At 69.6% G+C, this 43,472-nt stretch carries 48 protein-coding genes and 1 pseudogene; 15 read left to right on the forward strand and 34 right to left on the reverse strand.

The features are described 5' to 3' along the window. From AC07OQ_RS22295 to AC07OQ_RS22315, 5 genes and pseudogenes are all read right to left on the reverse strand, one after another. Nucleotides 1–293: pseudogene (locus AC07OQ_RS22295) on the reverse strand (hypothetical protein); the annotation flags it as partial. Next, on the reverse strand, nucleotides 278–2,044 hold the full coding sequence (locus AC07OQ_RS22300; protein WP_495055333.1) for a M61 family metallopeptidase: 1,767 nt from the start codon (nucleotides 2,042–2,044) through the stop codon (nucleotides 278–280). The pseudogene AC07OQ_RS22295 and the gene AC07OQ_RS22300, both read right to left, overlap by 16 nt. Nucleotides 2,045–2,047: 3 nt before the next feature. Further along, the gene (locus tag AC07OQ_RS22305; protein ID WP_495055334.1) at nucleotides 2,048–2,515 is read right to left on the reverse strand and encodes a DUF3429 domain-containing protein; all 468 of its coding nucleotides are present in this window, start codon (nucleotides 2,513–2,515) and stop codon (nucleotides 2,048–2,050) included. Between the two features lie 10 nt (nucleotides 2,516–2,525). Then, a complete protein-coding gene (locus tag AC07OQ_RS22310) occupies nucleotides 2,526–3,239 on the reverse strand; it encodes a DsbC family protein (protein WP_495055335.1) in 714 nt (237 codons plus the stop codon). Nucleotides 3,240–3,287: 48 nt separating this feature from the next. Further along, the gene (locus AC07OQ_RS22315) at nucleotides 3,288–4,415 is read right to left on the reverse strand and encodes an FAD-dependent monooxygenase (RefSeq protein WP_495055336.1); all 1,128 of its coding nucleotides are present in this window, start codon (nucleotides 4,413–4,415) and stop codon (nucleotides 3,288–3,290) included. 87 nt (nucleotides 4,416–4,502) lie between these two features. Between AC07OQ_RS22315 and ychF the strand changes: the two genes are divergently transcribed. From ychF to rpoH, 4 genes are all read left to right on the forward strand, one after another. Continuing rightward, complete coding sequence (gene ychF / locus AC07OQ_RS22320; RefSeq protein ID WP_495055337.1) at nucleotides 4,503–5,597, forward strand: redox-regulated ATPase YchF; 1,095 nt, start codon at nucleotides 4,503–4,505, stop codon at nucleotides 5,595–5,597. Between the two features lie 204 nt (nucleotides 5,598–5,801). Then, entirely contained in the window at nucleotides 5,802–8,915 is a 3,114-nt protein-coding gene (locus tag AC07OQ_RS22325; RefSeq protein ID WP_495055338.1) for a CHASE domain-containing protein, read from the forward strand. A gap of 35 nt (nucleotides 8,916–8,950) precedes the next feature. Continuing rightward, on the forward strand, nucleotides 8,951–9,460 hold the full coding sequence (locus tag AC07OQ_RS22330) for a chemotaxis protein CheW (RefSeq protein WP_495055339.1): 510 nt from the start codon (nucleotides 8,951–8,953) through the stop codon (nucleotides 9,458–9,460). Between the two features lie 179 nt (nucleotides 9,461–9,639). Then, nucleotides 9,640–10,560, forward strand: coding sequence for an RNA polymerase sigma factor RpoH (gene rpoH / locus AC07OQ_RS22335; protein ID WP_495055340.1), 921 nt, complete (start codon nucleotides 9,640–9,642; stop codon nucleotides 10,558–10,560). 64 nt (nucleotides 10,561–10,624) lie between these two features. Here the strand turns inward: rpoH and AC07OQ_RS22340 are convergent, their stop codons facing one another. From AC07OQ_RS22340 to AC07OQ_RS22355, 4 genes are read right to left on the reverse strand one after another with little or no spacing between them, the layout of a single operon-like run. Beyond that, nucleotides 10,625–11,791 (reverse strand): mandelate racemase/muconate lactonizing enzyme family protein, encoded by a 1,167-nt coding sequence (locus AC07OQ_RS22340; RefSeq protein ID WP_495055341.1) that lies wholly within the window; start codon nucleotides 11,789–11,791, stop codon nucleotides 10,625–10,627. Nucleotides 11,792–11,814: 23 nt separating this feature from the next. Continuing rightward, nucleotides 11,815–12,516: an SDR family NAD(P)-dependent oxidoreductase gene (locus AC07OQ_RS22345; protein ID WP_495055342.1), complete on the reverse strand. Its 702-nt coding sequence runs from the start codon at nucleotides 12,514–12,516 to the stop codon at nucleotides 11,815–11,817. Continuing rightward, nucleotides 12,506–13,474, reverse strand: coding sequence for a Bug family tripartite tricarboxylate transporter substrate binding protein (locus AC07OQ_RS22350; protein ID WP_495055343.1), 969 nt, complete (start codon nucleotides 13,472–13,474; stop codon nucleotides 12,506–12,508). Before AC07OQ_RS22350 ends, AC07OQ_RS22345 begins: the two co-directional genes overlap by 11 nt. Nucleotides 13,475–13,515: 41 nt before the next feature. Continuing rightward, a complete protein-coding gene (locus AC07OQ_RS22355) occupies nucleotides 13,516–14,448 on the reverse strand; it encodes a dihydrodipicolinate synthase family protein (protein ID WP_495055344.1) in 933 nt (310 codons plus the stop codon). A 129-nt stretch (nucleotides 14,449–14,577) separates the two neighbouring features. Between AC07OQ_RS22355 and AC07OQ_RS22360 the strand changes: the two genes are divergently transcribed. Further along, nucleotides 14,578–15,477, forward strand: a complete 900-nt coding sequence (locus AC07OQ_RS22360; protein ID WP_495055345.1) for a LysR substrate-binding domain-containing protein — start codon at nucleotides 14,578–14,580, stop codon at nucleotides 15,475–15,477. A 40-nt stretch (nucleotides 15,478–15,517) separates the two neighbouring features. Here AC07OQ_RS22360 and AC07OQ_RS22365 read toward each other — a convergent pair whose 3' ends face one another. The 5 genes from AC07OQ_RS22365 to AC07OQ_RS22385 form a co-directional block, all read right to left on the reverse strand. Next, nucleotides 15,518–16,135 (reverse strand): SCO family protein, encoded by a 618-nt coding sequence (locus tag AC07OQ_RS22365; RefSeq protein ID WP_495055346.1) that lies wholly within the window; start codon nucleotides 16,133–16,135, stop codon nucleotides 15,518–15,520. Further along, a complete protein-coding gene (gene cyoE / locus AC07OQ_RS22370) occupies nucleotides 16,132–17,043 on the reverse strand; it encodes a heme o synthase (RefSeq protein ID WP_495055347.1) in 912 nt (303 codons plus the stop codon). The genes AC07OQ_RS22365 and cyoE overlap by 4 nt, the downstream gene beginning before the upstream one ends. Then, nucleotides 17,040–18,167, reverse strand: a complete 1,128-nt coding sequence (locus AC07OQ_RS22375; protein ID WP_495055348.1) for a COX15/CtaA family protein — start codon at nucleotides 18,165–18,167, stop codon at nucleotides 17,040–17,042. The genes cyoE and AC07OQ_RS22375 overlap by 4 nt, the downstream gene beginning before the upstream one ends. Before the next feature lie 132 nt (nucleotides 18,168–18,299). Beyond that, nucleotides 18,300–19,010, reverse strand: a complete 711-nt coding sequence (locus tag AC07OQ_RS22380; RefSeq protein WP_495055349.1) for an SCO family protein — start codon at nucleotides 19,008–19,010, stop codon at nucleotides 18,300–18,302. After that, nucleotides 18,961–19,686 carry an SURF1 family protein gene (locus AC07OQ_RS22385; RefSeq protein ID WP_495055350.1) on the reverse strand — a complete coding sequence of 242 codons (726 nt, stop codon included), beginning with the start codon at nucleotides 19,684–19,686 and terminating at the stop codon, nucleotides 18,961–18,963. The genes AC07OQ_RS22380 and AC07OQ_RS22385 overlap by 50 nt, the downstream gene beginning before the upstream one ends. 33 nt (nucleotides 19,687–19,719) lie before the next feature. Here AC07OQ_RS22385 and AC07OQ_RS22390 point away from each other — a divergent pair, with 33 nt between their 5' ends. Then, nucleotides 19,720–19,929, forward strand: a complete 210-nt coding sequence (locus AC07OQ_RS22390; RefSeq protein WP_495055351.1) for a DUF2909 domain-containing protein — start codon at nucleotides 19,720–19,722, stop codon at nucleotides 19,927–19,929. Between the two features lie 128 nt (nucleotides 19,930–20,057). On the opposite strand, the gene AC07OQ_RS22395 is transcribed toward AC07OQ_RS22390, so the two are convergent. From AC07OQ_RS22395 to AC07OQ_RS22425, 7 genes are all read right to left on the reverse strand, one after another. Then, the gene (locus AC07OQ_RS22395; protein ID WP_495055352.1) at nucleotides 20,058–20,942 is read right to left on the reverse strand and encodes a cytochrome c oxidase subunit 3; all 885 of its coding nucleotides are present in this window, start codon (nucleotides 20,940–20,942) and stop codon (nucleotides 20,058–20,060) included. Between the two features lie 41 nt (nucleotides 20,943–20,983). Next, on the reverse strand, nucleotides 20,984–21,238 hold the full coding sequence (locus AC07OQ_RS22400) for a DUF2970 domain-containing protein (RefSeq protein ID WP_495055353.1): 255 nt from the start codon (nucleotides 21,236–21,238) through the stop codon (nucleotides 20,984–20,986). After that, complete coding sequence (locus AC07OQ_RS22405) at nucleotides 21,235–21,846, reverse strand: cytochrome c oxidase assembly protein (RefSeq protein WP_495055354.1); 612 nt, start codon at nucleotides 21,844–21,846, stop codon at nucleotides 21,235–21,237. Before AC07OQ_RS22405 ends, AC07OQ_RS22400 begins: the two co-directional genes overlap by 4 nt. A gap of 6 nt (nucleotides 21,847–21,852) precedes the next feature. After that, nucleotides 21,853–21,963, reverse strand: a complete 111-nt coding sequence (locus AC07OQ_RS22410; protein ID WP_495055355.1) for a cytochrome oxidase small assembly protein — start codon at nucleotides 21,961–21,963, stop codon at nucleotides 21,853–21,855. A gap of 10 nt (nucleotides 21,964–21,973) precedes the next feature. Further along, nucleotides 21,974–23,605, reverse strand: coding sequence for a cytochrome c oxidase subunit I (ctaD, locus tag AC07OQ_RS22415; protein ID WP_495055356.1), 1,632 nt, complete (start codon nucleotides 23,603–23,605; stop codon nucleotides 21,974–21,976). Between the two features lie 32 nt (nucleotides 23,606–23,637). Beyond that, entirely contained in the window at nucleotides 23,638–24,813 is a 1,176-nt protein-coding gene (gene coxB, locus AC07OQ_RS22420) for a cytochrome c oxidase subunit II (protein WP_495055380.1), read from the reverse strand. A 269-nt stretch (nucleotides 24,814–25,082) separates the two neighbouring features. After that, nucleotides 25,083–26,018 (reverse strand): class I SAM-dependent methyltransferase, encoded by a 936-nt coding sequence (locus tag AC07OQ_RS22425; RefSeq protein ID WP_495055357.1) that lies wholly within the window; start codon nucleotides 26,016–26,018, stop codon nucleotides 25,083–25,085. A 21-nt stretch (nucleotides 26,019–26,039) separates the two neighbouring features. Here AC07OQ_RS22425 and AC07OQ_RS22430 point away from each other — a divergent pair, with 21 nt between their 5' ends. Together AC07OQ_RS22430 and trmL are read left to right on the forward strand one after the other, a co-directional pair. After that, nucleotides 26,040–26,783 (forward strand): ComF family protein, encoded by a 744-nt coding sequence (locus AC07OQ_RS22430; RefSeq protein ID WP_495055358.1) that lies wholly within the window; start codon nucleotides 26,040–26,042, stop codon nucleotides 26,781–26,783. A 22-nt stretch (nucleotides 26,784–26,805) separates the two neighbouring features. Continuing rightward, entirely contained in the window at nucleotides 26,806–27,276 is a 471-nt protein-coding gene (gene trmL / locus AC07OQ_RS22435) for a tRNA (uridine(34)/cytosine(34)/5-carboxymethylaminomethyluridine(34)-2'-O)-methyltransferase TrmL (protein WP_495055359.1), read from the forward strand. Between the two features lie 87 nt (nucleotides 27,277–27,363). Here trmL and AC07OQ_RS22440 read toward each other — a convergent pair whose 3' ends face one another. From AC07OQ_RS22440 to AC07OQ_RS22460, 5 genes are all read right to left on the reverse strand, one after another. Beyond that, the gene (locus AC07OQ_RS22440; protein WP_495055360.1) at nucleotides 27,364–28,338 is read right to left on the reverse strand and encodes a Bug family tripartite tricarboxylate transporter substrate binding protein; all 975 of its coding nucleotides are present in this window, start codon (nucleotides 28,336–28,338) and stop codon (nucleotides 27,364–27,366) included. 143 nt (nucleotides 28,339–28,481) lie between these two features. Next, nucleotides 28,482–29,513: an NAD(P)H-dependent glycerol-3-phosphate dehydrogenase gene (locus tag AC07OQ_RS22445; protein WP_495055361.1), complete on the reverse strand. Its 1,032-nt coding sequence runs from the start codon at nucleotides 29,511–29,513 to the stop codon at nucleotides 28,482–28,484. A gap of 93 nt (nucleotides 29,514–29,606) precedes the next feature. Then, entirely contained in the window at nucleotides 29,607–30,065 is a 459-nt protein-coding gene (secB, locus tag AC07OQ_RS22450) for a protein-export chaperone SecB (protein WP_495055362.1), read from the reverse strand. A 133-nt stretch (nucleotides 30,066–30,198) separates the two neighbouring features. Then, on the reverse strand, nucleotides 30,199–30,459 hold the full coding sequence (gene grxC / locus AC07OQ_RS22455; RefSeq protein WP_495055363.1) for a glutaredoxin 3: 261 nt from the start codon (nucleotides 30,457–30,459) through the stop codon (nucleotides 30,199–30,201). Nucleotides 30,460–30,485: 26 nt separating this feature from the next. Next, the gene (locus AC07OQ_RS22460) at nucleotides 30,486–30,899 is read right to left on the reverse strand and encodes a rhodanese-like domain-containing protein (protein WP_495055364.1); all 414 of its coding nucleotides are present in this window, start codon (nucleotides 30,897–30,899) and stop codon (nucleotides 30,486–30,488) included. Nucleotides 30,900–30,998: 99 nt separating this feature from the next. On the opposite strand from AC07OQ_RS22460, the gene gpmA reads away from it, so the two are divergent. Beyond that, nucleotides 30,999–31,745: a 2,3-diphosphoglycerate-dependent phosphoglycerate mutase gene (gene gpmA, locus AC07OQ_RS22465; protein ID WP_495055365.1), complete on the forward strand. Its 747-nt coding sequence runs from the start codon at nucleotides 30,999–31,001 to the stop codon at nucleotides 31,743–31,745. Between the two features lie 9 nt (nucleotides 31,746–31,754). Here gpmA and AC07OQ_RS22470 read toward each other — a convergent pair whose 3' ends face one another. The 7 genes from AC07OQ_RS22470 to AC07OQ_RS22500 form a co-directional block, all read right to left on the reverse strand. Next, nucleotides 31,755–32,642 carry a ribose-phosphate diphosphokinase gene (locus tag AC07OQ_RS22470; RefSeq protein WP_495055366.1) on the reverse strand — a complete coding sequence of 296 codons (888 nt, stop codon included), beginning with the start codon at nucleotides 32,640–32,642 and terminating at the stop codon, nucleotides 31,755–31,757. A 67-nt stretch (nucleotides 32,643–32,709) separates the two neighbouring features. Beyond that, on the reverse strand, nucleotides 32,710–33,453 hold the full coding sequence (locus AC07OQ_RS22475) for a lysophospholipid acyltransferase family protein (protein ID WP_495055367.1): 744 nt from the start codon (nucleotides 33,451–33,453) through the stop codon (nucleotides 32,710–32,712). Then, entirely contained in the window at nucleotides 33,453–34,763 is a 1,311-nt protein-coding gene (locus tag AC07OQ_RS22480; RefSeq protein ID WP_495055368.1) for a dihydroorotase, read from the reverse strand. Before AC07OQ_RS22480 ends, AC07OQ_RS22475 begins: the two co-directional genes overlap by 1 nt. Nucleotides 34,764–34,899: 136 nt before the next feature. Continuing rightward, nucleotides 34,900–35,862 carry an aspartate carbamoyltransferase catalytic subunit gene (locus AC07OQ_RS22485; RefSeq protein ID WP_495055369.1) on the reverse strand — a complete coding sequence of 321 codons (963 nt, stop codon included), beginning with the start codon at nucleotides 35,860–35,862 and terminating at the stop codon, nucleotides 34,900–34,902. A gap of 17 nt (nucleotides 35,863–35,879) precedes the next feature. Then, on the reverse strand, nucleotides 35,880–36,374 hold the full coding sequence (pyrR, locus tag AC07OQ_RS22490; protein ID WP_495055370.1) for a bifunctional pyr operon transcriptional regulator/uracil phosphoribosyltransferase PyrR: 495 nt from the start codon (nucleotides 36,372–36,374) through the stop codon (nucleotides 35,880–35,882). Next, entirely contained in the window at nucleotides 36,371–36,748 is a 378-nt protein-coding gene (gene ruvX / locus AC07OQ_RS22495) for a Holliday junction resolvase RuvX (protein WP_495055371.1), read from the reverse strand. Before ruvX ends, pyrR begins: the two co-directional genes overlap by 4 nt. After that, complete coding sequence (locus tag AC07OQ_RS22500) at nucleotides 36,745–37,323, reverse strand: YqgE/AlgH family protein (protein WP_495055372.1); 579 nt, start codon at nucleotides 37,321–37,323, stop codon at nucleotides 36,745–36,747. The genes ruvX and AC07OQ_RS22500 overlap by 4 nt, the downstream gene beginning before the upstream one ends. A 22-nt stretch (nucleotides 37,324–37,345) precedes the next feature. Here AC07OQ_RS22500 and AC07OQ_RS22505 point away from each other — a divergent pair, with 22 nt between their 5' ends. The 4 genes from AC07OQ_RS22505 (at nucleotide 37,346) to AC07OQ_RS22520 (ending at nucleotide 41,986) form a co-directional block, all read left to right on the forward strand. Then, nucleotides 37,346–38,773 (forward strand): cryptochrome/photolyase family protein, encoded by a 1,428-nt coding sequence (locus AC07OQ_RS22505; RefSeq protein ID WP_495055373.1) that lies wholly within the window; start codon nucleotides 37,346–37,348, stop codon nucleotides 38,771–38,773. Nucleotides 38,774–38,970: 197 nt separating this feature from the next. Next, on the forward strand, nucleotides 38,971–40,353 hold the full coding sequence (locus AC07OQ_RS22510) for a CHASE3 domain-containing protein (protein WP_495055374.1): 1,383 nt from the start codon (nucleotides 38,971–38,973) through the stop codon (nucleotides 40,351–40,353). Continuing rightward, nucleotides 40,350–40,988, forward strand: coding sequence for a response regulator (locus AC07OQ_RS22515; protein WP_495055375.1), 639 nt, complete (start codon nucleotides 40,350–40,352; stop codon nucleotides 40,986–40,988). The genes AC07OQ_RS22510 and AC07OQ_RS22515 overlap by 4 nt, the downstream gene beginning before the upstream one ends. Nucleotides 40,989–41,101: 113 nt before the next feature. Then, the gene (locus tag AC07OQ_RS22520) at nucleotides 41,102–41,986 is read left to right on the forward strand and encodes a diguanylate cyclase domain-containing protein (protein WP_495055376.1); all 885 of its coding nucleotides are present in this window, start codon (nucleotides 41,102–41,104) and stop codon (nucleotides 41,984–41,986) included. Between the two features lie 152 nt (nucleotides 41,987–42,138). On the opposite strand, the gene AC07OQ_RS22525 is transcribed toward AC07OQ_RS22520, so the two are convergent. Beyond that, nucleotides 42,139–42,321: a hypothetical protein gene (locus AC07OQ_RS22525; RefSeq protein ID WP_495055377.1), complete on the reverse strand. Its 183-nt coding sequence runs from the start codon at nucleotides 42,319–42,321 to the stop codon at nucleotides 42,139–42,141. A 100-nt stretch (nucleotides 42,322–42,421) separates the two neighbouring features. Between AC07OQ_RS22525 and AC07OQ_RS22530 the strand changes: the two genes are divergently transcribed. Continuing rightward, entirely contained in the window at nucleotides 42,422–42,688 is a 267-nt protein-coding gene (locus tag AC07OQ_RS22530) for a hypothetical protein (RefSeq protein WP_495055378.1), read from the forward strand. A gap of 110 nt (nucleotides 42,689–42,798) precedes the next feature. Further along, complete coding sequence (locus AC07OQ_RS22535) at nucleotides 42,799–43,401, forward strand: DUF6988 family protein (protein WP_495055379.1); 603 nt, start codon at nucleotides 42,799–42,801, stop codon at nucleotides 43,399–43,401. Nucleotides 43,402–43,472 lie beyond the last annotated feature (71 nt).

Consider the following 43,472-nt stretch of genomic DNA (forward strand, 5'->3'; position numbering starts at 1 on the left):
CTGGGCTCGGGCAGCCGCGGCGCCGAGGCCGGCTGGGCCGGCGCGACCACCGAGGTCAGCGGCGGCGGCCGGGTCGCAACGACCGGCGTCACGGGCCGCGACGCGGGCGGCGCGCGCTGCTGCAGCTCGCGCACGAAGGCCACCTGCAGGCGTTCCGACATGCGCCGGCTTGCGTCCCAGTCGCGACGCAGCTGCCAGACGCCATGCCCCGCCAGGCCGTGCAGCAGCAGCACCAGGCCCAGCACCAGCAGCAGGGCCAGGCGGCGGCGCTGCGGCTTCAGCCAGCCAGCCATGCGCGGCGCAGGCCCAGCGCGCGCGCCGGAGCCTTGTCGGCCGGACCCAGGCGCACCGGCACGCCCATCTGCGGCTCCAGCCCCAGGCACAGCTCGGCGCTGAGCACGCGCTGGTCGCGCACCACCAGCAGGCTCAGCTGCAACGGGCGCTCGGGTTGCAGGGTCAGCAGGGCATCGTCCAGCTTGTTCAGACGCCAGCCGTTGCAGGCCAGGATCTCATCGCCGGCCGCCAGGCCGCCGGCCTGCGCCGGCGAGCCCAGCAGCACCTGCTTGAGCTTCAGGCCGCCGCCCTCCAGGCGCAGACCCAGGCGGCGCGCCAGGCAGGACTTGTCGCTGCCCCAATGCAGGCCGAAGCGCTCCAGCAGCGCCGGCAGCGGCAGGTCGTCGGTGCCATGCACCCATTCGCGCAGTTCCTCGGCACGCGCCGCGCCGCCCAGTTCCGCCACCACCGTGAGGACGTCGGTCTCGCCGATCGGGCCGCCACCGCTGCGACACCAGAGCGCACGCAGCACCTCGTCCAGGCTGCTGGCGCCACCCGCCTCGCTGCGCAGCGCCAGGTCCAGCGCCAGGCCCAGCAGCGCGCCCTTGGCGTAGTAGCTGACCGTGATGTTGGGGGTGTTCTCATCCTGCCTGTAGTACTTGGTCCAGGCCTCGAAGCTGGCCTCGGCCAGGCTGTGCAGCTTGCGCCCCGGCGTGTCCAGCACCGCGGTGATCGTGCCGCCCAGCAGCTTCAGGTAGCGCGCCTCGTCGATCAGGCCGCTGCGCACCAGGAACAGGTCATCGTAGTAGGAGGTGAAGCCCTCGAAGAACCACAGCAACTCGGTGTGGTTCTCCTGCTCGTAGTCGAACTCGGCAAAGGCGTCGGGCCGCAGGCGCTTGACGTTCCAGGCGTGGAAGTACTCGTGACTGATCAGGCCCAGCAGGCGCACATAGCCCTCGCCCACCTCGCGCTGGCCCAGCACCGGCAGGTCGCGCCGCGCCGCGATCAGCGCGGTGCTGGCCCGGTGCTCCAGCCCGCCATAGCCCTCGTCGACGGCATTGAGCAGGAAGACATAGCGCTCGAAGGGCGGCCGACCGGACGCTCCGACGCCGCCGCGCTTGCCGCGCTCGCCATGCCAGAAGGCGATCTGGGCCTCGCAGATGCGCTGCGCGTCGGCCAGCAGCCGGGTGCTGTCGAACACCGGCAGCGCGCCGCTGACCACCAGCTCGTGCGCCACGCCGCCGGCCTGGAACTCGCCGCGCCAGAACCGGCCCAGTTCGAAGGGATGGTCCAGCAGCTCGTCGTAGTCCGCCGCCTCGTAGCGCAGCGCCGCGACCTCGTGCATCGCGGTGGCCACCTGCCAGCCGGCCGGCAGGCCGGCCAGCTCGATCGCATGAGTCTCGGCCTCGCGGCCATGCACGCGCAGGCACAGGCTGGTGCCATTGAAAAAGCCGCGTCGCGCATCCAGGAAGGCGGCACGCACCGAGGTGTCGAAGGCATAGACCTGGTAGCTGAGGACCAGGGCCGCGCGACCGCTGCAGCGCGCCTCCCAGGCGTTCTTACGGGTCTGGCGCAGCGCCACCGGCTTGCTGCCCTGGCGCGCCGTGATGCCGCTCAGATGGCGCGAGAACTCGCGCACCATATAGCTGCCCGGGATCCAGACCGGCAGGCTCAGGCCCTGGCTCGCGGCCGGCGCGGGGATGGTCAGCGTGACCCGGAACAGGTGCGCATGGGCATCGGCGATCTCGATGCGGTAGGACAGCATCGCCATCGATCAACTGCCCGCCGCGCCGAGGAAGCAGCACAGCGCGGCCAGTGCGCTGAGCCTGAAGCGCAGGGTCAGCCAGGCGCCGGCGCCCAGGGCCGGGTAGCTGCGCCGATCGACCAGGTAGCAGATCACCAGCACCAGGCCATGCAGCGCCAGGCCGGCATTGGCCGGCATCACCACCGCCACCCAGGCCAGCAGCGAGGCCGTCACGCCCCAGACGAAGGGCTGCGGCGAGGGAATGCTCTGGCGCATGCCCAGGCCCCAGTGGATGCCGCCCAGCAGGCTGATCACGACCGCGGCGTAGCTGGTCAGCGCCAGCGCCACGAAGGCGTGGGCATCGGCGTTGTAGCCGGCCAGCAGCCAGATCAGCAGGGCACCGAGCACGAAGGGGAGCAGCCCGGCATAGGCCAGGCGCAGGGCCAGCGGGTTCAGCGGCAGGGGGCGGACGGATGCGGCGGTGGACGGCATGGGCATGCGCGGACGGTCAGGACTTCTGCGCCGCCAGGCGGCGCTCCAGCTGTTCGGCACTGATCGCGCCCGGGGCGCGGCTGCCGTCCTCGAAGATCACGGCGGGCGTGCCGTTGACCATGTGCTTGCGCGCCAGCGCCAGGTTGCGCTCGATCGCCGCGTCGTCGCAGCCGGCGCCCGGCTTGGGCGGCTGCTTGCCCTCCAGCATCCAGGACTGCCAGCTGGCCTGCGCGTCCTTGGCGCACCAGATGGCGCGCGACTTGTCGGGCGAATCGCCGCCCAGGATCGGGATCAGGAAGGTGTAGACGGTGAGGTCCTTCATCTCCTGCAGGCTGCGCTCGAAGCGCTTGCAATAGCCGCAGTTGGGGTCGGCGAACACGGCGATCTTGCGCGTGCCCTTGCCCACCTTCCAGACCACCGCGTCCTTCAGCGGCAGGCTGGCAAAGTCGATCTGGTTGAGCTTGGCGATGCGCTCCTCGGTCAGATTGCGGCGCGCTTTCGTGTCGATCAGCTCGCCCTCGATCAGATAGCTGCCGGTGGCGTCGGTATAGCGGATCTCGTTGCCCAGACGCAGCTCCCACAGCCCCGGCATGGCGGCGGGCCGCACCTCGTCGAGCTTGGGCCATTGCGGCAGGCGCTCGGCGATGTTCTTGCGGATCACGGCCTCGTTGGCCAGCACCAGCGGTGCGGCCAGCAGCAGGGCCAGGCTCAAGCTCGTTTGTTTCAGCATCTCGGTCTCGACAGATGGTGTTTCTTCTACGGGTGGGGACGCGGCGCCTCAGGCGCCCAGCGCGCGGCCGGTGAGCCAGCGCTTCAGGGGCGGCAGCCGGTTGATCAGGCCCATGCCCTCGTTGCGCAGGCCGCGCAGCAGGGGCGTGTCGTTGGCAAAGACGCGCAGCAGGCCGTCGGTCAACTCGCCCATGGCCCAGTTGGGCAGGCTGCGCGCGCGCGCATAGCGGCGCAGCAGGCGCTCGTCCCCCAGCGGCCGCCAGGCCTCGCGTTCGCGGATCACGCCGGCCAGCGCCGCCACATCGGCCAGCCCCAGGTTCAGCCCCTGGCCGGCCAGCGGATGCACCAGATGGGCCGCGTCGCCCAGCAGCACCCAGCCGGGGCCGCTGACGCGATCGGCCCGCGCATGGGCCAGCGGCCAGGCGGCGCGGCCGCCGGCCAGGCGCAGCGGACCGACCGCGCCGCCGGTCGCCTCCAGCAGCGCGGATTCGAATTCGGCCGCGCCCGCGGCCAGCAGTTCGTCGGCGCGGGCCTGCGGCAGCGACCAGACCAGGCCGTAGGAGCGCTGCGGCTCGGGCCGCTCGAAGGGCAGCAGGGCCAGCACATCGGGAGCGCGGAACCATTGCCGCGCCACGCCCTGGTGCGGCTCCTGCGCCACCAGGCGCGCCGCGATCGCGCTCTGGCCATAGGCATGGCGCTCGAAGCGCACGCCCAGGGCCGCCCGGCCGGCCGAATCGCGACCCTCGCACAGCGCGCTCAGCCGCGCCGGCACCGGTGCCGCCACCCGCTTGATATGCGGCGCGAAGCCGATCGCCGCGCCCAGCTGCTGTTCCAGCGCGGCCGCGTCGACGATATGGGCCAGTTCGCCCACGCCCTGCTGCCAGGCGGAGAACTCCAGCTGGCCGGCGGCGCCGGCGACATGATCGCCCTGCACCTGCATCTCGTAGACGGGGCTGGCGGCATCGGCGGGCAGCGCGTCCCAGACCCGCAGCTCGCGCAGCAGCGCCACCGAGGCGGCGTTCAGCGCATAGGTGCGCAGGTCCTCGCGGGCTGGCGTCGGCCCGCCCTGTCCCAGCAGCGCCACGCGCAGCCCCTGGGCCGACAGGGCCAGGGCCAGGGCGCGGCCGACGCAGCCTTCGCCGCGCACCAGGACATCGAACTCTTCTCGCTCATGCATGAGGCCGCATTGTAGGCAGGGCCTGCCCGCCGGGCCGGGCCGGCTAAAATCGCCTCTTTGCCATCCGGCCCCCAGCGAAAGTCCTCCATGAGCCTCAAATGCGGCATCGTGGGCCTGCCCAACGTCGGCAAGTCCACCCTCTTCAACGCCCTGACCAAGGCCGGCATCGCCGCCGAGAACTATCCCTTCTGCACCATCGAGCCGAACGTCGGCGTGGTGGAGCTGCCCGACCCGCGCCTTGGCGCCCTGTCGGAGATCGTCAAGCCCGAGCGCATCGTGCCGGCCATCGTCGAGTTCGTGGACATCGCCGGCCTGGTGGCGGGCGCCTCCAAGGGCGAAGGCCTCGGCAACCAGTTCCTCTCGCATATCCGCGAGACCGACGCGATCGTCAACGTGGTGCGCTGCTTCGAAGACCCGAACGTGATCCACGTCAACGGCAAGGTCGATCCGATCTCCGACATCGAGGTGATCCAGACCGAGCTGTGCCTGGCCGACCTGGGCACGGTGGAGAAGAGCCTGCACCGCTACAACAAGGCGGCCCGTTCCGGCAACGACAAGGAGGCCGCGGCCCTGGTCAAGGTGCTGGAGAAATGCCAGGCCGCGCTGGACGAGGCCAAGCCGGTGCGCGGCATCGCCTTCAGCAAGGAAGAGCTGGTGATCCTGAAGCCGCTGTGCCTGATCACCGCCAAGCCGGCCATGTTCGTCGGCAACGTGGCCGAGGACGGTTTCGAGAACAACCCCTTCCTGGACCGCCTGAGGGACTACGCCGCCGGCCAGAACGCGCCGGTGGTGGCGATCTGTGCCAAGACCGAGGCCGAGCTCTCCGAGATGGAGGACGAGGACCGCGCGCTGTTCCTGGCCGAGATGGGCCAGGACGAACCCGGCCTGAACCGGCTGATCCGCGCCGGCTTCAAGCTCTTGGGCCTGCAGACCTATTTCACCGCGGGCGTCAAGGAAGTGCGCGCCTGGACCATCCATATCGGCGACACCGCCCCGCAGGCGGCCGGCGTGATCCACACCGACTTCGAGCGCGGCTTCATCCGCGCCCAGACCATCGCCTTCGACGACTTCATCCAGTTCAAGGGCGAGTCCGGCGCCAAGGACGCGGGCAAGATGCGCGCCGAGGGCAAGGAATATGTCGTCAAGGACGGCGACGTGCTGAATTTCCTGTTCAACGTCTAGGCCCCGCCGCGGCACGCCGCTGGGCGGCGTGCCAGATATCACCGCCGCCGGCCCCTCGTGGACCCGCGGCCCAGCCGGGCCCCGCGAAACCGCGTTGCGGGCCTGGGGGCTGGGCTAGGATGGGCGCACGCTCACTCCGAACGTCGCCGAGGCCCCTCGTTCATGCCGCCGACTGCCCAGTCCGTCAAATGGCCCCTACATGCCTTGGGACTGGCAATCGCCTATGCGGTCATCGGCATGCTGGCGGTGCAGCTGACGCTGCCGCCCAACTACGCCTCGCCGCTCTACCCCTCGGCCGGCATCGCGCTGGCCGGCCTGCTGGTGCTGGGCTGGCGCGCCGCGCCGGGCGTCTGGCTGGGGTCCTTCATCGTCAACCTGCTGCTGGCCCAGCAGATGGGCCGGCCGGCGCTGCTGCTGCCGGCCCTGTCCGGCGTCGGCGCCATGCTGCAGGCGCTGCTGGGGGCGGGCCTGGTGCGGCGCTTCGTCGAGCAGCCGCTGCTGCTGTCGGAGCCGCGCGACCTGGCGCGCTTCTATCTGCTGGGCGCGGGTCTGGCCTGTCTGGTCAGCCCCAGCCTGGGCACCGCGGCCCTGCTGGCCACCGGCACCATCCCACCCGGGGAATGGGCCGGCAACTGGGCCGCCTGGTGGGTAGGCGACACGGTGGGCGTGCTGATCGGCGCGCCGATCGCGCTGACCCTGATCGCCAAGCCGCGGGAGGCCTGGGCACCGCGCCGCCTGAGCGTGGCGCTGCCGCTGCTGATCACCACCGGGCTGATGGCCACGGTCGCCTTGAAGCTGGCTGACTGGGATACGCAACGCGAGCGCAACAACTTCGAGCGCGAGGCCGGCGCCGCCGCCACGGCGGTGGAGAATGCGCTGCGCGAGCCGCTGCACGCGCTGGAGGCCGCCCATGGCCTGCTGCTGGTGGCCCCCGAGCCCGACCGCGAGGCCTTCCGGCGCGGCACCGCCGCCCACCTGCTGCCCGGCGGCCCGCTGCTGGCGCTGGGCTGGGCTCGCCAGGTGGAGCGCAGCGCGCTGCCGGGCTTCGAACAGGCGGCGCGCGCCCAGGGCTTCGACGGCTATGTGGTGCACGACCGCGATCGCAGCGGCGACCGCCCCACCCCGCCCGACGAGGCGGCGCTGGCGATCCGCCTGATCGAGCCGCTGCCGCGCAATGCCGGCGCCCTCGGCGTCAACATCCTGTCCGTCCCGCCCGCCCGGGCGGCGCTGGAGCGCGCCCGGCGTACCGCCCTGCCCTCGGCCACCGAGGGCTTCCAGCTCTCCCAGGACAGCCAGGCCGCCACCGGCGTGGTGGTCTATCAGGCCCTCTACCAGGGCATGCCCAGCGTCGCGGCCGAGCGCGACCGGGCGCTGCGTGGCGTGGTGTTCGCCACCTTGCGCCCCGACCAGTTGATCCAGACGGTCTCCGTCCGCATGCCGGAGCACCTGCAGGTCTGCCTGATCGACACCGACCCGCAGACGCCCCGGCCGCGCCTGGCCGGCCCGCCGGACTGCGAGCTCCTGCCGGCCGGCCTGCCGCAGACCCTGCGCACGCTTAGCTTCGCCGGACGGGCCTGGGACATCCGCGTCTACGCCCCGCAGGACCTGTTCAACAGCAGCGGCCGCGGCAGCTGGGCGTTTGCGCTGGTGGGCCTGCTGTGCTGTGCGCTGCTGGGCGCCCTGCTGCTGACCGTGACCGGCCGGGCGCGCCGCATCGAGGTCCTGGTGGGCGAGCGCACCGCGGCGCTGGAACACGAGGTGCAGGAGCGCGAGCGTGCCTCGGCCGCCCTGCTGGCCAGCGAGCAGCGCTTTCGCAACATCTTCCAGAACGCGCCGATCGGCCTGTGCTTCACCGACCTGGACGGCATGCCGCAGGAGGTGAATCCGCAGTTCTGCCGCATGCTGGGCTACACCGAGCAGGAACTGCTGCGGATGCGCAGCCTTTCCTTCACCCACAAGGATGACCGCGCCGAGGACGTGCGGCAGTCGCGCCTGCTGGTGGCCGGCAAGATCGACATGTACCGGCGCCAGAAGCGCTATCTGGCGCGCGACGGCCGCGTCATCCATGGTCGGGCGCTGGTCAGCCTGCTGCGCGATGCGCGCGGCGAGCCGCAGCGCCTGGTGGGCGTGGTGGAGGACATCACCGATCAGCTGAAGATGCAGGAGCTGGAGCAGGCCCGCGAGGCCGCCGAGGCCGCCAGCCACGCCAAGAACGACTTCCTCTCGCGCATGAGCCACGAGCTGCGCACCCCGCTGAACGCGATGCTGGGCTTCACCCAGCTGCTGGAGATGGACCGCGAGCAACCGCTCAGCGAGCGCCAGCGCGGCTGGGCCGCCCAGGTGCAGCAGGCCGGCTGGCATCTGCTGGAGATGATCAACGACACCCTGGACCTGTCGCGCATCGAGTCGGGTTCGCTCAAGCTGGACCTGCAGCGCCAGGACCTGGACGAGCTGCTGGACGACACGCTCGCGCTGATCGAGAAGCCGGCCCGGCAACGCGGCATCGCGATAGGCCGGGCGCTGGCCCCCGAGGCCCGGCATGCCGTCGGCGACGCCACCCGGATACGCCAGGTGCTGACCAACCTGCTCAGCAATGCGGTCAAGTACAACGTCGAGGGCGGCCGGATCGAGCTGAGCTCGCGCCTGCTGCCCAGCGGCATGCTGGAGCTCAGCGTCGCCGACACCGGCCTGGGCCTCAGCCCCACCCAGTTGGCCGAGCTGTTCCAGCCCTTCAACCGCCTGGGCCGCGAACGCAGCGGCACCGAGGGCACGGGCATCGGCCTGGTGATCTGCGAGCGCCTGCTGGAGCTGATGGGCGGCGGCATCAAGGTCAGCAGCGCCGAGGGCCAGGGTTCGACCTTCTCGCTGCAGCTGCCGGCCGCTCCGGCACCGCTGGACGACGCCGATTCGATGCCCGCCGCGCTCGACGAACCCGCGCCGACCACCCGCCGCCGCATCGTCTACATCGAGGACAACGCCGTCAATGTGGAGGTGATGCGCGGCATCCTGGCCCAGCGCAGCCGGCTCAGCCTGGAGATCTACGGCGACGGCGCGAGCGGCCTGGCGGCCGTGCTGGCCGATCCACCGGATCTGCTGCTGCTGGACATGCAGCTGCCCGAGCTGGATGGCCTGGGCGTGCTGCAGCGCCTGCGCGCGGCGCCGCAATGCGCCCAGTTGCCGGTGGTGGCGATCTCGGCCAACGCCCTGCCCGACCAGATCGCGCGCGCCCAGGCCGCGGGCGTGCGGCAATACCTCACGAAGCCGGTCGATGTGCGCGAACTGCTGGCCCTGCTGGACCGCTTGCTGGGCGATCGCTGAAGCGCGCCGGCGTGCGCGCCATGCAAAATAGGCGCATGAGCTCCACCGAACTGGCCCCCACCGCCCCCACATCCGCCCTGGTGCCCGTCGCAGCCGGCCCGGCGCAGGCCGCCCAGCAATGCCTGACCTTCCGCATCGGCGCCGAGGAATACGGCATCGACATCCTGAAGGTGCAGGAAATCCGCTCCTACGAGGCGCCGACCCGCATCGCCAACGCGCCGGCCTTCGTCAAGGGCGTGGTCAATCTGCGCGGCGTCATCGTGCCCATCGTCGACCTGCGTCTGCGCCTGGGCCAGCCGGCCGACTACAACGCCTTCACCGTGACCATCGTGCTGAACGTGCTGGGCCGGGTGGTCGGCATCGTCGTGGACTCGGTTTCCGATGTGCTGGAACTGGCCGCCGACGCCATCAAGCCGCCGCCCGAGATCGGCGCCGCGCTGGACAGCCGCTTCATCACCGGCCTGGGCAAGCTCGGCGAGCGCATGCTGATCCTGCTGGACATCGAGCGCATGGTCGCGAGCCCCGACTTCGGTCTGGTGGACTAGTTGGCGGCCGGGAACGCAGCAGCGGACACGCTCCGCAGCACGAAAGTTAGTAGTTGCTATCGCGCTGATTGTTTACGAATCTTAACTACAGCATTAGCCCCAGCGATTTAGCACTCTTTCCCCCGGAGTGCTAATATTGCCGCCACTGGAGCCCAAGGCTCCTGGCTGGAGGATATTGAATGACTGTACCGACCGCATTGGCTGTTCGCGATCCCTGGGCCCTGGTGCCCTCGCTGGGGAACCTGGACGCCTATATCTCGGCCGTCAACCGCCTGCCGCTGCTGACCCCCGAGGAAGAGCTGTCGTTTGCCCGCCGCCTGCGCGAAAGCGGCGATCTGGAGGCCGCCGGCCGCCTGGTGCTGTCGCACCTGCGCCTGGTCGTCTCGATCTCGCGCCAGTACCTGGGCTATGGCCTGCCGCAGGGCGACCTGATCCAGGAAGGCAATGTGGGCCTGATGAAGGCCGTCAAGCGCTTCGACCCCGATCAGGGCGTGCGCCTGGTCAGCTATGCGATGCACTGGATCAAGGCCGAGATCCATGAATACATCCTGAAGAACTGGCGCATGGTCAAGGTCGCGACGACCAAGGCCCAGCGCAAGCTGTTCTTCAACCTGCGCTCGATGAAGCACAGCCTGAAGGAAGAGGCGGCCGAGGGCCAGACGCACCGCAACACCTTGACCGAGAGCGAGCTGGAGCATGTGGCCCGCACCCTGAACGTCAAGCGCGAGGAGGTGCTGGAGATGGAGACGCGCCTGTCCGGCGGCGACGTGGCCCTGGAGCCGCAGACCGACGACGACGGCGAGAACAGCTTCGCCCCGATCGCCTACCTGGCCGACGAGAGCCAGGAACCGACCCGCGTGCTGGAGAGCCGCTCGCGCGACGAACTGGCCGGCAACGGCATCACCCGTGCGCTGGAGGCGCTGGACGAGCGCAGCCGCCGCATCGTCGAGGAGCGCTGGCTGAGGGTGAACGACGACAGCTCGGGCGGCATGACCCTGCACGAGCTGGCCGCCGAGTACGGCGTCTCGGCCGAGCGCATCCGCCAGATCGAGGTGGCGGCGATGAAGAAGATGAAGAAGGCGCTGGCCCCGGCCGCCTGAGCCCTGGCCTGAACAGCGGCTCCGCCCCAGCAGAAAACCCCGGCCCGCCGGGGTTTTCCGTTTTTCAGGCGGCCAGCGCGCGCATCTCGGCGTAGAGGTCGGCCTTGCCCTCGAAGCCGATGCCGGGCAGCTCGGGCAGGGTCACATGGCCGTTGTCGACCCTGACGCCGTCCGGGAAGCCGCCATAGGGCTGGAACAGGTCGGGATAGGACTCGTTGCCGCCCAGGCCCAGGCCGGCGGCAATGGCCAGCGACATCTGGTGGCCGCCATGCGGCACGCAGCGGCTGGGCGACCAGCCATGCTCCTTCAGCATCTCCAGGGTGCGCAGGTACTCGACCAGGCCATAGCTGAGCGCGCAGTCGAACTGCAGATAGTCGCGGTCGGGCCGCATGCCGCCGTAGCGGATCAGGTTGCGCGCATCCTGCATCGAGAACAGGTTCTCGCCGGTGGCCATGGGCTTGTCGTAATGCGGTGCCAGCGCGGCCTGCAGCGCGTAGTCCAGCGGGTCGCCGGCCTCCTCGTACCAGAACAGGTCGTACCGCGACAGCGCCTTGGCGTACTCGACGGCGGTCTTCAGGTCGAAGCGGCCGTTGGCATCCACCGCCAGCCGCTGGCCCGGGCCCAGCAGCTTCAGCACCGCCTCGATGCGCTTGCAGTCCTCGGCCAGCGAGGCGCCGCCGATCTTCTTCTTGACGACCGAATAGCCGCGGTCCAGATAGCTGCGCATCTCGCGCTCCAGCCCCTCCAGGCCCTGGCCCGGCCAGTAGTAGCCGCCGGCGGCGTAGACGAAGACCTTGCGGTTCGGCTGGCCCGTGCCGTGGCGCTCCGCCAGCAGCTGGTAGAGCGGCTTGCCCTCGATCTTGGCCACCGCATCCCAGATCGCCATGTCCAAGGTGCCCACGGCCACCGAGCGCTCCCCGTGGCCGCCGGGCTTCTCGTTGACCATCATCGCGGCCCAGAGCTTGTGCGGGTCGAGGTTGTCGCGCTCGGCGTCCCGTACGCTGGCCGGATCCGCCTCCAGCAGGCGCGGGCGGAAGCGCTCGCGGATCAGCGCGCCCTGGCCGTAGCGGCCGTTGGAGTTGAAGCCGTAGCCGACCACGCGCTTGCCGTCGCGCACGACATCGGTGACCACGGCCACCAGGCTCAGGGTCATCTTCGAGAAATCGATATAGGCGTTGCGGATATTGGACGAGATCGGTTTGGTGACTTCGTGGACTTCGAGGATCTTCATGGGACTTCTCTTGAGGGTGAAGGCTAACGGGACAGGGAGGCGCCGCCGCAGATCTGCAGGTCCTGGCCGGTGATGGCCGCGGCCGCGGGCGACAGCAGGAAGCCGACCAGGGCAGCGATCTCCTCGGGCCGGATCAGCCGGCCGAGCGGCGGCAGGGCCGGGGGTTCGCTTTGGCGCGCCGGATCGGCCAGCATCGCGGTCTGGGTGGCGGCCGGCGACACCACATTGACCGTGACGCCCCGGGCCACGACCTCGGCCGCCCAGCTGCGCGCCAGCGCGATCAGCGCGGCCTTAGTGGCGGCATACTGGCTGCGCCCGGCCTTGCCCTGCGCGACGCGACTGCCCAGCAGCACGACCCGGCCCTGGCCGGCCGCCGCCATCGCCGGCAGCAGTGCATTCGCCAGCTGCTCGGCCGCCCCCACATGCAGGCGCCACATCAGTTCACCGTCCTCGGCCCGCAGGCCGCCCAGCGGGGCGACGCGCAGCACGCCGGCCGCATGCACCAGGGCCTGCACCGGGCCCAGGCGCGCCGCGGCGGCGGCCAGCGCGGCACCGTCGCACAGGTCCAGCGCGACCGGTTCGAACTGCTCGTGCGCGATGGCCGGCGCCGCCAGGTCCAGGCCCGTGACCCGCCAGCCCCCGGCCAGCAGGAACTCGGCGATCGCGCGGCCGATGCCCGAGCTGCTGCCGGTGACGACGGCATGCGCAGACCGCTCATTCGGCACGGATCTTCCCCTCGGCGATGATCCTGGCCGACAGCGCCATATCGTCCTTCTGGAAGCGCACGAAATCCTCGATCGAGCCGGGCGTCAGCAGCAGGCCCTGGGCCGTCAGCTTGTCGCGCATCTCGCCGTCCAGCGCCTTGTTGACCTCGGCGTTCAGGCGGCGCGCGATCTCGGGCGGCAGCTTGGCCGGGCCCCACAGGCCGTACCAGCTGTAGAACTCGTAGCCCGGCACGGTCTCGCCGACCGCCGGCACATCGGGCAGATTGGGCACGCGGGCCTTCGAGGTGACGGCGATCACCTTCAGCTGGCCGGCCTTGGCGAAGCCGGCCGAACCGAGGATGGGGTCGATGAAGGCGTCGATCTGCCCGCCCACCAGATCCTGGTAGGCCGGCGACGACCCCTTGTAGGGCACGATCACGTACTCGATGCCGCCGGCCCGCTTCAGCAGCTCGGTGGACAGGTGGCCGGCCGAGGCGGTGGAGCCGATCGCGAAGGTCAGCTTGCCAGGATGGGTCTTGGCATGGGCCAGCAGGCCCTTGACGTCGCCGAAGGGCAGGTTCTTGTTGACCGCCACCGCCAGCGGCGCCTTCGCCACCAGGGCCACCGGCGTGAAGTCCCTGACCACGTCGTAGGGCACCGACTTCAGGGTCATCGGCGTGGTCGTGAAGGTCGAGGCGTTGAACAGCAGGGTGTAGCCGTCGGCCGCCGCCTTGGTCACCGCGGTCGCGCCGATCGTGCCGGCGCCGCCGGCGCGGTTCTCGACGACGAAGGGCTGGCCCATCTGCTCGCCGAGCTTCTGGGCCAGCATGCGCCCGACCAGGTCCAGCGTGCCGCCGGGCGGGAAGGGAATGATCAGGGTCACCGGCCTGGCCGGATAGGCCTGGGCCAGGCCCGCCTGGCTCAGCGCCGCCAGGGTCAGGCCCAGCGCGGCACGCAGCAAAGATCGTTTGCCTTGCATGGTCTTGTCTCCGTTGTTGTGGGGTCTCGAAACCCGCGGGCTCAGCGCTGCGGCAGGCCGGCGTTGGCCAGCGCGGCGCGCAGCGCGGCGATCTCGGCCTCGCTGGGTGCCTCGGTCGGCGGGCGCACGGTCGGCGCGGCCAGCACGCCGGCCAGGTACATGCCCATCTTCATGCGCGCGTGGGCCTCGCCGGTGGGCTCGCCGCCGCCGTAGACCGCGTCCTTCAGCGGCGTGATCAGGTCCTGCACCGCCATCGCGCGCTTCAGGTCGCCGGCCTTCACGGCCTCCCACAGATCGTTGATCAGGCCGGGGATGAAGGTGGCGAAGCCGACCAGGGCGCCGTCGACGCCCTGCACCATCGAGGCCAGCAGGTATTCGTCGTGGCAGGTCAGGATGGCCTTGGAGGCATCGGCATCGCGGATCGCCTTGATGTCGGCCGCGTACTTGTTCATGTCGCGCTGGCCCACCTTGAAGGCCTGCACATAGGGCAGCTTGGCCAGCATCGCCAGCGTGGCCGAGGAGTAGGAGGCGCGCGTCCAGGCCGGGTAGACATGGGCCACCAGGTCGAGGCCGACCTCGGCGATGGCGGCGAAGTACTCGCTGACATGGTCGGGCCGGAAGCCGAAGCGCAGCCAATGGTGGGGCGGCATCACGTCCAGGCCCTGGGCGCCGGCCTCGCGCGCCATCGCCGCGTGCTCGCGCGCATCGCGGATGCCCTCGCAGACGATCGAGGAGATCACCGGCAGCCGCCCCTTCAGCTCGTCGGCGACGATGCGGGTCACCTCGCAGCGCTCCCGCGGGGTCAGCGAGAACACCTCGCCGGTGTGGCCGTTGGTCATCACCGCCACGACGCCGCTCTGCTGGGCCAGCCAGGCCGCATGGCGGCGCAGTTCGCGCTCGTCGATCTTGTGATCGGGGGTGAAGGGACAGGCGATCGCGGGGATGATGCCGCGGTAGTTCTGGATCGTGGGCATGGGGGTCTCGTCTCCTTGGTGAACAATCGGGCCGCTGTGGCGCGCCTCGGTGACTTCATCTTCGGAGAACTCGCCGCCTTCGGCCAATGCTGCTTCGGTCTTCTTTCATGCCCTCAAAGCACCGCCCCGATGAACCTGATCTGGCTCGACGATTTCCTGGCCCTGGCGGCCAGCGGCAACTTCTCGCGCGCCGCCGAGGAGCGCCACATGACCCAGCCGGCCTTCAGCCGGCGCGTGCGGGCGCTGGAGGAATGGCTGGGCGTGGCGCTGTTCGACCGCAGCAGCCATCCGGTCACCTTGACCGAGGCCGGCGAATGGTTCCGCTCGGTGGCCCAGGAGCTGCTGGCGCGGGTGGCGCGCATCCCGGACGAGGCGCGCGCGGTCGCCGATGCCAGCTCGGCGACGCTGCGCATCGCCGCCACCCATGCGCTGTCCTTCACCTTCCTGCCGGCCTGGCTGCGCGGCCTGGAGTCGCGCCTGGCGGTGGGGCCGATCCAGCTGGTGTCGGACGTGATGCAGCAATGCGAGGCCCTGCTGAGCCAGGGCCGCGTGCAGTTCCTGCTGTGCCATGCGCACGAGCAGGTGCCGGCGCGGCTGGACCCGAACGCCTACCGCTCCATGGTGGTGGGCCGTGACGAGCTGATCCCGGTTTCGGCGCCCGACGCCGCGGGCCGGCCGCGCCATGCGCTGGACGGCGCGGCCAAGGTGCCGCTGCTGGCCTACAGCGCCGAGTCGGGCATCGGCCGGCTGCTGCGGGCGCTGCGCGGGCCGATGCTGGAGAGCGTCAATGCCCAGCCGCAGCTGACCGCCCATCTGGCCACGGTGCTGAAGACCATGGTGCTGGACGGCCGCGGCCTGGCCTGGCTGCCGCGCAGCCTGATCGCCGAGGAGCTGGCCTCGGGCAGGCTGCTGCTGGCCGGCGCTGCGCCCTGGGCGCTGCCGGTGGAGATCCGCCTGTACCGCCAGCAGCAAGCGCTGGCGCCGGCGGCGGAGAATTTCTGGCGCGCGGTCGGCAGCGCGCCGCATTGAGGGCGGCGGCCGGCCGCGCCGACCGGGCCGCCCTGGCCGCTCAGGCCTTCTCGGCCAGCAGCAGCTTGATGTCGTCGGCCAGGGCCTGGGCGCCGGAGCCGTAGCGCGAGAACACGCGCACCCGGCCCTGGGTGTCGAAGATGAAGCTGGCGGCCGTGTGGTCCATCGTGTACGAGCCCTCGGTCTTGCCGGGCACCTTGGCGTAGTAGACCTTGAACTCCTTGGCCGCGGCCTTGGTCTGCTCCTCGCTGCCGCGCAGCGCGACGAAGCTCGGGTCGAAGCTCTGCAGATAGGCCTTCAGCAGCGGCGCCGTGTCGCGCTCGGGATCGACGGTGACGAAGATGCCCTGCACCTTGTCGCCGTCGGGGCCCAGCGCCTTCTTCACCTGGGCCAGCTCGGCCATCGTCGTGGGGCAGACATCGGGGCATTGCGTATAGCCGAAGAACACGATCAGCACCTTGCCCTTGAAGTCGCCCAGCGTGCGGTCGCGGCCGTCCTGGTCGGGCAGCTTGAGGTCGCGTGCGTACTCGGCGCCGGTCAGGTCGATGCCCTTGAAGGCGGGCTTGGCGGCACCGCCCAGACGGTCGCAGCCCGCCAGCAGCAGGGACGAGGAGACGGCGACGAGGCTCAGCAGCAGGTGGCGTTTGTTGATCATCATGACAGCAGGGGCATCAGGTAATGGTCCAGCAGCAGGGCCGCGAACAGCAGCGACAGATGCCAGATCGAGAAACGGAAGGTGGCACGCGCCAGCGTATCCGAATAGTGGCGCCAGAGCTTCCAGGCGTACCAGCAGAAGGCCAGGCCCAGGCCCAGCGCCGCGGCCAGGTAGAGCCAGCCGCTCATGCCGGTCAGGAAGGGCAAGAGGGTCGCGGCCAGCAGGATCCAGGTGTAGAGCATCACCTGCAGCCGCGTGTAGTCCGAGCCATGGGTGACCGGCAGCATCGGCAGGCCGGCCTTGGCATAGTCCTCGGTGCGGTACAGGGCCAGGGCCCAGAAATGCGGCGGGGTCCAGAGGAAGATGATCAGGCACAGCATCAGCGCCTCGGGACCGACCTCGCCGCGCAGCGCGGCCCAGCCCAGCACCGGCGGCATCGCGCCGGAGGCGCCGCCGATCACGATGTTCTGCGGCGTCAGCGGCTTCAGGATCACCGTGTAGATCACCGCATAGCCGACGAAGGTGGCGAAGGTCAGCCACATGGTCAGCGGGTTGACCCAGAACCACAGGATGGCCGAACCGAGCGCGCACAGCGCGGCCGAGAACGTCAGCGTCTGCGCCCGGCTCAGCTCGCCCTTGGCGGTGGCGCGCCAGGCGGTGCGCTTCATCTTCGCGTCGATGCGCTCCTCGATCAGGCAGTTGAAGGCGGCGGCCGCGCCGGCCACCAGCCAGATGCCCGCGGTGGCCGCGAGGATCACGCCCCATTCGGCGGCGGCGGGCGCGCCCGGAATGGCCAGGGCCATGCCGATCACGGCGCAGAACACGATCAGCTGCACGACCTTGGGCTTGGTCAGCTGGTAGAACTGCTGCCAGCGCGAGGGCGACAGCGGGAGGGTGGAAGCTTGGGTCATAGGATTCTTCGGACGCTCTCCGCCTGGCGCAGGCGCGCCAGCATGAAACTCAGCAAGGTCAGCAGCGCCGCGGCGCCGCCGGTATGGGCCAGGGCCGCGACGATGGGCCAGTCCAGCACCACGTTGGACAGGCCGCTGGCCAGCTGCCAGGCGGCCACCAGCAGCAGGCGCCAGGCCCAGCGTCGGGCCTCGCCACCCTGATCGTCGCTGCGGCCCCACAGCGCCCAGGCGATGGCCAGGATGGCGGCGAACACGAGCAGCGCGCCGATGCGGTGCGTCATGTGGATGGCCGTCAGCGCCGCAAAGGGCAGCCAGCCGCCATCGGCGCCGACGCCCAGCTCGCGCCACAAGGTGAAGCCATGCTCGAAATCCATCTCGGGCCACCATTGGCCGGCATGGCATTGCGGGAAGGCGTCGCAGGCCAGCACCGCGTAATTGGTGCTGACCCAGCCGCCCAGCGCGATCTGCAGCAGGGACAGCGCAAACAGCCCCCAGACGGCGCGGCTCAGCCCCGCGCCCAGGTGCAGCGGCCTGGGGGCATAGCCCTGGGCCTGCCAGGCCAGCAGCACCAAGAGGCCCAGGCCGCCCAGCAGGTGCAGCGTGACGATGGCCGGGAACAGCTTCATCGTCACCGTCAGCGCGCCGAAGGCCCCCTGCATGCAGACCCAGGCGAGCGTCACCGTGGCCCACCAGGGCGAGACCTGTTCATGACGCCGGCGCCAGCTCATCACGCACAGGCAGAGGATCAGGAAACCGACGCCGCTGGCCAGGTAGCGGTGCACCATCTCGACCCAGGCCTTGCCATGGGTCACCGGGCCGCTGGGCAGCGCGGTCTGGGCGGCGTGGATCTCGGCCTGTGCCCCCAGCGGGCTGGCGTTGCCATAGCAGCCCGGCCAGTCGGGGCAGCCGAGGCCCGAGTCGCTCAGGCGCGTGAAGGCACCGAAGATCACCAGGTCGAAGGTCAGGAACAGGGTCAAGAGGGTCAGCGCGCGCAGCTTCTCGCCGCGCGTGGCGGCGCGCGAGCGCAGGCGCAGCCACAAGAGCGGCCCGCCGCCCAGCAGGGCGCCGAAGGCCAGCAGCTGGGCCAGCGGGGCGAGATTGACGAGATCGGCACTCACGGTCATTTCCGGTCGAGCGCAATTGCGCGGCAGCCCGAATGTATGGCCGAGCGGGCAGCGCCGGTCCGGCTCCGCCGGGCGGTCGGTGCCGCCCCCTTCGAGGGGGCGCGCGAAGCGCGCAGGGGGTGGGCTCTCATCTCAACGGCCCGGCTTGTCCCAGCCGGCATTGGCCTTCAGCAGGCGGTTCAGGTCGTTCTTCAGCTTGGCCGGATCGGGCTCGGCGGGCGCGCGCAGCATCCAGCGGCCCATCGGATCGATCAGGAAGAAATGGTCCTGCAGCCCGCCGCCGGCGGCCGGCTTCAGCCAGGCCGCCAGCTGGGCGCGCGGCGCGCGCAGCACGGTGACCGGCACGCCCTGGGCCAGGGCCTGGCGCAGTTCGGGGCGCGGCGGCGCAGCGTCGTCCGGGATCAGCAGCAGCTTGTCGACCTTGTCGCGCTCCTTGCCCAGCATCTCGCGCAGCTGGCGCTGGATGTAGAGGCGCTTCTCGCAATCGGCGGCGCAGGCGCTGCCGTCCTGCACCAGGGTCAGCAGCCATTGGCCCTTCAGCGACTCGGCCGGCACGGCCTTGCCGTCCAGATCGCTCAGGGTCAGGGCCGGCAGCTCGACGGTGGGCAGGATCAGCTCGCCATAGGCGCGCCCCTGCGGCTTGATCACGTAGAAGGTGAAGTAGGAGGCGATCACCGGCGCCGCGCAGGCCAGCACCACCAGCAGCATCGACAGGCGGCCGCGGCGCGTGCGCTGCTGCGAGGCCATGGCCTGCGGATCGGGCAGGCTGTGCACCGTCAGGGACAGGCCTTCGTCAGCGAGTGCGTGGGCGGAGGCGGGGACGGACGAGTTGGAACCAGACATAAAGACCCAGGATCAGCGCGGCGAGCGCAAACCATTGAAAGGCGTAGCCATAGTGTTTCTGCAGGCCGGTGTCGGGCACCGGCCAGTCGCGCAGCAGGCCGCCCTCGGACGAGGGATCCTGCTGCAGCACGGTCAGCGGCAGCAGGGCTTGGCGGATCTCCTGCGCATAGGCGGCGGAGGCCAGATTTTGCCGGATCCGCCCCTGCCCCGCTTCGCCCAACTGGTAAAGCCTGGACGGCGCGGCGATCAGACGACCCTGCAACTCGATCGGGCCCGCGGGCGTTAGCAGCGGCGGCAGGTGCTCGCGCTCGCGCGCGTCGCGCGGCAGCCAGCCGCGCTGCACCAGGATGGCCTCGGCCCGGCCCTCCAGCAGCAGGGGCGTCACGACATAGAAGCCGACCCTGCCGGCCATCGGCCGGTTGTCCAGGAACACGGTCTTGTCGGCCAGCCAGCGCCCGCGCAGGCGCACGCTGCGGTGCAACTGGCTGGCGCCGTCGTCCGGGCCCGCGCGCAGCTCGGCCGCCAGCAGCGGCGGCAGCTTGCCCTGCGCCGCAATCGCCTCCTGCAGCGCGATCTTCTGCGCCGCGCGGTCGAGCTGCCACAGGCCCAGGCGCGCGGTCAGCGCCACGCCCAGCAGCGCGGCCAGCAGCACGACCCAGCGCCGCCCGCCGCTCATCGCCGCGCCGCTCCGGTGGAATAATCGCTCGCCATGAAATTCGTCTTCCTGATCGCCTTCGTCGGCATCCTCGGCGCCCTGGGCGCTGCGGGCCTGCTCATGCTGCGCCGGAGCAAGGGCAAAACCAGCATGGCGCGCGCGCTGGCGCTGCGGGTGGCCGTCTCGGTAGCGCTGTTCCTGTTCATCCTGCTGAGCTATTACATGGGCTGGATCCAGCCGACCGGCGTGCCCCTGGGCCGCTGAAACAACAAACGCCGCGCAATGCGGCGTTCGTATTTTTCACCCAGCGGAGCCCGTGGATCCGGCTCCGCCGGTCCACCGGGCTCGTCCCCTTGAGGGGGCCGGCGAAGCCGGTAGGGGGTGGCCCCTCCCTACATCCAGTAGACCACGACGTACAGGCCCAGCCAGACCACGTCGACGAAGTGCCAGTACCAGGCGGCGCCTTCGAAACCGAAGTGGCGCTCCGCCTTGAAATGGCCCTTGTGCAGGCGCAAGGTGATGAACAGCAGCATCAGCATGCCGACGAACACATGGAAGCCGTGGAAGCCGGTCAGCATGAAGAAGGTCGAGCCGAACACGCCGGAGCTGAGCTTGAGGTTCAGGTCCTTGTAGGCGTGGCTGTATTCGTAGCCCTGCACGAACAGGAAGACGATGCCCAGGATCACCGTCATCCACATGAAGGCGATGGTCTTGCCGCGCTTGTCGTCCAGCAGCGCATGGTGGGCGATCGTCAGGGTCACGCCCGAGGTCAGCAGCAGGGCCGTGTTGATGGTCGGCAGCGGCCAGGGGCCCATGGTGCTGAACGGCTCCACCGTACCGGCTGGCGACGCGGTCATGCCGGCCGCGACGCTGGGCCACAGGGCCTTGAAGTCGGGCCACAGCAGCGCGTTGTCCAGGCTGCCCAGGCTCGGCACCGAGTGCACGCGGGCCCAGTACAGCGCGCCGAAGAAGGCGGCGAAGAACATCACCTCCGAGAAGATGAACCAGCCCATGCTCCAGCGGAAGGAGAGGTCGATGCGGTCGCTGTAGAGACCGCCCTCGCTCTCGCGGATGGCGTCACCGAACCACTGCTTGAGCACGAAGGCCCACCACAGCAGGCCGAAGGCCAGCGAATAGGCCCCCCAGTCATGGCCGTTGATCCACTGGCCGGCGCCCAGGATGACGAAGAACAGGCCGATCGCGGCCATCACCGGATGCCGCGAGGGCCCGGGCACGAAGTAGTAGGGAGTGGTCCCGTGTGGAGTCGCTGCCGACATCTGTTTCTCCTCGAACTAAATCTTCAGTCCTGCTGGTCTTATCAGGCGCTGGCCACGCCGCTGCCAATCACCCATTGGACCAGCAGCACCAGCACCAGCACGAATATCGCGGCCCCGATGACGCCGGCGATGATCACATGCACCGGGTTCAGCTTGGCCACATCCTTGTCATAGTCGGCGCCACGGCGCACGCCGAAGAAGGCCCAGGCGATCGCCTTGACCGTCTGCACGAAGGACGCCGGCCGAGCCGCCGCGTCCTTCAAATCCTGTCCCGGCTTCTGGTCCTGCTCGCTCATAGCTTGGGTTCCGCCTTCGGCACGGCGGCCTGTTTCTGACCCTTGCCCGCCACCTCGAAGAAGGTGTAGGACAGGGTGATGGTCTTGACATCCTTGGGCAGCTTGGGGTCGATCACGAAGACCACCGGCCATTGCTTGGCCTCGCCCGGCTGCAGGGTGTACTCGTTGAAGCAGAAGCATTCCAGCTTGTTGAAGTGGGCCGTGGCCTGCTTCGGGGCATAGCTGGGGATGGCCTGCGCCGACATCACCTTGGGCTGCACATTGCGGAACTCGTACATCACGGTGGCGAGTTCGCCCGGATGCACCTCCAGATGGTTGACCGCCGGCTTGAATTCCCACGGGCCGCGCGCATTGGCGTCGAACTCGATGGTGATCTTGCGGCTGTAGTCGACCTGGGTGTTCTTCAGATCGCTGGCCCTGACCGCGTGCTGACGCTCGGAGAGCGACAGCACGTTGATGCCCAGCGCCGTGCAGATGGCGTTGTAGAGCGGCACCAGCGCATAGCCGAAGCCGAACATCAGCGCCACGACCACGCCGAGCTTGCCCACCATGAGCCGGTTCTCCCGGCGCAGGGCGTTGGACAGGTTCCAGCGGGGCTTGTCGCTCATGGTGGTTCAGGCGCCCAGCAACATGATCTTGGTCACGAAACCGATGGCGAACATCGCCGCCACCGAGGCCAGGATCAGGGCCAGACGCCTATTGCTCTTGCGTTGCTGCGGGCTCATGCGCGGGTCCTCAGCCGATCACCTTGGTGGCGGTGACGTCCAGCTTCGGCGGGTTCTCGAAGGTGTGGAACGGCGCCGGCGACGGCACTTCCCATTCCAGGCCCTCGGCGGCTTCCCAGGGCTTCTGGGGAGCCTTCTCGCCCTTGCCGCGCATCATCGGCACGACCACGAACAGGAAGAAATACACCTGCATCAGGCCGAAGCCGAGCGCGCCGAGCGAGGCGATCGCATTGAAGTCGGCGAACTGGGTCGGGTAGTCGGCATAGCGGCGCGGCATGCCGGCCAGGCCCAGGAAGTGCATCGGGAAGAAGGTGACGTTGAAGAAGATCAGCGAGCCCCAGAAATGGATCTTGCCGCGCGTCTCAGAGAACATCACGCCGGTCCACTTCGGACCCCAGTAGTAGACGCCGGCGAACAGCGCATACAGCGAGCCGGCCACCAGCACATAGTGGAAATGGGCGACGACGTAGTAGGTGTCCTGCAGCTGGATGTCGATCGGCGCCATCGCCAGGATCAGGCCGGTGAAGCCGCCCATCGTGAACACGAAGATGAAGCCCACGGCCCACAGCATCGGCACCTCGAAGGTCATCGAACCGCGCCACATCGTGGCCAGCCAGTTGAAGATCTTCACGCCGGTGGGCACCGCGATCAGCATGGTCGCGTACATGAAGAACAGCTGACCCGTCACCGGCATGCCGGTGGCGAACATGTGATGCGCCCAGACGATGAACGAGAGGATCGCGATCGAGGCGGTCGCGTAGACCATCGAGGCGTAGCCGAACAGGCGCTTGCGGGCGAAGGCCGGCACGATCTGGCTGACGATGCCGAAGGCCGGCAAGATCATGATGTAGACCTCGGGGTGGCCGAAGAACCAGAAGATGTGCTGGTACATCACCGGGTCGCCGCCGCCGGCCGGGCTGAAGAAGCTGGTGCCGAAATGACGGTCGGTCAGGGTCATCGTGATGGCGCCGGCCAGCACGGGCATCACCGCGATCAGCAGGTAGGCGGTGATCAGCCAGGTCCAGGCGAACATCGGCATCTTCATCAGGGTCATGCCCGGGGCGCGCATGTTCAGGATGGTGACGATGATGTTGATCGAGCCCATGATCGACGAGGCGCCGAGGATGTGCATCGCGAAGATGCCGGCATCCATCGACGGGCCCATCTGCAGGGTCAGCGGCGCGTACAGCGTCCAGCCCGCGGCGGGCGCGCCGCCGGGCATGAAGAAGCTGGCCACCAGCATGATCGCGGCCGGGATCATCAGCCAGAAGCTGAAGTTGTTCATGCGCGCGAAGGCCATGTCCGACGCGCCGATCTGCAGCGGGATCATCCAGTTCGCGAAGCCCACGAAGGCCGGCATGATGGCGCCGAACACCATGATCAGGCCGTGCATCGTGGTGAACTGGTTGAACAGCTCGGGATTCACGAACTGCAGGCCGGGCTGGAACAGCTCGGCGCGGATCAGCAGCGCGAGGATGCCGCCGATCATCAGCATCGTGAACGAGAACAGCAGGTACAGGGTCCCGATGTCCTTGTGGTTGGTGGCGAACACCCAGCGACGCCAGCCCGTCGGGGCATGGTGGTCGTGGTGGTCGTCGTGGCCATGAACGTCATGTCCGTGGTGGTCAAGCACTGCACTCATCTTGCTTCTTCCTTTTCAGACGTCCTGACGACTCACTTGCGGGCGGCGACGATTTCGGCCGGCTGCACCAGCTGGCCGGTCTTGTTGGACCAGCTGTTCTTGGTGTAGGTGACCACGGCGGCGATCTCGGTGTCGGAGAGCTGCTTCCAGGCCGGCATCGCGCCGTTGGCCGCGCCGTTCAGCACGATGTGGAGCTGCTTGCCCTTGTCGTCGGACAGCACGACCGGCGAGCCGTCCAGCGCCTTGATCGGGCCGGCCCCCTTGCCGTCGGCCTTGTGGCAGGCCGCGCAGTTGGCGGTGTAGACCTTCTCGCCGCGGGCCACCAGGGCCGCCAGCTCCCAGACCTTGCTCGGATCGTCGGCCTTGGCGGCCATTTCCTTCTTCTTGCCCTCGACCCAGGCGGTATAGGCCTCGGCCGAGACCACCTTCACGTGGATCGGCATGTAGGCATGCTCCTTGCCGCACAGCTCGGCGCATTGGCCGTAGAAGTCGCCTTCCTTCTCGGCGCGGAACCAGGTGTCGCGCACGAAGCCGGGGATCGCGTCCTGCTTGACGCCGAAGGCCGGCACCATCCAGGCGTGGATCACGTCGTTGGCGGTCGTGATGATGCGCACCTTCTTGTTGACCGGCACCACCAGCGGGTTGTCCACCTTCAGCAGGTAGTTGTCGCCCTCGGGCTTGCCGGCGTCGGACATCTCGCGCTGCGCGGTGTCCAGGGTGGCCAGGAAGCCGATGCCCTCGCCCTCGCCCTTCAGGTAGTCGTAGCCCCATTTCCACTGGTAGCCGGTGGCCTTGATGGTCACGTCGGCATTGGTGGTGTCCTTCATCGCCACCACCACCTTGGTGGCCGGCAGGGCCATCAGGATCACGATGACGAAGGGGACGATGGTCCAGAGGATCTCCACCGTCACGCTCTCGTGGAAGGTGGCCGGCACCGCGCCCTTGGACTTGCGGTGCTTGAAGATCGAATAGAACATCACGCCGAACACGGCGATGAAGATCAGCAGGCAGACGCCCAGCATCATGTTGTGCAGCCACATCTGCTCGGCAGCGATCTTGGTGACCGGCGGATGCAGATTGAGCTGGTTGACCGCCGGTCCGCCCGGCAGATCATTCACCGCCAGGGCGGCCTGGCTGGCCAGCGCGGCTCCAACGGCCCACGCCAGCTGGCTCGTACGGCGCCCCAGCTGATGCACTCTTGCGTTCATCATCGTCATGGTCGTCACTTCTGTTTCAAATTCAACCCATGGGCTTTGCGGCAGAGGGCCGGGCCCGCTGCCGCAATGTCCTTGTCCCTCGTCCTTGATCGGTTCCAGCGCGGCAAAGAGGCGCCCCGCCATCCATCCAGCGCCTCCGACTGCAAGGCGCCTGATCTGAGTCAAGCCCGGCTTGCGCCGAGCCGATAAGGTTCCGATCGACCGCGGATTTTAGCCCAGGCCCATTTTTGGCTTGTGGTCTTTGCGCGTCCCCACCCTAGTTATTCCCCCGATTTACCACGCACCAGGCTTCGCATCTGGTCCAGCGATACGCGGGTCTCGGCCGCCACCTTGAGCCGCGGCGGTGGCTTGAAGGCGTGGCCATAGACCAGCTCCAGGCTCAGGCGCAGGCGCCCATCGGGCCCGCGCAGCCGCTCCAGCTCGCGCAGCAGGTCGCGCCGCCAGGCCGGCGTGCGCCAGCCCGCGAAACGCCCCGGCGACAGATTGCCGCCCAATGTGCGCAGATCGTCCAACAGTTTTGCGGGCTCGCCCCAGGTCAGCGCGATGCGCTCCTGGTCCATCACCGGATCGGCGAAACCGGCCTCGACCAGCATGTCGCCGACATCGTGCATGTCGATCCATTCCGGCCCGGCAAAGCCCCAGCCCAGGTCGGCATAGAGCGTGCGCAGTTCGCGCAGGCTGTCCGGCCCCAGGCAGGAAAACATCACGAAGCCGTCCACCGCCAGCGCGCGGTGCCACAGGCGCAGCAGGGCCTGCGGGTCGGGACTGAGATGCAGATACATATTGGCCCACAGCAGCTCGGCCGCGCTCTCGGGCGCCTCCTGCGGCAGCCAGATGGGCGCCGCGGGCGCGCTCTCGCGGCCGCGCCAAGCCGCCGTCCACCAGCCGCCCTTCCTGGGCGCCGGGGTCTGCGAGCGCTCGCGCAGCGCCGCTATCGGCTCCACCAGCAACTGCTCGGCCTGCGGGTAGGCGGCCCGCAATGCGGCCTCGCTGGCGCCGAGGAAGGCCGACCATTGCAGCACGCGCGGTGGCTGCAGCTTGATCAGCGGCAGGCGCTCGGCCATGCGCGTGGCGATGTCGGCGTGCAGCCAGGGCGGCTCGGGCCGGCGCGCCAGGCGGCGCAGCTGGCGCAGCAGGGCCGGCGCGTCGATCTGCTGATCGGGGGGGCGCGTCGGCGCGGGAGACGGGGAAGACATGGGCCGGCAGTATATTGAGCCATGGAGCGGCCCGCCCTGCCCGGCAGCAAGCCCTCGCTGGTGGAGCGGGTGCTGGGAGGCTGGCCGGGGCAATGCGCGGTGTGCCGGAGCTGGTCCGCGGGGCGCGTCTGCGACGACTGCCTGCGGCGCTATGCGCGGCCGGCGCCGCGCTGCTGGAGCTGCGCGCTGCGCCTGCCGACCGGGCCGGGCGGGCATGGCGAACCCCGTTGCGGCGCCTGCCTGCACCGGCCGCCGCCGCTGGATCGCACGATCGCCGCACTGGACTACGCCTTCCCCTGGGACCGGCTGCTGCAGCGCTACAAGTTCCATCAGGCGCTGGAGCTGCGCGCCGTGCTGGTCGAACGCCTCGATCGGGCGCTCGACGCGGCCCAGGCCGAGGCGCCGGACTGGCTGCTGCCGGTGCCGCTGTCGCGCGCGCGGCTGCGCGAGCGCGGCTACAACCAGAGCTGGGAGCTGGCGCGCGCGCTGGCCCGGCGGCGCGGGCTGGCCGGCGATGCCGGCCTGCTGCTGCGCCTGCGCGATACTGCGCACCAGCTGCAGCTGCCGCCCGAACAGCGCGCCGCCAATGTCAGACAGGCCTTCGCCGTGGAACCGCGCCGCGCGCATGAACTGCGCGGCCGGCAGGTGGCCCTGCTCGATGACGTGATGACCACCGGCGCCACCCTCTTCGAACTCGCCCGGGTGCTGCGCCAGGCCGGCGCCACGCGCGTCGAGGCCTGGGTGGTGGCGCGCACCTCAGATTAATTTCCCGATTCCTCGCGCTTCCATGTTCAACATCGTCCTGGTCCACCCGGAAATCCCGCCCAACACCGGCAACGTCATCCGCCTGGCGGCCAACACCGGCTGCAGCCTGCACCTGATCGAGCCGCTGGGTTTCTCGATGGAGGACAAGCTGCTGCAGCGCGCGGGCCTCGACTATCACGAGTACACGCGGGTCTTGCGCCACGCCGACTGGGCCGCCTTCCTGGCCGACGCAAGACCCGACCCCGCGCGGATGTTCGCCTTCACGACGCGCGGCAGCCGGCCCTTCGGCGAGGTCGCCTGGCGGCCCGGCGACTGGCTCGTCTTCGGTTCCGAGACCGCCGGCCTGAAACCCGAGCTGCGCGACGGCTTCCCCGCCGAGCAGCGCGTGCGCCTGCCGATGCGCCCCGAGCAGCGCAGCCTGAATCTCAGCAACAGCGTCGCCGTCGCGGTGTTCGAGGCCTGGCGGCAGAACGGCTACGCGGGAGCCGTCTAGGCCCACCCCCTACGCGCTGCGCGCGCCCCCTCAAGGGGGCAAGCCCGCTGGACCGGCGGAGCCGGATCCTCGGGCTTCGCTGGGGAACTACTCCGGCTGTACGCCCGCGGCCTTGATCATCTTGCCCCAGCGCTCGCGCTCGCTCTTCATCAGCGCGGCCAGCGCGTCGGGCGTCGAGGCGGCGGCGCTGAAGTACTGGCTCAGCATCTTGCCGCGCACCTCGTCGCTCTTGATGATGCGCACCAGCTCGGTCGAGAGGCGCTGCACGATGGGCATTGGCGTCTTCGCCGGTGCCAGCATGGCCTGCCAGGAGATCGCCTCGAAGCCGGCATAGCCCTGCTCGGCCAGGCTGGGCAGTTCGGGCAGCGAGCCGACGCGGCCGAGGCTCGTCACGCCAAGCGCCTTCAGCTTGCCGGCCTTGACCTGGCCCATCGCGATGCCCGGCACCATGAAGCCGGCCTGCACCTGGCCGGCCAGGATGGCGTTGACCACCTGCGGGAAGCCCTGATAGGGCACATGGGTCAGATCGACGCCGGCCCGCGACTTGAACGATTCCATCGCCAGATGGGCGGCGCTGCCGTTGCCGACGCTGCCGTAGTTCAGCTGCCCCTTCCTCTCCTTGGCGATGCGCACGAAGTCGGCCAGGGTGTTGGCCCCCAGCCGCGGATCGACCACCAGCACATTCGGACTGGTCGCGACCAGGCCGACCGGCTGCAACTCCTTGAACGGGTCGTAGGGCAGATGCTTGGCCAGCAGCGGCGCGGTCACCAGCGGGCCCTGGATCGTGAACAGCAGGGTGTAGCCGTCCGGCTCGGCCTTGGCCACCGCGCCGGTGCCGATATTGCCGCCGGCGCCGGGCTGGTTGAGGATCACCAGCGGCTGGCCGAGGGCCTGGCCCAGCGGCTCGGCCACCGCGCGGGCGATGATGTCGGGCGAGCTGCCGCCCGGGAAGGGCACGACCAGCTTGATCGGCCGCGCGGGCCAGGGCTGGGCCAGCGCGGGCAGGCCGGCGGCGGCGAGCGGCGCCAGCGCGGCGGCCTGCAGCAGGGAACGTCGTTGCATATCAGCTCTCCTTCTTGCTGTTTCGATTCCTGACGCGCAGGCGCTCGCGCCATGCGCATCCCCCAGCAACGCCCGAGGATCCGGCTGTGCCGGTCCTACGGGCGTGCCCCCTTGAGGGGGCCGGCGAAGCCGGTAGGGGGTGGTCAATGTTCGGACTTGGCTTCGCGGCTCATCAGCAGCTCGACGGCGGCGGCCGGGCTCAGGCGCCCGTCCAGCACCTCGACCACCGCGGCCGTGATCGGCATGTCCACGCCCAGCGCCTGGGCGCGCGCCAGCACGGTGGGCGCGCTGTAGACGCCCTCGGCCACATGCCCCAGGTCCACCAGGATCTGCGCCAGCGGCAGACCCTTGGCCAGCTCCAGACCCACCCTGCGGTTGCGCGACAGGTCGCCGGTGGCGGTCAGCACCAGATCGCCCATGCCCGACAGGCCCATGAAGGTCTCGGTGCGCGCGCCCAGGGCCTGGCCCAGGCGCAGCATCTCGGCCAGGCCGCGCGTGATCAGCGCGGCGCGCGCGTTCAGACCCGGCACGCCCGGCGCCGCGCCCTGCCCGGCCTGCTCGGCCCGCAGGCGCAGGCCGTCGGCGATGCCCACGGCAATCGCCATCACGTTCTTGACCGCGCCGCCGACCTCGACGCCGGCCGGGTCGGTCGAGGTGTAGACGCGCAGCGCGGCGCCATGAAAGGCCTCGACGGCCAGCCGCGCCAGTGCCTCATCCTCGCTGGCAGCGACCAGCGCGGTCGGCTGGCCGGCCGCCACCTCCTGCGCGAAGCTGGGGCCGGACAGGACGCCGGCACCAAGCCGCGGCTGCACCAGGCGCGCGATCTCGTGGCCCAGCAGGCCGCTGCCGGCCTCGAAGCCCTTGCACAGCCACAGCACCCGGGCGCCGTCCGGCAGCCCGGCCAGCATGCCGCGCAGGGCCGCCATCGGCGTGGCGACGACGATCAGACCCGCGCGGCCATGCGCGACGGCCGCGGCCAGATCGCTGCCCAGCGCCAGCGCGGCGGGCAGTTCGGCGCCGGGCAGATAGCGCTCGTTGCGGCGCGTGCGGCGCATCGCCTCGCAGGCGGCGGCATCGCGCGCCCACAGCAGCACCTCATGCCCCTGGGAAGCGCGGGCCGCCTGAACGGCCAGGGCCGTGCCCCAGGCGCCGGCGCCGAGAACGGTGATCTTCATGACGGCTACCGAAGATGATGAGGGAGGATTTGAACAAAGAAAAACGCCCCCGCCGCGCTCGGCAGCCAGGGGCGTTTCATCGGGCCCGAACCGTCAGTTGGCGACGGCGGCCTGGCCGTTGCGCTGCGCCTGCTGGGCCTCGAACATGGCCTGGAAGTTCACCTCGGTCAGCAGCACGGGCGGGAAGCCGGCACGGGTGCAGACGTCGGAGACGACGGCGCGCAGATAGGGGTAGATCATCTGCGGGCAGACGATGCCGACGATGCCCTCGACCTGGTCTTGCGGCAGGTTGCGGATCTCGAAGATGCCGGCCTGCTTGGCCTCGATCAGGAACAGGGTCTTGTCGGCCACCTTGGTCGTGACGGTGGCGGTGACGCTGACCTCGTAGAAGCCCTCGTTGACCGGCTCGGCCGCCAGGGCCAGGTTGATGTCCACCTGGGGCTGGGTCTGCTCCAGCAGGATCTGGGGCGAATTCGGTTGCTCCAGCGACAGATCCTTCAGATACATGCGCTGGATCTGGAACACGGGGGTGTTGTTGCTCTCGTCGGCCATGATGGTGCCTAAGTCTTTGCTAGTCGGAAGCCCGCCGGCCAAACGCCACGGGCCACAAGGCGGGGTAACAGGCCGCGATTATGGCGCAGCGGCCAAGGGCCGCGGCGGGGCACCCCCGCCTTGCAGCAGCGCCTCAGGCGCCCTGCAGCAGGGGCAGCAGGGCGCCGCGCTGGTCCAGCGAGACCAGATCGTCGCAGCCGCCCACATGGGTGTCGCCGATGAAGATCTGCGGCACCGTGCGGCGGCCGGTGCGCTCGATCATGGTGTCGCGCTCGCCCGGGTTCAGGTCCACCCGCACCTCGTCGATCTGCTCGACGCCGCGCTGCTTCAGCAGCGCCTTGGCCCGTACGCAGTAGGGGCAGACCAGGCTGGTATACATCTTCACGGCTTGCATCGCGCGCGCCCTTCCTTCTCGGTGCTTCAGGTGGTCTTCTCGACCGGCAGATTCGCCTCGCGCCAGGCGGCGGTACCGCCGGCCAGCGCCTGGGCCTTTTCGTGGCCCAGCTTGCGCAGCATGCCAGCGGCGCGGCCGGCGCGTGCGCCGTTGCCGCACAGCACCACGATGGGCAAGGCCTTGTTGCTGGGCAGTTGCTTGTTGCCGGCCTCGATGGCAGCCAGCGGCACGTTGCGGGCGCCCGCCACATGGCCGGCGGCGAATTCGGCCGGCTCGCTGACGTCGATCAGCACCGCCTTCTCGCGGTTCACCAGACGCACCGCCTCGGCGGTGGAGAGGGCCGCGCCGGCCGCACTGCGCATCAGCGTGGGCCACATCAGCAGGCCGCCGGACACGGCGGCCGCCAGCACCAGATACCAGTTGTCGATCAGGAACTTCAAGAGCGTGTCCGGTTGGTCAAAGAGGCGGGATTATAGAAAACACGGCCCCTTTAGAATCGCGCCAGCCCGAATGGGGCGGCCGTCATCCTCTTGCAATCCATGTACAAGCTCGTGCTCATTCGCCATGGCGAATCCACCTGGAACCTCGAAAATCGCTTCACCGGCTGGACCGATGTCGACCTGACGCCGACCGGCGTCGAACAGGCGAAGCAGGCCGGCCGCCTGCTGAAGGAAGCCGGGCTGGACTTCGACGTGGCCTATACCTCGGTGCTCAAGCGCGCCATCTGGACCCTCTGGCATTGCCTGGATCAGATGGACCGAACCTGGCTGCCGGTGGTGCACAGCTGGCGCCTCAACGAGCGCCATTACGGCGCGCTGCAGGGCCTGAACAAGGCCGACATGGCCAAGCAATACGGCGACGAGCAGGTGCTGGTCTGGCGCCGCAGCTACGACACCCCGCCGCCGGCCCTGGAGGCCAGCGATCCGCGCAGCGAGCGCGGCGACCTGCGCTATGCCAAGCTCAGGCCCGAGGACATCCCGCTGACCGAGTGCCTGAAGGACACCGTGGCCCGCGTACTGCCGTTCTGGAACGACAGCATTGCCCCGGCGATCCTGTCGGGCCGGCGCCTGGTGATCGCGGCCCATGGCAACAGCATCCGCGCCCTGGTGAAGTATCTGGACAATGTCGGCGACGACGAGATCGTCGGCGTGAACATTCCCAACGGCATCCCGCTGGTCTACGAGTTGGACGCGGCGCTGAAGCCGATCAAGCGCTACTACCTGGGCGACCCGGAAGCCGCTGCCAAGGCCGCCGCCGCGGTGGCCGCCCAGGGCAAGAAGGCCTAGCAGGCGGGCCTAGGCGGCGCCGATCGCCGCGGCCAGCAGCGGCGCCACCGAGACCGCATTGCTCGCATGCGGCACGGTGTTGCTGCTCCAGACATGGCGCACGCCGGCCGCCCGCAGCGCCGGCAGCGCATCGCCGTTGAACAGCGCATGCGTCACGGCCACGTCCACCGAGGCCGCGCCGCGCGCCAGCAGGCCCTGGGCCGCGCCAATCAGGGTACGGCCGGTCGAGGCCATATCGTCCAGCAGCACGACGGCCCGCCCCGCCACCGGCATGTCCGGCAGGACCAGGCTGACCTGGCGGTCGCCCTGACGCAGCTTGCTCCCCACCGCATGCTCGAGGCCGCCGGCGCGCGCCGCCTCGCGCACCCACTGGGCCGATTCCGCGTCGGGCCCGATCAGCAGCGCGCCGGGCACCTGCCGCGCGACCCAGGCACCCAGCAGCGGCGCGGCCGAGAGGGCAAGCCCCGTCCCCACGGGCATGACCTCGTCGAGGCTGGCGATGCGGTGCAGGTGCGGGTCCAGCGTGATCACGCGCTCGAAATGCCCGGCCAGCAGGCGCGCGATATGGCGCTGACTGACCGCCTCCCCGGGCGTGAACTCCATATCCTGGCGCATATAGGCCAGGTAGGGCGCGATCAGCCAGAGCCTGCCGGCGCCCCAGTCGCGCGCCGCCGGCGCGGCGATCAGCAGCTCGACCAGCTTGTCGTTGGGCTGCTGCAGGCCGCGCAGCAGCAGCACGCGCTCCGGCAGGGGCTTGGGCAGCAGCAGGCGCAGCTCCCCGTCCGGAAAGCGGTGGCGCGTCACGAAGGCCAGCGGCAGCGCCAGCGCGGCGGCCAGCTCGCGGGCCAGCGATGCCTCGTCCTCGAAGGCCAGCAGCAGGTTCTTGCTCGGGTCCATCACATCGAACGGGGCATGCCGGGCGCGCATTCAAGCGGCGGTTGAAGGGGCGTCATGCACCCCGACTTTAGGCCAGGGCCGCGGCGATTTTTGTACGCAGATGTTCGGTCAGGACGCGCCGGTCGGCATGGGCCGTGGCTTCGGCCGGCAGGATGCGGATCTCCACGCCCAGGCCGCGTGCGCTGGCGACGCGCCACAGGCTTTGCAGCAGGGTGGTGTCGCCGATGAAGCGCGCCGCCATGCTGAAGCGCTGATCCGGCTCGTGCCAGCGCAGCGCCAGCGGCTGGATGGGCAGCCCGGTGGCGATGGCGGCCTGCAGCAGATTGGCGTGGAAGGGCAGCGGTTCGGGGCCGGCCCCGGTCGTGCCCTCGGGGAAGACCGCCACGGTGTCGCCGCTCTTCAGCGCCTCGGCCGTCTGGTGCACCACGCGCAGCGCATCGCGCTTGCTGGCGCGTTCGATGAAGAGCGTGTCCACCCCGTGCACCAGCATGCCCACCACGGGCCAATGCTTGATGTCGGCCTTGGAGACGAAGCGCGCCTCGGGCAGCACCGCGTGCATGGCGGCGATGTCCAGCCAGGAGACATGATTCGCGATCACCAGCTTGGCGCCCGGCCGCGCCTGCCCGCTGACCCGCAGATCGATGCCCAGCAGGCGCAGCATCTTGGCCGACCACCAGCCGATGCGCGCATGGCGCTCCGGCTTGGCCAGGCCCGGAAAGCGCAGCCAGACGATCAGCAGGCCATGCACGACATGCACGACCAGGCGCGCCAGGCGCCACAAGGCCAGGACGGCGGCGAACGGGCCGCGCATCACGCGGCGGCTTCGTAGGCGATATGGCCCGCGACCAGGGTGTGGCGCACCCGGCCCGGCAGCTCGAAGCCGCTGATGTCGGCCGCAAAGGGCGTGTACTTGCCCTGGCTCTGCAGCAGCGCCGGCGTCACCGCCCAGCGCGCCGCCGCGTCGAACACGCAGACATCGGCCACCCCGCCCTCGACCAGGCGGCCGGCCGAGGCGGCCAGCGAGCCCAGCGCATTGCCCAGCACCCTGACCGGCTCGGCGGTCACCACCGCCAGCGCGCGGGCCAGCGGCTGACCCTCGTCCTCGGCCCATTTCAGCGCCAGGCTCAGGAGCAGCTCCAGGCCGGTGGCACCGGGCGTGGCCTCGGCAAAGGGCAGCATCTTCTCGTCTTCGTCCACCGGCATATGGTCGGAGACCAGGGCGTCCAAGGTGCCGTCGGCCAGACCGGCGCGCAGCGCATCGCGGTCGCGGCCCTGGCGCAGCGGCGGGGCGAGGCGCATCGCGGAGTTGAAGAAGCCGATGTCCATATCGGTCAGGTGCAGCGAGTTGATCGACACGTCGGCCGTCAGCTTCAGGCCCTCGCGCTTGGCCGCGCGCACCAGCTCCACGCCCTGGTGGCTGGAAAGACGGCACAGGTGCACGCGCGCGCTGGTGACGCGCTGCAGCTCGAAGATCGTGTGCAGGGCCACGGTCTCGGCGGCCGCCGGCACGCCCGACAGGCCCAGGCGCGTCGCGACCGCGCCGCTGGCCGCCACGCCGCCGGCCAGCCAGGGATCCAGCGGATGCAGCCAGACCGTGTAGTCGAAGGTGGCCGCGTATTGCAGCGCGCGCAAGAGGATCTGGGTGTTCCTGATCGGCGCCTCGGCCTGCGAGAAGCCGACGCAGCCGGCCTCGGTCAGCTCGGCCATCTCGGTCAGGGCCTCGCCGGCCAGGCCGCGGGTCAGCGCGCCGAGCGGGAACAGGCGGCACAGGCTGAGCTTGCGGGCGCGGAACTTCAGCATCTCGACCAGGCCCGGCTCGTCCAGCGCCGGATCGGTGTCGGGCGGGCAGACCAGGCTGGTGACGCCGCCGGCCGCGGCCGCGTTCAGCTCGCTCTCCAGCATGCCCTCATGCTCATGACCGGGTTCGCGCAGGCGCGCGGCCAGGTCCACCAGGCCCGGCGCCACCACCAGGCCCGACGCGTCGATCACGCGCTCGGCCTCGAAATCGGCCGGCACGCCACCCAGCGCGACGATGCGGCCCGAGGCGATCGCCAGATCGCCCTGCTGGTCCAGGCCCGAGGCCGGATCGATCAAACGGCCGTTCTTGATGAGAATCTTCACTTGCAAAGCTCCAGTGCATTGGCCCATGGCGCTGGGCACGACTTGATCGCGCGAAGCCCGCGGATCCGGCTTTGCCGGTCCGCCGGGCTTGCCCCCTTGAGGGGGCGGCCGAAGGCCGCAGGGGGTGGTCCAACCCTCATGCTTCGTTTCCTGCGAGGATGCTCATGACCGCCATGCGCACCGCGATGCCGAAGGTCACCTGCGGCAGGATCACGCTCTGCTTGCCGTCGGCCACCGCCGAGTCGATCTCGACGCCGCGGTTGATCGGGCCGGGGTGCATCACGATCGCGTCGGGCTTGGCCAGGGCCAGCTTCTCCGGCGTCAGGCCGAAGTTCTTGAAGAACTCGCCGGCGCTGGGCAGCATCGCGCCGCTCATGCGCTCGTTCTGCAGGCGCAGCATGATGATCACGTCGGCATCCTTGATGCCCTCGGCCATGTCGTGGCAGACGCGCACGCCCATGTCCTTCAGGTCGCCCGGCACCAGGGTCTTGGGGCCGACCGCGCGGATCTCGGGCACGCCCAGGATGTTCAGCGCATGGATGTCGGAGCGCGCGACGCGCGAATGCACGATGTCGCCGACGATCGCCACCGTCAGGTTGCGGAAGTCCTTCTTGTAGTGGCGGATCGTGTACATGTCCAAGAGGCCCTGCGTCGGGTGCGCATGGCGGCCGTCGCCGGCGTTGACCACATGGACATGGGGCGCGCAATGCTGGGCGATCAGGTAGGGTGCGCCCGATTCGCTGTGGCGCACGACGAACATGTCGGCATGCATCGCGCTGAGGTTGGCCACCGTGTCCAGCAGGGTCTCGCCCTTCGCGGTGGAACTGCGCGCGATGTCCAGGTTCAGCACGTCGGCCGACAGGCGCTTGGCCGCGATCTCGAAGGTGGTGCGGGTGCGGGTGCTGTTCTCGAAGAACAGGTTGAACACCGACTTGCCGCGCAACAGCGGCACCTTCTTGACCTCGCGGTCGTTGACCGAGAGGAAGGTACCGGCGGTGTCCAGGATCTGGTGGATCACGGCCTGGGGCAGGCCCTCGATGGAGAGCAGGTGGATCAGCTCGCCATGCTTGTTCAGTTGGGGGTTTCGTTTGCTCAGCATCTTGTCTTCCCCCTGCGTCACTTCACGTCGAACGAGAAGCGGCCGTCCGCGTCGCGCGCCAGGCGCAGCTTCTGGTCGGCGCCCAGCGTCACGCGCGCGGCCGAGAAGGCCGGCTCGATCGGCAGCTCGCGTCCGCCGCGGTCCACCAGCACGGCCAGGGTCACGCTGGCCGGGCGGCCGAAGTCGAACAGCTCGTTGATCACCGCGCGCGTGGTGCGGCCGGTGTAGAGCACGTCGTCGATCAGCAGGATGTGGCGACCGTCCACCTCGAAGGGCAGCTTGGTGTGGTCGGCGCTGGCGTTCATGCCCTTGGAGCCGAAGTCGTCGCGGTGCAGGGCGCTGGAGATCACGCCATGGCCGTCGGCCAGGCCCAGGTCCTGCCGCAGGCGCTCGGCCAGCCAGGCGCCGCCGGACCAGATGCCCACCAGGGCGATATTCGGCTGCAGCAGGCGCTGCACGCCGCGCAACAGGTCGGCGTAGAGCGCCTCGGCATCGAGGTGGAGTGTGCTCATGGATGTTCCCGGAAAAATTGTTCAAGGATCAGCGCGGCCGAGGCCGAGTCCACATCGCGCGCGCCCCGGCTCTCGGCCTCGACGCTGGTGTAGCGCTCGTCGACCTCGTGGACCGGCAGGCGAAAGCGGCTTTTCAGCTGGCGGCCGAAACGGCGCGCGCGCTGGGTGATCTCATGTTCGGCCCCGTCGGGGTGGAAGGGCACGCCGATCACCAGGGCCTCGGGCTGCCATTCCTGGATCAGCTTGGCGATGGCCTGGAAACGCGCCTCGCCCTCCAGGGCGATGCTCTTCAGCGCCTCGGCGCTGCCGGTGAAACGGCTGCCGGTCGCCACGCCGACGCGCCTGGTGCCGAAGTCAAAGGCCAGCAGGGTCATGCGTGGCCGGCGTCCGTGCTCAGCATGCGCGGATCGATGCCCAGCAGGGCCAGCGCGCGGTCGTAGCGTTCCTCGATCGGCGTCTCGAAGATGATGCCCGGCTCGGCATTGACCGTCAGCCAGCCATTGCGGCCGATCTCCTCTTCCAGCTGGCCGGCTGCCCAGCCGCTATAGCCCAGGGTCACCAGCAGCTTCTTCGGGCCGGCGCCGTTGGACAGAGCCTCCAGCACATCGCGGCTGGTGGTCATCTCCAGGCCGCCGGGCACGGCCAGGGTCGCGTTGTAGTGGCCGCCCTCCTCGTCCAGCGGCTCGTGCAGCACGAAACCGCGCTCGGTCTGCACCGGGCCACCGAAGAACACCGGCGTGGCCGCCAGATCCTCGTCGGGCAGGTTGAGGTCGACCTTCTCGAACAGGTTCCCCAGGGTCAGGGAGATCGGCTTGTTGATCACCAGCCCCAGCGCGCCCTTGTCGTTGTGCTCGCAGAGATAGACCACGGCCCCGGCAAAGGTGTCGTCCGCCATGCCCGGCATGGCGATCAGGAACTGGTTGGTGAGGGCCATCTGGTGCTTGGACATGAGGGCATTTTATTCTCCGCGCATGGAAAAGACTTTGGACCGCGCCCTGGTCTGGTTTCGCCGCGATCTGAGGATCGACGACCAAGCTGCGCTCTACCATGCGCTGAAGGGGGCCCGCCGGGTGTTCTGCGCCTTTGTGCTGGATCGCGACATCCTCGACGCCCTGCCCCGCGCCGACCGCCGGGTCGAGTTCATCCTGCAGGCCCTGCGGGGGCTGGACCGCGAACTGCGCGCCCTGGGCGGGGCCCTGATCGTGCGCCATGGCCGCGCCGACGAGCTGCTGCCGCAGTTGGCCTCCGAGCTGGGCGCGCAGGCCGTGTTCGCCAACCACGACGACGAGCCCCAGGCCCTGGCGCGCGACGCCCGGGTCGCGCTGCGCCTGGCCGCCGCCGGCCGCCGTTTCGCGAGCTACAAGGACCATGTAATCTTCGAGCGCAGCGAGCTGCTCAGCGTCGCCGGCAAGCCCTATGCGGTGTTCACGCCCTACAAGAATGCCTGGCTGCGCAAGATCGAGCCCTTCTACCTGAGCGCCTACCCGGTGCGGCGCCATGCCGGCGCGCTGGCGCCCAGCCCGCTGGCGCAAGGCGTGCCGGGCCTGGCCGAGATCGGCTTCGAACCGGCGGGCCTGAGTCCACAGCTCGGCGCGGACCGGGCCGAGGCCCTGCTCGAGGATTTCCTGCGGCGCATCGAGCGCTACGACCGCACGCGCGACTATCCCGCCGCCAAGGGCCCCAGCTACCTCGGCGTGCATCTGCGCTTCGGCACGCTCTCGGTCCGCCGGCTGGCGCGCGCGGCCTGGCAGCGCATGGCCGCCGGCGAGCATGGCGCCGAGGTCTGGCTCTCGGAGCTGATCTGGCGCGACTTCTACCACCAGGTGATGCACCATTGGCCGCATGCGATGAGCCGCGCCTTCCGGCCCGAGTACGACAAGATCCGCTGGGAACAGGGCCCCGAAGCCGAGCGCCTGTTCCGGGCCTGGTGCCAGGGCCGCACCGGCTATCCGCTGGTGGATGCGGCGATGCTGCAGCTCAACAGCTCCGGCTATATGCACAACCGCCTGCGCATGGTGACGGCCAGCTTCCTGATCAAGGACCTCGGGCTGGACTGGCGCTGGGGCGAACGCTATTTCGCCGAACGGCTGCTGGACTTCGACCTCGCGGCCAACAACGGCGGCTGGCAATGGGCCGCCTCCAGCGGCTGCGATGCCCAGCCCTACTTCCGCATCTTCAACCCGGTCAGCCAGAGCGAGAAGTTCGACCCCGAGGGCAGGTTCATCCGGCGCTACCTGCCGCAGCTGGAGGGGCTCGCCCCCCGGCAGATCCATGCGCCCTGGCTGGCCGGCGCCGCGCCCGGCGCCGACTATCCGCCGCCCCTGGTGCAGCACGACGCGGCACGCCGGCGCACGCTGGAACGCTATGCGCCGGTGAAAACCCGGGCCATACAGACCTGACCCCCGGGGCAGCTGCGCTTGATTTTTCCGGCGCCGCGCCCTAGCCTGCGCTGGCGGCGGTCGGCAAGAGGCCAGGAGCGCGGGACGCACCGACCCCCGCCGCGAAAATGGGTAGGGTGGGCGCTGCAAGCCCCGTCATCGGTCGCCGGCTGCAGCCCTGCATGTATCCATGAGTGCTTCTCACCACTCAGCTGGACATGCGTTTGACATCGTTTCCACTGGCATTCGGTCTGCTCGTCGCGGGCTGCATCGCGTTCGTGGCCACGGCCTACGGCGAGCACCGCAGCCTGGGCGAATCGGTGGCGCGCAGCGCGGCGCGCGCACAGGCCTTGCAGACCCAGCTGCTGATCCGCAAGGTGGGTGGCCTGCTGGTGGACATCGAGACCGGCCAGCGCGGCTTCATCATCACCGGCCAGCCCAGCTTTCTGGAACCCTATGAACGGGCCCAGCAGGAACTCAAGCTCAGCTATGCCGAGCTGAAGCGCCAGCTGCGGCGCGACGCCGGGGGCAGCCCCCCCTCGCTGGAGCGGCTGGACGGCTTCATCGAGCGTCGCATCCAGCAGGTGGAGCGCAATGTGGAGCAGCGCCGGCGCCAGGGCGAGGCGGTGCTGAAGGACCTGTCGGCCTATGTCTCGGGCAAGCTGCTGATGGACGAGCTGCGCCACGAGCTGCGGCTGCTGGAGGTCCGGCAGGAGCGCCTGGTCGAGCAGGCCCGGCGCGATACCGAGGCGGTGCAGCAGCGCACCGAGCAGCTGGCCCTGGTGCTGCCGGTGGTGGGCCTGCTGCTGATCTGCGGCGCCCTGCTGGCCCTGCTGGCGGAGCGGCACCGGCGCGACCATGCCGAGCAGGCGCTGCTGCAATCCAAGGCCGCGCTCGAGTCCACCGTGACCCAGCGCACCGTGGCGCTGCGCGCCGCCTTGTCGCGCATCCAGAGCTTCGCGGCAGAGCTGGACCGCGGCATCGAGACCGAGCGCCGCAACCTGGCGCGTGAGGTGCACGACCAGATCGGCCAGATCGGCACCGCCACCAAGATGCTGGTGCTGGCGCTGCGCAAGAAGCTGGCGCCGGCCCGCGAGGAGATGCTGGACGAGCTGCTGCAGATGGCCGACGAGGTCATCGCCACGGCGCGCCAGATCGCGGCCGCGCTGCGCCCGCCGCTGCTGGACGATCTGGGCCTGGCCGCCGCGCTGGCCCATCACGCCAAGGGCCTGGAGCGCCAGGGCCAGCTGCGGGTGGAGGTGGCCGTGGACGACGAGCAGTTGCTCAGCGCCGAGCAGTGCAACCAGCTGTTCCGAATCCAGCAGGAGGCCGCCACCAATGTGCTGCGCCACGCCCAGGCGAGCCGCCTGGAGATCCGCGGCACGGCCGACGCGGGCGGCTACTGCCTGGAAATCATCGATGACGGCGTGGGCCCCGGCCAGGTGCGGCCCGACGCCTCGGGCCTGCGCAATATGCGCGAACGCGCCGCGCTGGCCGGCGGCAGCCTGGCCTTCGGCCCGGGACCGCAGGGCGGCACGCGCGTGGCCGTCTGCCTGCCGCTGGCGCCGGCGGAACGCAGCAGCCAGGAGGCCCAGGCATGAAGGTGCTCGTGGTCGACGACCATCCCATCATGCGCGTCGGCGTGCGTCAGCTGATCCTGGCCGAATGGCCGACCGCCGCGGTCCGCGAGGCCACCACCATCGCCCAGGCCCTGGAGCAGGCCCGGGCCGACACCCCCGAGGTGGTGGTGCTGGACCTGTCGCTGCCCGATGCCAGCGGCACCGAGGGCGCCAGCCGCATGCTGCGGGCGCTGAAGGGCGTGCCGGTGCTGGTGCTGAGCCTGAATGCCGAGTCGGCCTACGCGGCGCGGCTGCTGCAGATGGGCGTGTCCGGCTACCTGCCCAAGGACCGCGCAGGCGACGAGCTGGTCAGCGCCTTGCGCCGTCTGCTGGCCGGCGGCCGCTACGTGACCGCGGCCATGGCCGACCACCTGCTGGGCCTGCTGAGCGGCCAGCAGCCCGGCCAGCTGCCGCATGAGCTGCTGTCGGCCCAGGAGCACCGCGTGATGCTGCTGATCGCCGCCGGCCAGACGCCGGCCCAGATCGCCGACGCGATGCATCTCTCGGTCAAGACCGTCGGCACCTACCGCGCCCGCATCCTGGAGAAGGCCGGCTGGAGGAACAACACCGACCTGACCAAGTACTGCGTCCAGCATGGCCTGACCGATCCGGCGTAGGTGGATTGCCTACGCCAGCTTGCTTGATTCATGCACCCGGCCTTGCGGCAGGCGCCGCTGCACGGCGCCACGGCCGCGCCCGAAGATGCGCGGCATAACAACAGGGAGTGCGCATGAACGTCTTTCTGGTCGAGGACTCGCCATCGATACGGCGCCTGCTGGTGCGCCGGCTCGAGAGCATGCCGGGGGCGCGCATCGTCGGCGAAGCCAGCGGCCAGGAGCAGGCGCTGGCCATGATCAACTGGCTGCAGCCCGATCTGGTGCTGCTGGACCTGTCGCTGGCCACCGGTTCGGGCCTGCAGGTGCTGGCCGGACTGCGTCGCGGCGGATTTGACGGCCGCATCATGGTGCTGACCTCGCAGTCCGCCGAGGCCTACCGCCAGGCCTGCGAGAAGGCCGGCGCCGATGCCTTCTACGACAAGGCCAGCGGCCTCGACACCCTGTTCGACGATATCGGCGCACTGCTGGCGCGCGAGCTCGAACTCGCGCCGCGGAGCATGCCGGCCCTGCTGCTGCGCGACGGCCTGACCGGCCTGTTCAGCCAGGGCGCGCTGCTGGAGCGGCTGGACCAGGCCACCCGCATGGCCGCCCGCGACGACCAGGAAGTGGCGGTCTACGTGCTGATGCTCAGGGGCCTGGACGCGCTGCGCGAGCTCCAGGGCGAGGCCGCCGTGGACCAGGTGCTGATCCAGACCGCCGCCCGGCTGGACCAATGCAGCACGCCGGCCGACGTGCTGGCCCGCTCGGCCAGCGACCAGTTCTCGCTGGTGCTGACGCGGGTCGAATCGGCCACCGAGGCCACCATGTTCGCCCAGCGCCTGGCCACGCTGCTGGCGCAGCCCTTCGACCTGGGCGCCGAGCCGCTGTTCCTGCCCTCGGAACTGGGCGTGGCCCTGTTCCCGCGCGACGCCGTCTCGGCGCGCGCCCTGCTGACACTGGCCGAGGCCGATGCCTACGGCACGCAGCTACCCCGCGGTTCGTCCGCCTTCGCGCATTGAGCGCCTATCGACATCGAGGAGCACGGGCATGGACACCCGCCGCCCCTGCTGGCACGGCGGCGGCATCACGCTGGACCTGCCGGGCCAGGCGCCGGTCCGGCAGCATGGGGGCCAGGGCCATGCCCGGGCGTCGGCTGGGCGCCGCGATGTGTTCACCGTGACGCTGAGCTATTACCGACCCAGCTCGCCAGGCCCCGGTCGCGCCCCTCGAACACCTGGGCCAGGAAGGCCAGGGCCAGCTCCCGCGTCGCGGCCTTGACCTGCGGGTTCAGCTCGGCGCAGCCGGTGCCGGCGCGGTCGGTGAAGATGCTGTGCGAGCCGCTGCGGAACATCACCAGAGACTTGGGCGCCTCCTCGAAACCCGGGGCGGTTCACATGCTCAAATGCTGGGCAAAATTCGTGAACGATCCACATACAACACGTTAGAAATTCAGAATGCAGATTCCGCCGCGCGTAGCTCCGTACTTTGAGTGCTGCTACATCCTGGGATTCAGCATTTGCAATGGATGCGGCGTCAGCGCCGAATTCCAGTCAAGCCATCCTCGATTCAGCGACTTCTGGTGGCTCGATGAAGCGGCGGCCATGTCTACGCAAGGCTGGATGGTTCCAGAATCGCAGGTCACGTTCTGTCGGGCGTGTGCGGAAAAGCTAAGCATCAGACACAACCCCAATGCCTACACGATCGACACCGAGAATTTCTAACCCTGCCATGGATCGGACAGCCAAGGGCTGGCCTCGCTACGGCACCTCGTCATTGTTGCCTTCGCTCGGCCAGCCCTTGGCTGCCGCTCATGTTGAACGTTAAAGCGCAGATGCAATCTCCCGTCGAGCACGAAAGGCTTGTTCAGTTGATCAAGTGGATCGACGAGAACACCGCTGGGCTAGCCTTCCCAACCGACGATCGAACGATGCTCGCCATTGGCTGTTTTGATGTCGCCATCGAGCACCAGGCTGCCATTGCTCTGCTGGCCAGCGCTTCTATCCATGGCTCAGCGTTCGCGCTGCTTCGCGTCCTAGCGGAGTCACTGGTTCGCGGTCTCTGGTTGCATGAATGCGCGACCGATGCAGAGTTGGCCAAGTTCAAGCAAGGAAAGCTGGACAAGAAATTCCAGACGCTAATCAACGAGTACGAACTGAAGATTGGTACGCCGGCAGGAGTCCTATCCAATTTCAAGACAGCAGCCTGGGATTCGCTCAACGGATTCACGCATACGGGCTTCCATCAAGTTTCTCGTCGGCACGCTCCGGGTCGAGTTGAGGGTAGCTATCCTGATGTGGAGATCGCAAAGGCACTGGGTATCGCTGGCGCGCTCGGCATGATTGCTGCGGGTCAATTGCTCGCTATGTCCGGCCAAGTGCATTTGCTCGATGGGTACAACAAGAAGATGACCGAGTATGCGAATCCTGCGCCTTGAAGTCAACTTTGAAGTGCAACACCGCTAGGACCGAGCAAAGACTTCGCTCGGCGTCTTGAAGCCCAGGCGGC

Source organism: Roseateles sp. GW821-FHT09B06, from assembly GCF_059418245.1.

Bases quoted from the DNA above. Each gene is read 5' to 3' on its own strand.
- cyoE (WP_495055347.1), bottom strand. From the start codon at position 17,043: ATGACCCAAGCTTCCACCCTCCCGCTGTCGCCCTCGCGCTGGCAGCAG.
- AC07OQ_RS22350 (WP_495055343.1), bottom strand. From the start codon at position 13,474: ATGCAAGGCAAACGATCTTTGCTGCGTGCCGCGCTGGGCCTGACCCTG.
- AC07OQ_RS22400 (WP_495055353.1), bottom strand. From the start codon at position 21,238: ATGAGCGAGCAGGACCAGAAGCCGGGACAGGATTTGAAGGACGCGGCG.
- trmL (WP_495055359.1), top strand. From the start codon at position 26,806: ATGTTCAACATCGTCCTGGTCCACCCGGAAATCCCGCCCAACACCGGC.
- AC07OQ_RS22430 (WP_495055358.1), top strand. From the start codon at position 26,040: ATGGAGCGGCCCGCCCTGCCCGGCAGCAAGCCCTCGCTGGTGGAGCGG.
- AC07OQ_RS22380 (WP_495055349.1), bottom strand. From the start codon at position 19,010: ATGTCTGGTTCCAACTCGTCCGTCCCCGCCTCCGCCCACGCACTCGCT.
- AC07OQ_RS22305 (WP_495055334.1), bottom strand. From the start codon at position 2,515: ATGCCCATGCCGTCCACCGCCGCATCCGTCCGCCCCCTGCCGCTGAAC.
- AC07OQ_RS22440 (WP_495055360.1), bottom strand. From the start codon at position 28,338: ATGCAACGACGTTCCCTGCTGCAGGCCGCCGCGCTGGCGCCGCTCGCC.
- ctaD (WP_495055356.1), bottom strand. From the start codon at position 23,605: ATGAGTGCAGTGCTTGACCACCACGGACATGACGTTCATGGCCACGAC.
- AC07OQ_RS22375 (WP_495055348.1), bottom strand. From the start codon at position 18,167: ATGACCGTGAGTGCCGATCTCGTCAATCTCGCCCCGCTGGCCCAGCTG.
- ruvX (WP_495055371.1), bottom strand. From the start codon at position 36,748: ATGACCCTGCTGGCCTTTGACTTCGGCACCAGGCGCGTCGGCGTGGCG.
- AC07OQ_RS22365 (WP_495055346.1), bottom strand. From the start codon at position 16,135: ATGATGATCAACAAACGCCACCTGCTGCTGAGCCTCGTCGCCGTCTCC.
- AC07OQ_RS22530 (WP_495055378.1), top strand. From the start codon at position 42,422: ATGCAGATTCCGCCGCGCGTAGCTCCGTACTTTGAGTGCTGCTACATC.
- AC07OQ_RS22315 (WP_495055336.1), bottom strand. From the start codon at position 4,415: ATGCATGAGCGAGAAGAGTTCGATGTCCTGGTGCGCGGCGAAGGCTGC.
- AC07OQ_RS22390 (WP_495055351.1), top strand. From the start codon at position 19,720: ATGAAATTCGTCTTCCTGATCGCCTTCGTCGGCATCCTCGGCGCCCTG.
- AC07OQ_RS22510 (WP_495055374.1), top strand. From the start codon at position 38,971: ATGCGTTTGACATCGTTTCCACTGGCATTCGGTCTGCTCGTCGCGGGC.
- pyrR (WP_495055370.1), bottom strand. From the start codon at position 36,374: ATGAGCACACTCCACCTCGATGCCGAGGCGCTCTACGCCGACCTGTTG.
- ychF (WP_495055337.1), top strand. From the start codon at position 4,503: ATGAGCCTCAAATGCGGCATCGTGGGCCTGCCCAACGTCGGCAAGTCC.
- AC07OQ_RS22360 (WP_495055345.1), top strand. From the start codon at position 14,578: ATGAACCTGATCTGGCTCGACGATTTCCTGGCCCTGGCGGCCAGCGGC.
- AC07OQ_RS22515 (WP_495055375.1), top strand. From the start codon at position 40,350: ATGAAGGTGCTCGTGGTCGACGACCATCCCATCATGCGCGTCGGCGTG.
- AC07OQ_RS22535 (WP_495055379.1), top strand. From the start codon at position 42,799: ATGCAATCTCCCGTCGAGCACGAAAGGCTTGTTCAGTTGATCAAGTGG.
- AC07OQ_RS22500 (WP_495055372.1), bottom strand. From the start codon at position 37,323: ATGTCCAAGCACCAGATGGCCCTCACCAACCAGTTCCTGATCGCCATG.
- AC07OQ_RS22355 (WP_495055344.1), bottom strand. From the start codon at position 14,448: ATGCCCACGATCCAGAACTACCGCGGCATCATCCCCGCGATCGCCTGT.
- AC07OQ_RS22395 (WP_495055352.1), bottom strand. From the start codon at position 20,942: ATGTCGGCAGCGACTCCACACGGGACCACTCCCTACTACTTCGTGCCC.
- AC07OQ_RS22405 (WP_495055354.1), bottom strand. From the start codon at position 21,846: ATGAGCGACAAGCCCCGCTGGAACCTGTCCAACGCCCTGCGCCGGGAG.
- AC07OQ_RS22410 (WP_495055355.1), bottom strand. From the start codon at position 21,963: ATGAGCCCGCAGCAACGCAAGAGCAATAGGCGTCTGGCCCTGATCCTG.
- AC07OQ_RS22520 (WP_495055376.1), top strand. From the start codon at position 41,102: ATGAACGTCTTTCTGGTCGAGGACTCGCCATCGATACGGCGCCTGCTG.
- AC07OQ_RS22470 (WP_495055366.1), bottom strand. From the start codon at position 32,642: ATGGACCCGAGCAAGAACCTGCTGCTGGCCTTCGAGGACGAGGCATCG.
- AC07OQ_RS22425 (WP_495055357.1), bottom strand. From the start codon at position 26,018: ATGTCTTCCCCGTCTCCCGCGCCGACGCGCCCCCCCGATCAGCAGATC.
- AC07OQ_RS22300 (WP_495055333.1), bottom strand. From the start codon at position 2,044: ATGGCGATGCTGTCCTACCGCATCGAGATCGCCGATGCCCATGCGCAC.
- AC07OQ_RS22475 (WP_495055367.1), bottom strand. From the start codon at position 33,453: ATGCGCGGCCCGTTCGCCGCCGTCCTGGCCTTGTGGCGCCTGGCGCGC.
- AC07OQ_RS22485 (WP_495055369.1), bottom strand. From the start codon at position 35,862: ATGCTGAGCAAACGAAACCCCCAACTGAACAAGCATGGCGAGCTGATC.
- AC07OQ_RS22310 (WP_495055335.1), bottom strand. From the start codon at position 3,239: ATGCTGAAACAAACGAGCTTGAGCCTGGCCCTGCTGCTGGCCGCACCG.
- AC07OQ_RS22445 (WP_495055361.1), bottom strand. From the start codon at position 29,513: ATGAAGATCACCGTTCTCGGCGCCGGCGCCTGGGGCACGGCCCTGGCC.
- coxB (WP_495055380.1), bottom strand. From the start codon at position 24,813: ATGAACGCAAGAGTGCATCAGCTGGGGCGCCGTACGAGCCAGCTGGCG.
- grxC (WP_495055363.1), bottom strand. From the start codon at position 30,459: ATGCAAGCCGTGAAGATGTATACCAGCCTGGTCTGCCCCTACTGCGTA.
- AC07OQ_RS22330 (WP_495055339.1), top strand. From the start codon at position 8,951: ATGAGCTCCACCGAACTGGCCCCCACCGCCCCCACATCCGCCCTGGTG.
- AC07OQ_RS22340 (WP_495055341.1), bottom strand. From the start codon at position 11,791: ATGAAGATCCTCGAAGTCCACGAAGTCACCAAACCGATCTCGTCCAAT.
- AC07OQ_RS22385 (WP_495055350.1), bottom strand. From the start codon at position 19,686: ATGAGCGGCGGGCGGCGCTGGGTCGTGCTGCTGGCCGCGCTGCTGGGC.
- gpmA (WP_495055365.1), top strand. From the start codon at position 30,999: ATGTACAAGCTCGTGCTCATTCGCCATGGCGAATCCACCTGGAACCTC.
- rpoH (WP_495055340.1), top strand. From the start codon at position 9,640: ATGACTGTACCGACCGCATTGGCTGTTCGCGATCCCTGGGCCCTGGTG.
- AC07OQ_RS22505 (WP_495055373.1), top strand. From the start codon at position 37,346: ATGGAAAAGACTTTGGACCGCGCCCTGGTCTGGTTTCGCCGCGATCTG.
- secB (WP_495055362.1), bottom strand. From the start codon at position 30,065: ATGGCCGACGAGAGCAACAACACCCCCGTGTTCCAGATCCAGCGCATG.